General features: G+C 65.2%; 54 protein-coding genes (1 of these 54 running past the window's edge). 40 read left to right on the forward strand and 14 right to left on the reverse strand.

Annotation, left to right across the window (positions count from 1 at the left end):
• The 6 genes from J0W34_RS04535 to ribBA form a co-directional block, all read right to left on the reverse strand.
• Positions 1-562: the 5' portion of an enoyl-CoA hydratase family protein gene (locus J0W34_RS04535; protein ID WP_407941134.1), read on the reverse strand. The gene continues 284 nt to the left of window position 1, outside the view; the window shows 562 of its 846 coding nt (coding positions 1-562); its start codon is at positions 560-562; its stop codon lies off the left edge, out of view.
• 23 nt (positions 563-585) lie between these two features.
• Positions 586-1,386, reverse strand: a complete 801-nt coding sequence (locus tag J0W34_RS04540) for an SDR family NAD(P)-dependent oxidoreductase (protein ID WP_230970869.1) — start codon at positions 1,384-1,386, stop codon at positions 586-588.
• Positions 1,387-1,413: 27 nt separating this feature from the next.
• Positions 1,414-3,717, reverse strand: a complete 2,304-nt coding sequence (locus J0W34_RS04545) for a bifunctional salicylyl-CoA 5-hydroxylase/oxidoreductase (RefSeq protein ID WP_230970870.1) — start codon at positions 3,715-3,717, stop codon at positions 1,414-1,416.
• 166 nt (positions 3,718-3,883) lie between these two features.
• A complete protein-coding gene (locus tag J0W34_RS04550; RefSeq protein ID WP_227815796.1) occupies positions 3,884-4,396 on the reverse strand; it encodes a MarR family winged helix-turn-helix transcriptional regulator in 513 nt (170 codons plus the stop codon).
• 93 nt (positions 4,397-4,489) lie between these two features.
• A complete protein-coding gene (gene ribH / locus J0W34_RS04555; protein ID WP_230970871.1) occupies positions 4,490-5,029 on the reverse strand; it encodes a 6,7-dimethyl-8-ribityllumazine synthase in 540 nt (179 codons plus the stop codon).
• A complete protein-coding gene (gene ribBA / locus J0W34_RS04560) occupies positions 5,016-6,134 on the reverse strand; it encodes a bifunctional 3,4-dihydroxy-2-butanone-4-phosphate synthase/GTP cyclohydrolase II (protein ID WP_230970872.1) in 1,119 nt (372 codons plus the stop codon). Before ribBA ends, ribH begins: the two co-directional genes overlap by 14 nt.
• A 293-nt stretch (positions 6,135-6,427) precedes the next feature.
• Here ribBA and J0W34_RS04565 point away from each other — a divergent pair, with 293 nt between their 5' ends.
• From J0W34_RS04565 to J0W34_RS04660, 20 genes are all read left to right on the forward strand, one after another.
• Positions 6,428-7,471 carry an AraC family transcriptional regulator gene (locus J0W34_RS04565; RefSeq protein ID WP_230970873.1) on the forward strand — a complete coding sequence of 348 codons (1,044 nt, stop codon included), beginning with the start codon at positions 6,428-6,430 and terminating at the stop codon, positions 7,469-7,471.
• A gap of 366 nt (positions 7,472-7,837) precedes the next feature.
• Positions 7,838-8,626, forward strand: coding sequence for an SDR family oxidoreductase (locus J0W34_RS04570; protein WP_230970874.1), 789 nt, complete (start codon positions 7,838-7,840; stop codon positions 8,624-8,626).
• A gap of 76 nt (positions 8,627-8,702) precedes the next feature.
• On the forward strand, positions 8,703-9,986 hold the full coding sequence (locus J0W34_RS04575; RefSeq protein ID WP_230970875.1) for a styrene monooxygenase/indole monooxygenase family protein: 1,284 nt from the start codon (positions 8,703-8,705) through the stop codon (positions 9,984-9,986).
• Positions 9,987-10,016: 30 nt separating this feature from the next.
• Positions 10,017-11,213 (forward strand): OmpP1/FadL family transporter, encoded by a 1,197-nt coding sequence (locus J0W34_RS04580; protein WP_230970876.1) that lies wholly within the window; start codon positions 10,017-10,019, stop codon positions 11,211-11,213.
• Positions 11,214-11,242: 29 nt separating this feature from the next.
• Positions 11,243-11,770 carry a flavin reductase family protein gene (locus tag J0W34_RS04585; protein WP_227815803.1) on the forward strand — a complete coding sequence of 176 codons (528 nt, stop codon included), beginning with the start codon at positions 11,243-11,245 and terminating at the stop codon, positions 11,768-11,770.
• 11 nt (positions 11,771-11,781) lie between these two features.
• Positions 11,782-13,359 (forward strand): phytoene desaturase family protein, encoded by a 1,578-nt coding sequence (locus tag J0W34_RS04590; protein WP_230970877.1) that lies wholly within the window; start codon positions 11,782-11,784, stop codon positions 13,357-13,359.
• Between the two features lie 19 nt (positions 13,360-13,378).
• Positions 13,379-14,164, forward strand: coding sequence for a cyclase family protein (locus J0W34_RS04595; RefSeq protein ID WP_230970878.1), 786 nt, complete (start codon positions 13,379-13,381; stop codon positions 14,162-14,164).
• Positions 14,165-14,302: 138 nt separating this feature from the next.
• Entirely contained in the window at positions 14,303-16,474 is a 2,172-nt protein-coding gene (locus J0W34_RS04600; RefSeq protein ID WP_230970879.1) for an indolepyruvate ferredoxin oxidoreductase subunit alpha, read from the forward strand.
• A 13-nt stretch (positions 16,475-16,487) separates the two neighbouring features.
• Positions 16,488-18,131: an indolepyruvate oxidoreductase subunit beta family protein gene (locus tag J0W34_RS04605; RefSeq protein WP_230970880.1), complete on the forward strand. Its 1,644-nt coding sequence runs from the start codon at positions 16,488-16,490 to the stop codon at positions 18,129-18,131.
• A gap of 327 nt (positions 18,132-18,458) precedes the next feature.
• Positions 18,459-19,490 (forward strand): helix-turn-helix domain-containing protein, encoded by a 1,032-nt coding sequence (locus tag J0W34_RS04610; RefSeq protein ID WP_230970881.1) that lies wholly within the window; start codon positions 18,459-18,461, stop codon positions 19,488-19,490.
• A 268-nt stretch (positions 19,491-19,758) separates the two neighbouring features.
• A complete protein-coding gene (gene peaA, locus J0W34_RS04615; RefSeq protein WP_230970882.1) occupies positions 19,759-21,366 on the forward strand; it encodes a quinohemoprotein amine dehydrogenase subunit alpha in 1,608 nt (535 codons plus the stop codon).
• Positions 21,367-21,389: 23 nt separating this feature from the next.
• Positions 21,390-22,832 (forward strand): quinohemoprotein amine dehydrogenase maturation protein, encoded by a 1,443-nt coding sequence (peaB, locus tag J0W34_RS04620; RefSeq protein ID WP_230970883.1) that lies wholly within the window; start codon positions 21,390-21,392, stop codon positions 22,830-22,832.
• Complete coding sequence (gene qhpC / locus J0W34_RS04625; RefSeq protein WP_227815811.1) at positions 22,829-23,149, forward strand: quinohemoprotein amine dehydrogenase subunit gamma; 321 nt, start codon at positions 22,829-22,831, stop codon at positions 23,147-23,149. The genes peaB and qhpC overlap by 4 nt, the downstream gene beginning before the upstream one ends.
• 42 nt (positions 23,150-23,191) lie before the next feature.
• On the forward strand, positions 23,192-24,304 hold the full coding sequence (gene peaD, locus J0W34_RS04630; RefSeq protein WP_227815812.1) for a quinohemoprotein amine dehydrogenase subunit beta: 1,113 nt from the start codon (positions 23,192-23,194) through the stop codon (positions 24,302-24,304).
• 8 nt (positions 24,305-24,312) lie between these two features.
• Complete coding sequence (locus tag J0W34_RS04635; protein ID WP_230970884.1) at positions 24,313-26,028, forward strand: ABC transporter ATP-binding protein; 1,716 nt, start codon at positions 24,313-24,315, stop codon at positions 26,026-26,028.
• On the forward strand, positions 26,025-26,675 hold the full coding sequence (gene qhpE / locus J0W34_RS04640; protein WP_230970885.1) for a subtilisin-like serine protease QhpE: 651 nt from the start codon (positions 26,025-26,027) through the stop codon (positions 26,673-26,675). Before J0W34_RS04635 ends, qhpE begins: the two co-directional genes overlap by 4 nt.
• Complete coding sequence (gene ccsA, locus J0W34_RS04645) at positions 26,668-28,830, forward strand: cytochrome c biogenesis protein CcsA (RefSeq protein WP_230970886.1); 2,163 nt, start codon at positions 26,668-26,670, stop codon at positions 28,828-28,830. The genes qhpE and ccsA overlap by 8 nt, the downstream gene beginning before the upstream one ends.
• Entirely contained in the window at positions 28,827-30,194 is a 1,368-nt protein-coding gene (gene qhpG / locus J0W34_RS04650) for a flavin-dependent monooxygenase QhpG (RefSeq protein ID WP_230970887.1), read from the forward strand. Before ccsA ends, qhpG begins: the two co-directional genes overlap by 4 nt.
• A gap of 18 nt (positions 30,195-30,212) precedes the next feature.
• Complete coding sequence (locus J0W34_RS04655; protein WP_230970888.1) at positions 30,213-30,995, forward strand: TorF family putative porin; 783 nt, start codon at positions 30,213-30,215, stop codon at positions 30,993-30,995.
• A 304-nt stretch (positions 30,996-31,299) separates the two neighbouring features.
• Positions 31,300-31,908, forward strand: coding sequence for an IMPACT family protein (locus J0W34_RS04660; RefSeq protein ID WP_230970889.1), 609 nt, complete (start codon positions 31,300-31,302; stop codon positions 31,906-31,908).
• Positions 31,909-31,912: 4 nt separating this feature from the next.
• On the opposite strand, the gene J0W34_RS04665 is transcribed toward J0W34_RS04660, so the two are convergent.
• Both J0W34_RS04665 and J0W34_RS04670 read right to left on the reverse strand, forming a co-directional pair.
• Entirely contained in the window at positions 31,913-32,083 is a 171-nt protein-coding gene (locus J0W34_RS04665; protein ID WP_230970890.1) for a hypothetical protein, read from the reverse strand.
• A gap of 419 nt (positions 32,084-32,502) precedes the next feature.
• The gene (locus J0W34_RS04670) at positions 32,503-33,180 is read right to left on the reverse strand and encodes a Bax inhibitor-1/YccA family protein (protein WP_227815820.1); all 678 of its coding nucleotides are present in this window, start codon (positions 33,178-33,180) and stop codon (positions 32,503-32,505) included.
• Positions 33,181-33,331: 151 nt separating this feature from the next.
• Between J0W34_RS04670 and nhaR the strand changes: the two genes are divergently transcribed.
• From nhaR to J0W34_RS04710, 8 genes are read left to right on the forward strand one after another with little or no spacing between them, the layout of a single operon-like run.
• Positions 33,332-34,252 carry a transcriptional activator NhaR gene (nhaR, locus tag J0W34_RS04675; RefSeq protein WP_331001532.1) on the forward strand — a complete coding sequence of 307 codons (921 nt, stop codon included), beginning with the start codon at positions 33,332-33,334 and terminating at the stop codon, positions 34,250-34,252.
• Between the two features lie 13 nt (positions 34,253-34,265).
• Positions 34,266-35,039: a hydroxypyruvate isomerase gene (hyi, locus tag J0W34_RS04680; RefSeq protein ID WP_230970892.1), complete on the forward strand. Its 774-nt coding sequence runs from the start codon at positions 34,266-34,268 to the stop codon at positions 35,037-35,039.
• Between the two features lie 53 nt (positions 35,040-35,092).
• Positions 35,093-36,127 carry an efflux RND transporter periplasmic adaptor subunit gene (locus tag J0W34_RS04685; RefSeq protein WP_230970893.1) on the forward strand — a complete coding sequence of 345 codons (1,035 nt, stop codon included), beginning with the start codon at positions 35,093-35,095 and terminating at the stop codon, positions 36,125-36,127.
• Entirely contained in the window at positions 36,124-39,249 is a 3,126-nt protein-coding gene (locus J0W34_RS04690; protein ID WP_230970894.1) for an efflux RND transporter permease subunit, read from the forward strand. Before J0W34_RS04685 ends, J0W34_RS04690 begins: the two co-directional genes overlap by 4 nt.
• Positions 39,246-39,599: a hypothetical protein gene (locus J0W34_RS04695; protein ID WP_230970895.1), complete on the forward strand. Its 354-nt coding sequence runs from the start codon at positions 39,246-39,248 to the stop codon at positions 39,597-39,599. Before J0W34_RS04690 ends, J0W34_RS04695 begins: the two co-directional genes overlap by 4 nt.
• 55 nt (positions 39,600-39,654) lie before the next feature.
• A complete protein-coding gene (locus J0W34_RS04700) occupies positions 39,655-40,092 on the forward strand; it encodes a c-type cytochrome (RefSeq protein ID WP_230970896.1) in 438 nt (145 codons plus the stop codon).
• A 30-nt stretch (positions 40,093-40,122) separates the two neighbouring features.
• On the forward strand, positions 40,123-40,569 hold the full coding sequence (locus tag J0W34_RS04705) for a DUF411 domain-containing protein (RefSeq protein ID WP_407941135.1): 447 nt from the start codon (positions 40,123-40,125) through the stop codon (positions 40,567-40,569).
• Positions 40,570-40,612: 43 nt separating this feature from the next.
• On the forward strand, positions 40,613-40,933 hold the full coding sequence (locus J0W34_RS04710; RefSeq protein WP_227815826.1) for a hypothetical protein: 321 nt from the start codon (positions 40,613-40,615) through the stop codon (positions 40,931-40,933).
• A gap of 31 nt (positions 40,934-40,964) precedes the next feature.
• On the opposite strand, the gene J0W34_RS04715 is transcribed toward J0W34_RS04710, so the two are convergent.
• Positions 40,965-41,840, reverse strand: coding sequence for a cation transporter (locus J0W34_RS04715; RefSeq protein WP_230970897.1), 876 nt, complete (start codon positions 41,838-41,840; stop codon positions 40,965-40,967).
• A 150-nt stretch (positions 41,841-41,990) separates the two neighbouring features.
• Here J0W34_RS04715 and J0W34_RS04720 point away from each other — a divergent pair, with 150 nt between their 5' ends.
• From J0W34_RS04720 to J0W34_RS04775, 12 genes are all read left to right on the forward strand, one after another.
• Positions 41,991-42,917, forward strand: coding sequence for a hypothetical protein (locus J0W34_RS04720; protein WP_230970898.1), 927 nt, complete (start codon positions 41,991-41,993; stop codon positions 42,915-42,917).
• Positions 42,914-43,618: an AzlC family ABC transporter permease gene (locus J0W34_RS04725; RefSeq protein WP_230970899.1), complete on the forward strand. Its 705-nt coding sequence runs from the start codon at positions 42,914-42,916 to the stop codon at positions 43,616-43,618. Before J0W34_RS04720 ends, J0W34_RS04725 begins: the two co-directional genes overlap by 4 nt.
• Complete coding sequence (locus J0W34_RS04730; RefSeq protein WP_227815830.1) at positions 43,618-43,941, forward strand: AzlD domain-containing protein; 324 nt, start codon at positions 43,618-43,620, stop codon at positions 43,939-43,941. The genes J0W34_RS04725 and J0W34_RS04730 overlap by 1 nt, the downstream gene beginning before the upstream one ends.
• 206 nt (positions 43,942-44,147) lie before the next feature.
• On the forward strand, positions 44,148-46,085 hold the full coding sequence (gene nosZ, locus J0W34_RS04735) for a TAT-dependent nitrous-oxide reductase (protein WP_230970900.1): 1,938 nt from the start codon (positions 44,148-44,150) through the stop codon (positions 46,083-46,085).
• 170 nt (positions 46,086-46,255) lie between these two features.
• Positions 46,256-48,394: a NosR/NirI family protein gene (locus tag J0W34_RS04740; RefSeq protein WP_230971639.1), complete on the forward strand. Its 2,139-nt coding sequence runs from the start codon at positions 46,256-46,258 to the stop codon at positions 48,392-48,394.
• Between the two features lie 91 nt (positions 48,395-48,485).
• On the forward strand, positions 48,486-48,911 hold the full coding sequence (locus J0W34_RS04745) for a transcription regulator (protein WP_230970901.1): 426 nt from the start codon (positions 48,486-48,488) through the stop codon (positions 48,909-48,911).
• Positions 48,912-48,933: 22 nt separating this feature from the next.
• Positions 48,934-50,202, forward strand: a complete 1,269-nt coding sequence (locus tag J0W34_RS04750) for a nitrous oxide reductase family maturation protein NosD (protein WP_230970902.1) — start codon at positions 48,934-48,936, stop codon at positions 50,200-50,202.
• On the forward strand, positions 50,174-51,121 hold the full coding sequence (locus J0W34_RS04755; RefSeq protein ID WP_230970903.1) for an ABC transporter ATP-binding protein: 948 nt from the start codon (positions 50,174-50,176) through the stop codon (positions 51,119-51,121). Before J0W34_RS04750 ends, J0W34_RS04755 begins: the two co-directional genes overlap by 29 nt.
• 8 nt (positions 51,122-51,129) lie before the next feature.
• Complete coding sequence (locus J0W34_RS04760) at positions 51,130-51,951, forward strand: ABC transporter permease (protein WP_331001541.1); 822 nt, start codon at positions 51,130-51,132, stop codon at positions 51,949-51,951.
• Entirely contained in the window at positions 51,951-52,487 is a 537-nt protein-coding gene (locus J0W34_RS04765; protein ID WP_331001533.1) for a nitrous oxide reductase accessory protein NosL, read from the forward strand. Before J0W34_RS04760 ends, J0W34_RS04765 begins: the two co-directional genes overlap by 1 nt.
• A 35-nt stretch (positions 52,488-52,522) precedes the next feature.
• The gene (locus J0W34_RS04770; RefSeq protein WP_230970905.1) at positions 52,523-53,155 is read left to right on the forward strand and encodes a nitrous oxide reductase accessory protein NosL; all 633 of its coding nucleotides are present in this window, start codon (positions 52,523-52,525) and stop codon (positions 53,153-53,155) included.
• A gap of 83 nt (positions 53,156-53,238) precedes the next feature.
• Complete coding sequence (locus tag J0W34_RS04775) at positions 53,239-53,643, forward strand: c-type cytochrome (protein ID WP_230970906.1); 405 nt, start codon at positions 53,239-53,241, stop codon at positions 53,641-53,643.
• 65 nt (positions 53,644-53,708) lie between these two features.
• Here J0W34_RS04775 and J0W34_RS04780 read toward each other — a convergent pair whose 3' ends face one another.
• The 5 genes from J0W34_RS04780 to J0W34_RS04800 form a co-directional block, all read right to left on the reverse strand.
• Complete coding sequence (locus tag J0W34_RS04780) at positions 53,709-53,951, reverse strand: hypothetical protein (RefSeq protein WP_230970907.1); 243 nt, start codon at positions 53,949-53,951, stop codon at positions 53,709-53,711.
• Complete coding sequence (rpsD, locus tag J0W34_RS04785) at positions 53,948-54,559, reverse strand: 30S ribosomal protein S4 (protein ID WP_230970908.1); 612 nt, start codon at positions 54,557-54,559, stop codon at positions 53,948-53,950. The genes J0W34_RS04780 and rpsD overlap by 4 nt, the downstream gene beginning before the upstream one ends.
• A gap of 168 nt (positions 54,560-54,727) precedes the next feature.
• Positions 54,728-55,180 carry an ExbD/TolR family protein gene (locus J0W34_RS04790; RefSeq protein ID WP_230970909.1) on the reverse strand — a complete coding sequence of 151 codons (453 nt, stop codon included), beginning with the start codon at positions 55,178-55,180 and terminating at the stop codon, positions 54,728-54,730.
• On the reverse strand, positions 55,180-55,923 hold the full coding sequence (locus tag J0W34_RS04795) for a MotA/TolQ/ExbB proton channel family protein (protein ID WP_227815841.1): 744 nt from the start codon (positions 55,921-55,923) through the stop codon (positions 55,180-55,182). Before J0W34_RS04795 ends, J0W34_RS04790 begins: the two co-directional genes overlap by 1 nt.
• 2 nt (positions 55,924-55,925) lie before the next feature.
• The gene (locus J0W34_RS04800) at positions 55,926-56,702 is read right to left on the reverse strand and encodes an energy transducer TonB (protein ID WP_230970910.1); all 777 of its coding nucleotides are present in this window, start codon (positions 56,700-56,702) and stop codon (positions 55,926-55,928) included.
• Between the last annotated feature and the right edge of the window lie 307 nt (positions 56,703-57,009).

The raw sequence follows: 57,009 nt of genomic DNA on the forward strand, positions 1-57,009 counted from the left end.
AGCGCCCGGTCATGAGCAACTCGTTGGCGCGCCCCAGTCCGATCACGCGCGGCAGCAGGCCGCAGGCGCCCATGTCGGCGCCGGCCAGCCCCACCCGGGTGAACAGGAAGGCGGTCCTGGTGCCGGGGGTGCCCAGACGCATGTCCGAGGCCAGCGCGATCATCGCGCCGGCGCCGGCGCAGATGCCGTCGATGGCCGAGATGATCGGCTGTGGCGCACGGCGCATGGCCTTGACCAGATCGCCGGTCATGCGGGTGAAATCGAGCAGCTCGGGCATGGTCATATGGGTGAGCGGTTCGATGATCTCGAACACGTCGCCGCCGGAGCAGAAGTTGCCGCCTTCGCCGGTGATGACGACGCTGCGCACATCGCTGGCATGGACGAGGTCACGGAACAGGTCGCGCAGTTCGGCATAGGAGTCGAAGGTCAGCGGGTTCTTCTTGTCCGGGCGGTTGAGGGTGATGGTCGCCACCCGGCCGTCGTCGGAACACGTCCACTTGAAGTGTTTCGCCGGGTAGTCCTTGAACGCGCGCTTGTGGTCTCGCATGGAAAGTTCAGCCACGGGAGTTCTCCTGATCGTCGGGGTTACATCACTTCGCCGCCAGCGACGGCGATGGATTGGCCATGGATGGCGTCGGCACCGGGCAGGCACAGCCAGGTGACTGCGTTGGCCACTTCGGCAGGCTTGACCAGGCGCCCCTGGGGGTTGCCGGCGGCCAGCTCTGCACGCGCTTCTTCGACGCTGCGGCCGGTCTTGGCCACGATGTTGTCCACGGCGCCGGCCAGCAAGGGGGTGTCGGTGTAGCCGGGGCATACCGCATTGACGGTGATGCCGCGCTGGGCCACTTCCAGCGCCAGGGCGCGGGTGAGGCCGACAACGCCATGCTTGGCGGCGCAGTAGGGCGCCACGTATGCGTAGCCGAGCAGCCCGGCGGTGCTGGCGATGTTGATGATGCGTCCCCAGCCGGCCTCGAGCATGTCGGGCAGCGCGGCGTGGACGCAGTTGAAGGTGCCGGTCAGGTTGACGTTGATCATCATCTGCCACTGGGCCGGACTGGTCTTGGCCAGGGGGGCGCTTCTGGCGACCCCGGCGTTGTTGACCAGCAGCGCGACCGGGCCGCGTGCAGCGGCGGCTTCGCGCATGACGCCGGTCACCGTCTCGTGGTCGGTGATGTCGGCCACGGCCACGCCGTGACCTTCGCCGGGCAGGCGGGCGCAGCAGGCCTTGAGACCGGGGCCTTCGAGCCCCAGCAGGGTGATGGTGGCGCCCTGGGCGGCCAGTGCCTGGCAGATGGCCTCGCCGATGCCGCCGTTGGCGCCGGTGACCACGGCGTGGCGTCCGGCCAGGGGGCGGTCAGCGGTGTTGTGGGTGTTGGAGGTGTTCATCGAGTTCGTCCTCAAGGATGGGCCGGATCAGGCGTTCAGCGCCATCTGCCCGGCGCGTTCGATGTTGCGTTCGAGCTGGACCTTGCCGCCCACGTACTGTCGCGGCCAGCGCACGTTCTGGTAGCCCTGGTCGGCGGCGGCATGCAGCGTCCAGGCCGGGTCCGCCAGGTGGGGGCGGGCGAGGGCGCACAGATCGGCACGGCCGGCGGCGATGATGGTGTTCACATGGTCGGCCTCGAAGATGTTGCCGACCGCGATGGTGGGCACATGCACTTCGTTGCGGATCTTGTCGGAGAAGGGGGTCTGGAACATGCGGCCATAGACGGGCTTCTCTTCCTTGCTCACCTGTCCGGATGAGACATGCACGATATCGGCGCCCGCCGCCTTGAACAGGCGGGCAATCTCGACCGCGTCCTCGGGCGTGGTGCCGCCGGGCACCCAGTCGTGTGCCGAGATCCGCACCGACATCGGCTTGTCTTCCGGCCAGGCTGCGCGCATCGCCTCGAACACTTCGAGCGGATAGCGACAGCGGTTCTCGAGGCTGCCACCGTATTCATCCGAGCGCTGATTGGTCAGCGGCGAGATGAAGGACGAGATCAGGTAGCCGTGCGCGGCGTGGAATTCGATCAGATCGAAGCCGGCGGTGTGGGCGCGGCGTGCCGCGGCAACGAAGTCGTCGCGAACCTTGTCCATGTCGGCGCGGGTCATCTCGCGCGGCACCTGGGAGACGCCCGGCATCAACGGCAGGGGCGAGGCTGAAATCAGCGGCCAGTTGCCGGATTCGAGCGGCTGGTCGATGCCTTCCCAGGACAGCTTGGTCGAGCCTTTGCGACCGGCGTGACCGATCTGCAGCCCCATCTTGGCGTCGCTGTTGGCGTGCACGAAATCGACGATGTCTTTCCATGCCGCAGTCTGGGGGTCGTTCCAGATGCCGGCGCACCCCGGGGTGATGCGTGCTTCCGGGGAGATGCAGGTCATTTCGGTCATGACCAGGCCGGCGCCGCCCAGGCCACGTGCCGTGTAGTGCTGGAAGTGGAAACCACCGGGGATCCCGTCGACCGCCGAGTAGGTGCACATCGGGGAGACGACCACGCGGTTGCCGAGGGTCACGCCACGCAGCTTGAAGGGCGTGAACATCGGGGGCACCGGCGGTTGTTGCGGATCGACCGGCAGGCCGGCCTGCTGCTGGAACCAGCGGTCGTACTGCGCCATGTATTCGGCGTCGCGCATTTTCTGGTTGGCGTGGCCGACGCGCTGGCTGCCGGTGAGCAGCGAGAAGGCAAACTGCTCGGGCGCCATGTCGGTGTAGTCGGCGACGTTCTCGAACCAGGTCATGCGGTTGCGGGCAGCACTTTGCAGCTTGAGCGCTTCGATCTCGCGCTCTTCCTGGTAGCGGGCGAGGCGCTCCGGCACCGAGCCGTCGGTGCTGTTGAGCACCTTGACCAGCGAAATGGCGTCTTCCATGGCGAGCTTGGTGCCCGAGCCGATGGCGAAGTGCGCCGTGTGGGCCGCGTCGCCGAGCAGCACGATGTTGTCCTTGTACCAGCGCTCGCACAGCACCCGGTTGAACTTCAGCCACATGGCCGAGCCACGCAGGTGGCGGGCGTTGGAGACCAGCTCATGGCCGTCGAGCAGATCGGCAAACAGGTTTTCGCAGAAGGCGATGGACTCTTCCTTCTCGAACTGGTCGATGCCGGCCTTGAGCCAGGTTTCTTCCGGGGTCTCGACGATGAAGGTGGACCAGTCTTCATTGAAACGGTAGGCGTGCAGATTGAACCAGCCCCACTCGGTTTCCTTGAATGCGAAGGTGAACGCATCGAGCTTCTTCTTGGTGCCCAGCCAGATGAAGCGGCACTTGCGGGTGTCGATGCGCGGATTGAAATGCGCTTCGTACTTGCTGCGGGCGGTGGAGAACACGCCGTCGGAGGCGATGACCAGATCGTAGTCGGCGGCGTAGTCGTCCGGATCCCTGATCTCCTGCTCCCACACCATGTTGACGCCCAGTTCGGCGGCACGCGCCTGGAAGATCTGCAGCAGCTTCAGGCGGGCGATACCGCAAAAGCCATGGCCGCTCGAGGTGATCTTGCGATCCTTGAAATAGACGTCGATGTCGTCCCAGTGATGGAAGTTGGCTTCGATTTCCTCCACCACCTTCGGGTCCGCCTCGCGAAAGCCGTCCATGGTCTGGTCGGAGAAAACGATCCCCCAGCCGAAGGTGTTGTCGGCAGCGTTGCGGTCGATCACGGTGATGTCATGGTCCGGATTGGCCTGCTTCATCAGGATCGAGAAGTACAGTCCGGCGGGGCCTCCGCCCAAGCAAACGATACGCATGGTGTTCTCCTGTGGTGTGTGGCTCGTACGCTCGGTCGTTGTCGGGACTACTTTGATCGAGCGTCAATGTTTAGTTAAAAATATTTCATGTCTAAACTAACAAGTCAAGATAATTTTATAACTAAACTAATTCGGTCAAAAAAAGCAGGGCGGAAACGCCCTGCGCTCAGGAAGCCGGGTTGTGTTTGGCCAGCAGGCTCTTCATCTTGCCGAGCAGATCGTGCAGCTCATGCTGCTCGTCGTCATCGAGGGACGAGAGCAGGGAGACCACCCAGTCTTCGTGGCTGCGTGCCATCTGGGCAAACAGATCTCTGCCCTTGTCGGTCAGCAAGAGGAAGTAGGCGCGACGATCGGTCGGATCATCGCGGCGTTCGATCATGCCTTCAGCCACGAGGCGGTCGGCCAGCCCGGTGACGTTGCCACCGGTCACCATCAACAGTCGCGACACTTCGCGCATGCGAAGCCCTTCGGGGTGACGGTACAGCTGGGACATGAGGTCGAAGCGCGCCAGGGTGGTATCGAACTCGTCGCGCAGCCGGGTGCGCAGGGTGCTCTCGATCAGATTGTGGCAGGCCAGCAGCCGCAGCCACAGGCGCAGTGCGACATGATCCTGCCCGGGATGCGGCGTTTGCATCGCGGAGGCAGGTTCAGGTGTCGCGGCCTGAGCGCGTTTCGACATGAGGCTCTTCTCGGCAGGAGGAATGACGTCGGCGCCGGCCTTGGAGAGGTGCGCCCGAAGGCGGATTATAGCGGCTGACTCAATACTTGACACTTAAATTTCCTCCGCTGTGACAGCGCGTCGCGCCTGTGGGGGCGGGCCCGGGGGCGCGATGTCGTGTCGGGTGGTCCGCCCGGTCATCGCGATCAGCAGATTGGCCATTTCCACGGCGGCGCGCGCGCAATCCTCGGCCTTCTGGCGCACCCGGACGTGGGCCTGGGCGTCGGTGAAGCAGGTGAGGATGCCGTTGGCCACCGGAATGCCGGTGTCGAGCTGCACCGCCATGACGCCACGGGAGGCTTCGTTGGAGACCACCTCGAAGTGGTAGGTCTCGCCGCGGATGACGGCCCCCAGGGCGATCAGCGCATCGAAATTGCCGCTCTGGCCCATGGTTTGCGCCACCAGGGGGATCTCGAGTGCACCGGGGACCGAGACGACCGTGGCGGCGGCGCCGAGGTGTTCGAGTTCATGGACACAGGCGTCGCGCAGGGCGTCGCAGATGTCGGCGTTGAAGCGGCTCACGACCACGCCGATGTGCAGTCCGCTGCCGTCCAGCTCGGGCGCGCCGCCTGTGTTGGTGTTAACGCGAAGCATGGCAAGGCTCCTCGGGCGAGGTCACGAAACCGGTGACCTCAAGGTCGAATCCGGCCATCGAAGGCAGGTTGTGGGGGCTCGAGAGCAGACGCACGCGCCGCACACCCAGGTCGCGCAGGATCTGGGCGCCGATGCCGTAGGTCCGCGTATCCCATCTGGGCCGACCGCGTGCGCGCTGGCCGCCCAGGCGCGCCAGGAGGGTGGCCTCGTCCTCGGGGCTGCGCATGAGCAGAATCACGCCGTGACCATGATGGGCCAGGGCGGCCTGGGCCTGATCGATGGAAAACGCCTGTTCGCGGCTGGCGGGGTCGATGAAGTCGAGCACCGACAACGCATCGTGCACACGGGCCACGGTGTCTTCGCCCGCCGGGATGGTGCCCTTGACCATGGCCAGGTGGGTTGTGCCCGAGCTGCGGTCGCTGTAGGCATGGAGGGTGAACGGACCGTGCGCGGTGTCGATCGGTTTGCTGGCAACCCGCTCGACGAGCTTCTCGGAGGCGGCGCGGTAGTGGATCAGATCGGTGATGGTGCCGATCTTAAGTCCGTGATGCCGGGCGAATTCCACCAGTTGCGGCAGCCGCGCCATGGTGCCGTCGTCGTTCATGATCTCGCAGATCACCGACGCGGGCTGCAGGCCGGCCAGGGTCGCCAGGTCGCAGCCGGCTTCGGTATGGCCGGCGCGCACCAGCACACCGCCCGGTCGCGCCATGATCGGAAACACGTGTCCCGGTTGAACGATGTCGTTCTGTGTGGCGTTGGCGGCCACCGCGGTGCGGATGGTGTGCGCCCGGTCGGCCGCGGAAATGCCGGTGGTGACGCCCTTGGCCGCTTCGATCGAAACGGTGAACGCCGTGCTGTACGGCGAGCCGTTGGCCTGTGCCATCTGCGTCAGGCCAAGTTTGCGGCAGTGCGCCTCGGTGAGTGTCAGGCAGATCAGGCCGCGGGCATGGCGGGCCATGAAGTTGATGGCTTCCGGCGAGACGAAGTCAGCAGCAAGTACCAGATCGCCTTCGTTCTCGCGGTCTTCCTCGTCCACGAGCACGACCATGCGACCGGCCTTGAACTCGGCAATGATCTCTTCTGTGCTGGCAATGGGGTAGGGCATGACGGCTCCTCGACGATCGTCTTTCGGGCAAAGGTGATGATTAAAGTGAATGTTAATTAAACTATTGTGTCAAGAACTATTTAGATATAAAGTATTTTCAACGGTGACTTGAAACAGGTCCGAAAGCCGTACCGTGGCCTGATCACGGAAGCGGCGCGATGCAAAACGGTGAAGCCGGTCGCGAGGCACGAAACAAAGCACTTGCCTCTTCCGGGCTTTTAGGTCTTTAGTGATAGGAAGGTGCGAAAAATACGTGCCAGTGCATTAGTTGTATTGCCCAACGGAGTTCGATCATGTCTTCCACATCCGCGCACCTGGTGCTGCCCGATGCCCGTCCCGCTCACGCGCCGCTCAACGCGTTTCCCGTCTTTCGCTCCAACGATCTTGAAGAAGTCCGGGACGAAGTCGGCCGCGTGTTCTGCTCGCATCGTCTGGAGCAAGTGGGGGCGAGTCAGCCCCTGGCCGCGGTGCACAACCGGGTCCGCATCGGCGAAACGGCACTGAACTACCTGGCCTACGGCAGCGATGTACTCATCCACCCGGGGTGCCTGCAGAACTTCTATCTTGTTCAATTGCCGCTGCAGGGCAGCGCATTGATCGAGTCGGGTCGTGAGTCGATCGATTCCTCGCCACGATCGGGATCGATTCTCAATCCCGACGAGCACATCAGAATGCGTTGGAGCGTGGACTCCGCGCAGTTGCTGCTCTGGATTCCGCGTGAATCGGTGGAGCGGCGTGTGGCGGAAGTGCTGGGACATGAACTGAATGCTCCCATGCGCTTCGACGTGGCCTTGAGCCAGGCCGTGGGGCTCACCAGCGCCTGGTGCACCATGGTCAAGGATCTGGCGCGCAACGTGGATGCCAATGGGGTCGATTGGTTGCGCTTCCGCCCGGCGGCCGGTGCCCTGGAGGACTGCCTGATCCGGGGCCTCATCTACCAGCAGCCGCACAACTATTCCGACCTGCTGTTCAGTCCGGTCGCCCCGGGGCACTCGCGGCAACTGCAGCGGGCGGTCGAATTCATTGAAGAGACGGCGGTGGACGCCATCACCGTGGCCGACATTGCCGAGCATGCCCACCTGAGTATCCGGGCGCTTGAAGAAGGCTTCCGCAAGCACTACGACACCACGCCCATGCTCTATCTGCGCAACAAGCGGCTGGAGCAGGCGCGTGCGGCGATCATCACCAATGCGCTGGCGGGCTCGCCCCAGAAAATCACCGAAATTGCCTTCCGCTTCGGCTTCAATCACATGGGGCGCTTTTCCGCCTACTACCGCGAGCGCAACGGCGAGACCCCATCCGAAACCGCCCGCGCGGCCCTGCGCCTGCACGACTGAGGGCGCACGCCGCCCCGACCGGGCGTCTCCCCGACATCTGAACCGACACACCGGCATCGCCCGGTGATGGCGGCTGCCGCCGGCTGAGCGGCGGCTTCGCCATGTTGTCCGCCGTGTGCCAACGGTGGCGCCTTCGCGCGCCTTCCCTCCCGTTGTCTTGTCCGTCCTGGGCGCGCCATCCCGCGTCTGCCGGCGCTTGCCGGTCATTCTGTGGCCCGTCCCTCCTGAGCGCTATCCGAATGTCGCGGCGCGACGTTCATCCAAGAACGCGATTTTCGGATAGCGGTTCAGCGGTTTCTGGATAGCGGCCATGCGTGCATCTCGCGACACTGGATTCGTCCCTGCCACGAACAGACGGAGAAGCACATGAACGGCATCGAAGGAAAGACTGCCATCGTATCCGGTGGTGCAACCATGATCGGCGAGGCGGTTGCGGCTGATCTCGTCCGCCGCGGTGCACGCGTCGTGATTGCCGACATCAACGCCGAGACCGGCGACCGGGTGGCTCAACGCCTGGGCTCGGCCGGTTTGTTCCAGGCGACCGACATTACCGACGACACGCAGGTCTCGGCCTGTGTGGACGTGGCGGCAGAGCGCTTTGGCGGTGTCGACTTCCTGATCAACTGCGCCTGTAGCTACGTGGATGAGGGCGCCGAGTCCACCCGCGAGCAGTGGCTCGCCTCCCTGAACGTGAACGTCGTAGGCGCCGCACAGCTGATCAAGGCATGCCGGCCGCACATGGTCCGGCGCGGTGGCGGCTCGGTGGTGAATTTCTCGTCCATATCCTCGGGCGCGGCCCAGGCCGGGCGCTGGCTGTATCCGGTCGGCAAGGCCGCCATCATGCAGCTGACCCGCAGTGCCGCCCTGGATCTGGCTTCCGACCGGATTCGCGTCAATGCCGTGGCACCGGGCTGGACCTGGTCCTCGGTGATTGCCCAGTTGTCCGGCAACGATCGCGCCAAGGCGGATCGCGTGGCCGCTGACTACCACATCCTCGGCCGCCTCGGCCTGCCTGAAGAAGTCGCCTCGGTGGTCAGCTTCCTGCTGTCCGACGAGGCCGGTTTCGTGACCGGTGCGGAGTACGCCTGCGACGGCGGTTACTCGGCGCTCGGCCCCGAGGGCAGGGCGGCTGCCATTGCCCGCTTGATTGATTGAGGAGGGCGGAATGATCCGGATGATCCGCCGCCTTTTCGGCCACACCAAGAGCCTATTTTCCAAGGAGCGAAGAGACATGGAACAAGAACAGAAAACCGGCCGCAGCGTTGCCATCGTGGGTGCCGGCCAGGCCGGCCTGCTGCTGGGCTGTGCCCTGCTGGAGCGCGGCTACAAAGTCACCATGGTGACCAACCGGACGGCCGAAGAAGTCTGGAACGGCCGTGTGATGTCCTCCCAGTGCATGTTTGACCCGGCACTCCAGATCGAGCGCGACTGGGGCATGAACCAGTGGGAAGCGCCCTGCCCGGACATCGAGGGGCTGAGCGTCTCGATCCCGGCGCCGGACGGCAGCGGCAACAAGGCGATTCACTGGGCGTCACGACTCAATGCCGTCGCGCAGTCGGTGGATCAGCGGGTGAAGATGCCCGGCTGGATGGCTGAATTCGAACGTCGCGGTGGCGAGCTGATCATCGAGAACGTGGGCGTGCCCGAACTGGAGCGCCTGGCCGCTGCTCATGAACTGGTGTTGCTGGCCGGTGGCAAGGGCGAAATCGTGAATCTGTTCCCGCGCAACGAAGCTCGCTCGCCGATCCGCCAGCCGATGCGTCAGCTGGCGCTGAGCTATGTGACCGGGATGAAGCGCCACGACTACCACGAGTGCGTGAACTTCAACCTGATCCCGGGCGTGGGTGAGTACTTCGTGTTCCCGGCGCTGACCACCAAGGGCGAGAAAGACACGCAGGCCTGCGACATCATGGTGTTCGAGGGTGTGCCCGGCGGTCCGATGGATTGCTGGGGCGATGTCAAGACGCCGGAAGAGCATCTGGAAAAGAGTCTCGAGGTCCTCAAGACCTTTGTGCCCTGGGAATACGAGCGTTGCCGCGACGTTCAGCTCACCGACGACAACGGCCGCCTGGCCGGGCGCGTCACGCCGATGGTGCGCAACGCGGTGCTGAGCCTCCCGTCCGGCCGTCAGGTGATGGGCCTGGGCGACGCGATTCTGGTCAATGACCCGATCACCGGTCAGGGCTCCAACAACGCCACCAAGAGTGCCAAGCACTACTTCGATGCCATTGTCGCCCGCGGCAACCAGTCCTTCGACAGCGACTGGATGACCCGCACCTTTGACGATCTCTACAACGGTTACGCCGAGCCGGTGGTGCGCTGGACCAACAGCCTGCTGTTCCCGCCGCCGGAGCACATCGTCAAGCTGCTGGGTGCCGCACAGCAAGCCCCGGCGCTGGCCGCCCGCATTGCCAACGGATTCAACGATCCGCGCGACTTCAAGGACTTCTGGTTCGACGCTGCCGCGACGGACCGCCTGATTGCCCAATCGATGCAAGCCCAGGCGGTGGCCTGAGCCGCGCCAGACCCGACAGAGAGGATTTCCATGAACAGCTCAAACAGAATCAAGCAGATCGTCCGCACCCTGGGTTTCATCGGTGCGGCGGTGAGTGCCGCGCCCGCCCTGGCCACGCAGGGCACCTTTCCCCATGGCTACGGTGTCAAGTCCGAAGGCATGGGCGGTGTGGGCATCGCGCTGCCGCAGGACGCGGTGGCCGGCGCGACCAACCCGGCTGGCATGGTCGAGGTTGGCACGCGTGCCGACATCGGCATGGCGCTGCTGCAGGTGGATAACGGTGCCTACTTCGGTGGCACCAACTACGACGGCGGTAGCGAGAAGGATCTCTACCTGATCCCGCAGCTGGGCGTGAATTACATGATCGACACCGAGACCTCGATCGGTCTGAGCGTGGTGGGCAACGGGGTGGGCACCGCACACGACAAGGTCAACGTGGGCGGCATGCAGCGCCCGAAGTCGGAATACAAGCAGATGGTGAGCACCGTGTCGCTGGCTCGCCGTATCACGCCGAACCAGCGCGTCGGCGTGGGTCTGGTGCTGGCCTATCAGCGTCTGGCGCTGCACGGCCCGGGTAGCCTGGGTTTGCCGCAGGGGCACGACTCCTCCTTCGGCTACGGACTGTCGCTCGGCTGGCAGGGCAAGGTGCTGCCGAACCTGACACTCGGTGCCACCTACGCCAGCAAGATCGACATGGGCCGGATGGACAAGTTCGACAAGCTGCTGGCTGACGATGGTGACCTGGATGCACCGGAACACTACGGCATCGGCGCGGCGCTGAACCTGGGCGCCACGACGCTGGCCGCCGACGTGATGCGCATCCTGTGGTCGGACGTGAAGTCCCTCGGCAACCCGGGCGTGGCGATCGCCACGGGGGCGCCGGGCGACAAGGACGGCCCGGGCTTCGGCTGGCGCGACCAGACCGTGTGGCGCTTCGGTGTCGCTCATCAGTTCAACGAGCAACTCACCCTGCGCGCTGGCTATAACCAGGGTAATCAGATCCTTGATTCAGCCAGTACCTACCTGGGCATCGTGGCGCCGTCGGCCAACCGCAAGCACTGGACCCTGGGCGCCACCTACCAGATCGATCCGGCAATGGAATTGTCCGTGGCCTACGCGCGTTCCCCCAAGGAGCGGGTGAAGGGCGATGGCCCGGGACCGAACGGTTCGACCGATCTCTACATGGGCCAGGACTGGCTGTCCCTGAGCCTGGGCATGCGCTTCTGAGCAGCGCCCGGCAGACAAGGAGAAACACCATGTTTGATACACGCCAATTTCGCAACGCACTGGGGCATTTCGCCACGGGCGTGACCGTCGTGACCACGCTGGACGCCGAACGCCAGCCGGTGGGGGTGACGGTCAACAGCTTCAGCTCGGTTTCGCTCGAGCCGCCACTCATCCTGTGGAGTCTCGCCAAGAAGTCGTTCAGCCGCACGGCCTTCGAAACGCATCCGTCGTTTGCGGTGCATGTGCTGGCGGCCGACCAGGAGGACATCTCCAACCGTTTCGCCCGCGCCGGGGAAGACAAGTTCGCCGGCGTCCAGACCCGCGACGGCCTGGACGATGTCCCGGTGCTGCCCGGTTGCGCGGCGGTGTTCGAGTGCAATACCGAGTTCATCCACGATGGGGGCGATCACATCATCCTGGTCGGCCGGGTGCAACGCTTCGCCACCTCGGAGCGTCCGCCGCTGCTGTTCTATCGTGGGCAGTATGCGGTACCCGAGCCCGAGCACAGCAGTCCGTTTTCCGGGCTGATGCGGGTGATGGCAGCGGCCACGGCCTGAGCGATACGGCCATGAGCACCCACGACGTCATCATCATCGGTAGTGGCATCAACTCCCTGGTCTGCGCCGGGGTGTTGGCAAAGCGTGGCCGCAAGGTGCTCGTGCTCGAGCGCGAGACGGTGCTCGGTGGCTGTATCCGCACCGAACAATTGACCGCACCCGGGTTCGTGCACGACACCATGTCGACCGCACACCCGCTGTTTGTCACTTCGCCCGGCTACGCGGAGCTCAAGGACGTGTTGCACGCCAACGGGCTGGACTACGGGAACAACGCAACGCCCACCGGCGTGCTGCTGCCCGACGGGCAGTCCCTGGTCATGGCGACCTCGCGCGACGCCAACGTGCGTGCCCTGAATGCGCTGTCGGCCGGCGATGGCGATGCCTATGGCGAGGCCATGGCGCTGATCGAGCAGAACGCCGAGTTCATCTTCACGCTCCTGGGCAACGAGCTGTGGAGCGGGCGTGTCGCCAAAACGCTGGCCAGCCGGGTGTGGAAGCAGGGCATGCACGAGACGGCTTCGTTCTTCGGCCCCGCGATGCAAAGCTGCCGGGCCTGGCTGGAGACGCACTTCCGCTCGCCCCTGGCCCAGGCCCTGCTGGCGCCGTGGGTGCTGCACACCGGTCTGGGGCCGGAGAGCGCCATGTCGGCGCTGATGGCCAAGGTGGTCGCCTTCACGCTCGAAGCGGTGGGGCTGCCCATCGTGCGCGGTGGCAACGCCAGAACGGTGGATGCCTTCCGTGCGCACATCGAGGCGTGCGGCGGGCAGTTCCGCACCGGCGCGGATGTGGACCGGATTCTCGTTCATCGCGGCAAGGTGCAGGGGGTCCGGCTGGCGGACGGCTCCGTCATCGAAGCGCGCGAGGTGGTGGCCAATGTCACCCCCACGCAACTCTATGGGCGGTTGCTCAAGGGCGACGACGCGCCGCCCGCGCTGCGCAGGCAGGCCGCCGAGTACCGCTACGGCAAGGGCAACATGCAGATCCATCTGGCCCTGTCCGAGCCGCCGCGCTGGCCGGAAGCGCATCTGGGCGAGGTGATCTACCTGCACCTGACCGATGGACTCGATGGGGTGTCGCGTTCGGTGAACGAGGCCGATCGCGGACTGTTGCCCAGCGCGGGCACCATCTGCGTGGCCCAGCCCTGCGCGGTGGATCCGTCACGTGCCCCGCAGGGGCAGTCGGTGCTGTGGGTGCAGGTGCCCGAGTGCCCGCGTCACATCAAGGGCGACGCCGCCGGGCGGATCGACGTACCGGCCGACGGGCGCTGGAACGCACCGGTTGCCGAGGCCTACGCCGACCGCATCGTCGAGCGCATTGCTGCCCAGGTGCCGAATCTGGCCGGGTCCATCCTCGGCCGCAAGGTCATCTCGCCGGCCGATCTCGAGACGATGAACATCAACCTGGTCGGGGGCGACCCCTACTCGGGTGAATGCAGTGTCGATCAATACATGCTGTGGCGACCGATGCGCGGGGTGAAGAACCATGAAACCCCGGTGAAGAACCTCTACCAGATCGGTGCTTCGACGCACCCGGGCCCCGGGCTGTCGGGCGCATCGGGTTTCCACGTGGCCTGCGCGCTCACGAAATGAATCAAGGGAAGGAATCGAGATGACGACGAACAACACGCTTGTCGAATTTGCCGGCGCACTGGCCAGCGGTGCCATCCGCGTGGTCGACCTGACGCAGACCCTGAGCCCGGAGTTTCCCGGCCTGCAACTGCCGCCGGAGTTCGGCCAGCCATGGCCCTTCCGCTCCGAGGAAATCTCCCGCTACGACGAACGCGGCCCGGCCTGGTACTGGAACAACATCTCCATGTCCGAGCACACCGGGACCCATTTCGATGCGCCGGTGCACTGGGTGTCGGGCAAGGATCATCCGGACAACACGGTGGACACGATTCCGGTGACGCGTTTCATCGCACCCGCCTGCGTGATCGACTGCAGCCGCGAAGCCGCCGCCGACCCGGACTTTCTGCTCACGGTGGAGTTTCTCGAAGCCTGGGAGGCGACCCACGGGCGCATTCCGGCCGGTGCCTGGGTGCTGCTGCGGACCGACTGGTCCAAGCGGCCGATGCCCGAGGCCTATGTGAACGCCGGAGAAGACGGCCCCCACACGCCGGGACCGGCCGAAGGCACCGTCAAATGGCTGATCGACGCGCGCGACGTGGTCGGCTTCGGCGTCGAGTCCATCAATACCGATGCGGGCCAGTCCTTCGCCTGGGAGACGCCGTTTCCCTGCCACTACTTCATGCATGGCAACAACCGCTACGGACTGCAGTGCCTCACCAATCTCGACCGCCTGCCGCCCCAGGGCGCAGTGATCATCGCCGCGCCCCTGAAGCTGCGCAACGGATCGGGGAGCCCCCTGCGGGTGCTCGCCCTGGTGCAGGACTGAGTCGAATTGCCCCGAATGAACAGGCGCGAAGACGCCAACCAACGACGAGAGAACCCATGAAGTATCCCCAACACCGGCCGGCCTGTTACTGCCCGCCCCTGATGCGACCGGCCTTCCTGGCCGCCGAAGGAGCGCGCCATGGCTGAGCGTTCATTCAAGAAGGAAGTCCAGCAACTGCGAATCCCTGCCGGCACCGAGTTTCGCGGTGAAGGCATTCTGGCCATCACCAAGGCACTACTGCAGTCGGGCGTGGGCTATGTGGGCGGCTATCAGGGCTCGCCCATCTCCCACCTGATGGACGTGCTGGCGGATGCCAACGAGATCCTCGACGAGCTGGACGTGCATTTCGAAACCAGCGCCTCGGAGGCGAGCGCCGCGGCCATGCTGGCGGCCTCGGTGATGTATCCCATCCGCGGCGCAGTGACCTGGAAATCGACGGTGGGCACCAACGTGGCCTCCGACGCGCTGGCGAACCTGGCCTCGGGCGGGGTCACCGGCGGGGCGCTGATCATCGTCGGCGAAGACTACGGCGAAGGCTCCTCCATCATGCAGGAGCGCTCCCACGCCTTCGCCATGAAGTCGCAGATGTGGTTGCTCGACCCGCGGCCGAATCTGGAGTCCATCGTGCAGGCGGTGGAAGACGGCTTCGAGCTGTCCGAAGCCAGCAACACGCCGGTCATGCTCCAGGTGCGCATCCGCTCCTGCCATGTGCACGGGCGATTCATCACCAAGGAGAACAAGCGCCCGGCCTTCAGCCTCAAGCAGGCGCTCGAGCGTCCGGTGCGCGACACCGGCCGCATCGTGCTGCCGCCGGCGTCCTTCGTGCACGAGCAGGAAAAGATCCGCCAGCGCTGGCCGGCGGCGGTGAAGTTCATCCAGTCGCGTGGCCTGAACGAGTTCTTCGACGGCGACGTGGAAGACATCGGCCTGATCCTGCAGGGCGGGCTCTACAACGGCGTGATTCGTGCCCTGCAACTGCTGGGGCTGGCGGACAGCTACGGCAACAGCCGCATTCCGCTGTACGTGATGAACGTCACCTACCCGGTGATCGACGAGGAGGTGGTGCGCTTCTGTCAGGACAAGCGCGCCGTGCTCATGCTCGAAGAGGGGCAGCCCGATTACATCGAGCAGAACCTGCACGCGATCCTGCGCAAGAACAAGGTGGACACCCTGCTGTCCGGCAAGGATGTGCTGCCGGTGGCGGGCGAATACACCACCGACGTCATGAGAACGGGCATCGAGGCCTTCCTCAAGACGCATCACCTCGAGCTGCTGGCGACCCATGACGCGGTGGCCGTGGACGCGCCCAAGCCGGCGGCGGTGCCGATCACCTTCCATCCCAAGGTGCAGGCGCTGGCCGAGGTGGTGCCACCCCGGCCGGCCGGTTTCTGTACCGGCTGTCCGGAACGGCCCATTTTCGCGGCCATGAAGCTGGTGCAGCAGGATCTGGGCGAACACCACGTCAGTTGCGACATCGGCTGCCACCTGTTCTCGATCCTGCCGCCGTTCAATCTGGGCGCCACCACCATGGGCTACGGCCTGGGGGCCGCGTCGAGCTCGGCCTTCAACGTCAAGTCGGGCAAGCGCGCCATCTCGGTGATGGGCGACGGCGGCTTCTGGCACAACGGCCTGACCTCCGGTGTTGCCAACGCGGTGTTCAACAAGAACGATGGTGTCATCGTCATCGTCGACAACTACTACGCCTCGGCGACCGGTGGGCAGGACATCCCGTCTTCTCGGGCCGACAACCCCAACCGCACCACCAAGAACCCCATCGAGAACGCCATTCGCGGCGCCGGGGTGAAATGGGTGCGCACCATCGACCGCACCTACGATGTGGCGCGCATGCGAAAGACCCTCGACGAGGCGCTGACCACCACCACCGACGGTCCGAAGGTCATCATTGCCCAGTCCGAATGCATGCTCAATCGCCAGCGCCGTGAAAAGCCCCTGTTCGCCAAGGCGGTCAAGGGCGGCAAGCGTGCGGTCAAGGAGCGTTTCGGCGTCGACCCCGACGTGTGCACCGGCGATCACGCCTGCATCCGCCTGTCAGGCTGTCCGTCGCTGACGGTGAAGGACAGCGGCGATCCGCTCAAGGACACCCCGGTGGCCCACGTGGACAGCAGTTGCGTCGGCTGTGGCAACTGCGGCGAGGTCGCCGAAGCGGCGATCCTGTGTCCGTCCTTCTACCGTGCCGAGATCATTCACAATCCCACAGGGACCGACCGCGTGCTGGCCAGGTTGCGAGGCGCGGCCATTGGCTGGCTGCAGCGCCGCCGCGCTGCCCGCCTGGCGCGCCTGGCCCTGTGACGAGAGCTGCATCATGAACCGAAAAACCGAGCTTCTTCCCGGTACCCCCATCAAGATCGCCGTGCTCGCCATGGGCGGGCAGGGCGGCGGAGTGCTTGCCGACTGGATCGTCGACATGGCCGAACATGCCGGCTGGTGGGCACAGACCACGTCGGTCCCCGGCGTTGCCCAACGCACCGGCGCCACGATCTACTATCTCGAACTGCTGCCCGAAGCGGATGCCGAGGCCGCCGGCAAGCCGCCCACCCTGGCCATGATGCCCACGCCGGGCGATGTGGACCTGGTGGTGGCCGCCGAACTCATGGAGGCCGGCCGCGCCATGCAGCGCGGGCTGGTCACGCCCGATCGCAGCACCCTGATCACCTCCACCCACCGCAGCTACTCGGTGACCGAGAAGGCCGCGCTGGGTAACGGCATCGGCGATGGCAACAGCGTGCTCGATGCCGGGCGCAACGCCGCAAGGCGCCTGATCGCACTCGACCTCCAGGTCCTGGCCGAACAGGCCGGCAGCGTGATTTCGGCCAGCCTGTTCGGCGCCATTGCCGGCTCCGGCGCGCTGCCCTTCGGCCGGGAGGCCTTTGAAAACACCATTCGCAGTGCCGGCAAGGGGGTCGAGGCGAGCCTGCGTGCCTTTGCCCTGGGCTTCAATGCGGCCGCCTCGGCGCCCGCCGTGCCCGCGCCGATCGAGACCCCGCGCCCGACACTGGATGTGCCCGAACGGGCGGCGCAGCCTCAGGTGCAGGCCTTGCTGGACCGGCTCAAGGTGGAGTTTCCCGCCGCGACGCACGGCATCCTCGTGGCCGGGTTGAGACGGCTGCTCGATTATCAGGATCTGGCCTACGCCAAGGAGTATCTGGCGCGTTGCCATACCCTGTGCGCGCTGGACGAACGTTACGGTGGCGCGGCGAAGGACTGGGCCCTGGCCCAGGCAGCGGCCCATCGTCTGGCCGTGGCCATGAGCTACGACGACGTGATCCGCGTGGCCGATCTCAAGACCCGGGGCAGCCGCTTCGAGCGCGTCGCCCGGGAAGTGGGCCTCAAGGGCGGGCAAGTGCTGCAGACCACCGAATTCACCCACCCGCGCCTCGAAGAGATCTGCGGCACCCTGCCGGCCGGCATCGGGCGACGGCTGGAACGGTCGACCTGGTTCGCGGCCTGGGTCAAACGCCGTTTCGCCCATGGCAAGCGGATCTCCAGCAGTACGTTCGGCGGCTTTTTCTCCCTGTATGCCGTGGCCGGCATGCGCCGGTTCCGGCGCCGTACCCTGCGCCACCAGGTCGAGTCGGCACAGATCGCACGCTGGCTGAAGCGGGTGGAGAAGGTGATGGCGCAAGACTACGGCCTGGCCGTCGAAATCGTTCATTGCCGCCAGCTGGTCAAGGGCTACAGTGGTACCCACGAGCGCGGCGGCGAGCGCTTCGAGACCTTGATGAACGCGGCCGACACCCTGTGCGGGCGCCACGACGCGGCCCGCACGCTCGCGGACCTGCGCACCGCCGCGCTCGCCGACGAGGAGGGCAAACAGCTCGGACAGGCTCTGGCCCGTGCGCTCGGCACGGTGGCTGGCAGCGCGGCGTCGGCGACTGCCAGTGAGGCGTCGGCACCCCGTCTGGCCGGTGTGACTCGACACACGGCTGCCGTCGCGCAGGCGCGCTGAGCGTCCCGGTGGCGGGGGACATGAACAGAAAGCCCCTGCCACCGTGCCCGGCGGCGGGCACCGAGTGCCCTTGATCGCTCATCGAGAAGGCTCCGTTCGTCGTCAAGCGCAAGCCCGGATGGTCAGGATTTGCGACGATTTGACGTTCGGCACTATCAAGAATCGGCCAGACTGCGTGGCCGGGGGCAAGCATTTCTTGATGAGCGCTATCGGGAACGCTATGTTTTCACAAAGGTGTGGGAGTTTGTATATATAACTAAAGATGTATCCGGGCGGGGTGATTGAGGTTCAATGCCATTCCCTCGGATCGCGAGCGGAGGCCCACCCATGCAGAGAGATGAAGATGCAGACGCTGACAAGCGGGCTGCACACTGGAAGCACCGCCAGTCTCATATCGTCACGTCTGACCCCTGTCAGCACGCGGAGAGTCTGCCTGCCTGGTCGCAGGAGTACCTCCAGCTTGAGGCGGGGCCGTTCTTCGGGGAAATCAAGGAATCGACCTTCGGGCCGGTCCAGGTTTTTCAGGAGACCATCGATCAGGTCATCGACGAGAAGGCCAATCCCCGGCGGGACAGCTACACCGTCGGCATACCGGTCCGCGTGACCGAAAACGGTCGGTGGCAGGGCCATGAGCTCAGTGACCGCTCCGTCATGATCCTGAAGCCGAATGAAGAGCTGCATTTCAAGACGCCGAAGCACTCCAACATCCTGGTGACCGTCATCACCTGTTGTGCGCTCGATGCCATTGCAGAAGGCGATGGTTTCGGTTCGGCGGACGATCTGTTTCAGCGCCCGCATGTGGTGGAAGTCGGCGACGACATTGCGTCGAATTTCCGGGCAGCGCTGTTCAATGCACTGAGCGTCTCGCAGAACAATCCCGGCCTGCTCGAACATGAGGCGGTGCGCAACGATCTGAGCGACAGCGTGATGCATTCGGTATTCGCGACGCTGACGCAGGTGGGCGATTTCGGCAAACGCCTGTCGAATGGTCAGTCGGTCCAGCGCTCGATTGTCGAGCGCGCACGCACCTACATCCTGGCCAACCGGCAGCGGGCGCTCTCGGTCGCCGAGCTGTGCGAGCACCTGCGCATGAGCCGGCGGGGCGTGCATCATGCCTTCATGAATGTGCTGGGCGTCAATCCGGTGACCTTCCTGCGCTATGTGCGTTTGCATGAAGTCAGAAAAGCGCTGCTCGATCCGGGCTGTCGCGAGTCCATTTCCACTGTCGCGGCCAACTGGGGCTTCTGGCATATGGGCATGTTCGGGCAGTACTACAAGCAGCTCTTTCATGAAACGCCGTCGGACACCACGAAGCGAATCCGCGGGCCGCTCGATTCGATGAGTCGGTTCCGGAGTTGAACGATGGCTGCAGGCATCGCGCCTGTAGCCCCGAAGCGAGCGAGAAGCCGCGATCGATGTGATCGCGGCTTCTTTGTTTGTTCCCGTGATGTGTGCGGCCTGGCCGATATTTGATAGTTGCTGCGTTGCGGATGGCCGGAATGCGATAACGCGTCGATAACCCCCGTTTTTATAGTGAATCCCGTAGGCGATTGCTCGTCGCCTTTTACGACGTTCGGCATAGCGATGCGCGTGCCGGATGAAGCGAAACCAACGGGAGATGTCCCTCATGGGAAAAACTGTAAAAGCAAATGTGATCGCACGAAGCCTGCTGCTGGGCGCGGGGATCGCGTCATCGACGCTGTCCCTTGGCGTCATGGCCGCGCCCTCGGGGGAGGCCCTGGTCAACAGCAAATGCTCGGCATGTCATGCGCCGGATGCCAAGGGCGTGCCGGACCGGATCGATGCCGGCCGCCGGACCCCCGAAGGCTGGGACATGACGGTGGCCCGGATGAGCTACGCGCATGGCGTCAAGCTCACGGCCGAAGAACGTAGCGCCATCGTCAAATACCTGGCGGACAACTACGGCCTGGCACCGGAGGAAACCGAACACCACCGGTACATCCTCGACAAGACGCCGAGCGTGGTCGAGCACGCCGAAAACCAGCTGATCGCCGATACCTGTGCGCGTTGCCATTCCTATGCGCGCATTGCCGTGCAGCGGCGGACCGAAGACGACTGGCGAAAGCTGGTGCACTTCCACGTGGGCCAGTATCCGGCCATCGAGATCCAGGCCGGTGGGCGGGATCGCAACTGGTTCGAGATTGCCACCGGCGATGCCGCCCAGGCTTTGGGTGAAGTCTATGGCTACGAGTCCAAGGCATGGAATCAGTGGAAAGCGGCCAAGGCCATGGACCCGGCGGGCAAGTGGCGGGTGGTTGGCCATGAGCCGGGTCGCGGCGCCTACGAAGGTGAAGCGGCGGTGACGCGCTCGGGCGATGACCAGTACGAGCTGAAGATGACCCTTCGCTACCAGGATGGCACCACCGACAAGGCCTCCGGCAAAGCCATCGTCTACACCGGCTACGAATGGCGCGCGACGCTCGACCAGGGCAAGCGCAAGGTCCATCAGGTGTTCCAGCTCGCCGATGCGGGCCAGGCGCTGGAAGGGCGCTGGTACGAGGTGGATAACGACGCCATCGGCGGCACCATGCATGCGGTGAAAGCCACCGCCGGTGCGCAGGTGCTGTCGACCATGCCGCAGGCGATCAAGGCGGGCACCAAGGGTGTGCTGACGATCAACGGCGTGGGGCTAGAAGGCAAGGTCAGCCTTGGCGACCAGATCAAGGTCGGCAAGGTGGTCAAGCGCAGCGCGGACCAGGTGGTTGTCGAGTACGAAGCACCGGCGTCGCTGAACGCAGGCGCCGTGATGGTGCGCGTCGGCCAGGCCAAGGCCGGTGACACGCTGGCGGCCTATCAGCAGATCGATTCGGTGAAAGTCGTGCCCGAGCATGCCATGGCCCGTGTGGGCGGCGGAGGCGGCGCACTGCCGAAGGTGCCGGCCCAGCTCGAAGCGATTGCCTATGCCAACGGGTCGGACGGCAAGGCGGGCACCGACGACGACGTGCGTCTGGGCGCCATGCCTGCCACCTGGCGCGTGGCCAACCTCAACGAAGTGGCCGAGAAGATGCAGGACACGCGCTTTGCCGGCGAGCTGACCGACACCGGGCGTTTCATCCCGGCCGTGGCCGGCCCCAATCCGGAGCGCAAGTACGGCACCAACAACGCCGGCGAGCTGAAAGTGACCGCCACGGTCAAGGACGGTTCGCGTGAGGTCAGCGGCAGTGCGCCCCTGATTGTCACTGTTCAGCGCTTCAACGATCCGACCATTCGCTGATCCGGCCTCAAGGGAGACCCCCAATGAGCGAAACCAACACCCTGTATGTGGACCGGGATGCCTACCACGACTTCGTGGTCGGTGACCGTCACGTGATGCTGCATGTGCCCAGTACCGGCATTTTCGATCTGGACGAGATGAGCGGATCGATTGTCGATTTCGTCCGCGGCAAGCACAGCGTCACCTTCGATGAGATCCGGCAGCGCTTCGAGCAGACGCCGAATCCGTCGGCGCTGGCCGAGTCGATCGACGATCTCAAGAGCCTGGGCATTCTCAAGGACAGGACGCCGACGCCCGATGGCGGGGCCGGTGTCAGCGTGCAAGAGTTTCCACTCAGCACCATCGTCATCAACGTCAATACCGGCTGCAACCTCAGTTGCACCTATTGCTACAAGGAGGATCTGACCACCCCCGCCAAGGGGGAGAAGATGGAGCTGGAGAAGGCAAAGAAGAGCATCGATCTGCTGATCCACGAGGGCCGGAACCGCAAGCAGCTGAACGTGGTTTTCTTCGGTGGCGAGCCGCTGACCAACATGCCGCTGATCCGCGAGGTCACGGCATACGCCGAGGCGCGTTGCGCGGCCGAGGGCAAGCAGGTCGATTTCTCGCTGACCACCAACGCCACCATGCTCACCGAAGAGATCGTCGATTACTTCGACGCCCATCGCTTCGGCATCTCCATCAGCATGGACGGCCCCGAAGCGGTCCATGACGCCCGGCGCAAGACGGTCGGCGGCAAGGGGACGTATGAAGTGGTCGCGGCCAAGTCCCGCATGCTGCTGGCGCGCTACAAATCGCGCCCGGTGGGGGCCCGCGTCACCCTGACGGCCGGCTATTCGGACGTGGCCACGATTCACCGCCACCTGAAGGACGACATCGGTTTTGCGGAGGTCGGCTTTGCGCCGGTGACCGGCAATCCGATCACCACCTTCAACCTGGTCGGTGAAGAGCTCAAGGCCGTCTTCGAGTCCATGAAGTCCCTCGGGCGCGAGTATGTCGAGGCCGCCGTGGCGGACCGCAACATCGGCTTCTCCAACATGCACCAGATGCTCTCGGATCTGTACGAAGGGCGCAAGAAGGCCTTGCCGTGCGGCGCCGGTATCGGTCTGCTGGCCGTCGATCACAAGGGTGAGCTGAACCTGTGCCACCGCTTCACCGGCTCCGAACTGCCGACCTTCGGCAACGTGGAGACCGGCATCGACAAGCCCCAGCTGGGTGCTTTCCTCGACAAGGCGCTCGACCGTTCGGAGCGCGGCTGCAGCACCTGCCGGATTCGCAACCTGTGCTCCGGCGGCTGCTACCACGAGTCCTACGCCAACTTCAGTGACCCCCACTCACCCGTTTATCACTACTGCGAACTGCTCAGGGACTGGGTCGATTTCGGGATCGAGGCCTACCTCGAAATCCTTGAAAAGAACCCGGCCTTCCTTCAGCGACACGTTGCCAACAGGAGCTCAGAGCTATGAAACGAATGAAAGCCTTGAACAAGAAGGCGCACCAGATTGAATCCTCCACGGATCAGGGTGCGATCGACGAAGTGGTGGCCATGTCCGCCAACGTGGCCGGCTGCGCCACCACCTTCGACCCGGGCTGGGAGCTGGACCCCTTCCTGGGGGTGGCCGGTCTCTGTCAGCCGATGGAGGCGGATCTGTACGGGTGTTCCGACCCGTGCTGGTGGCCCGCCCAGGTGCCGGACACGCTGCACAGCTATCCGGACTGGAACGAAGGTCGCGACGACGCTGCACGCGACTGGAAGGCCCTGAAGAGCGTGTTCCCCAAGTAACGGGGCATGTCGATCGTCATCATCTGGAGGAATACACACATCATGGCTAACAAGGCATTCACAACCATCAGCCGAACGCTCATGGCGGCGGCATCGGTCCTGGCGCTGCACGCCCCTGCGGCGATGGCAGCCAAGGACTACATCGTGACGGCAGCGCGCCCGAACCTCATCTTCGTCGCCGACGCCAAGGCGCGAAAGGTCGTGCGCTCGTTCGAGATCCCCAACACTTCGCTGGGCAACAGCCCGCAGGCGTTGGTGGTGTCGAAGGACGGCAAGGTCGGGTACGTGATCCACAACCGTTGGGAAACGGTTTCCGGCATCGATCTGGACACGGGCGAAGAGGTGTTCCGTGCCGAGCTCTCTGGGGGCGACATCCGCGGCAAGGCGCCGTTCGCCATCGACCTGAGCCCGGACGGCAAGGAGCTGGCGGTGTTCGTCAACCCGACCAAGCTGTTACCGGGCGAGTACAAGGTGCTTGACCCCTACATCGCGGTCTACAACACCGATGCGGGCGTCAAGGCGCAGCCCGATCGCAAGCTCAAGACGCCGCGACGCGTCTCGTCCCTGATCTACTCGCCGAAGGGCGACACGCTGTATGTCTATAGCTGGGACATGCTCAAGGTCGACCCCAAGACCGGCGAGGTCAAGGGCAAGCACCCGTGGCGTGAGTGGAAGCGTCCGGACCGTGGCGAGCCCGACACCCTGGCGATCTGGCCGCAGTGGGAGCAGAGCAACATCTTCGCTACGCCGTTCTATGTGGCCGACACCACCCGCGACACCAGCGACTTCAAGAACTACCGCGCGGGCATCTGGTCGCTGGACCTGGAAACCGACAAGGTGAAGTTCACCGAGTTTGAAGACGCCTCGGTGGTGCTGTTCTCGACCGTCGTCAATCCGGTGCGCCGCAATGAGACCTACACGGTGTACACCCAGCTGACGAAGGTGGATCTCGATACCGGCAAGATGGAGCGCGTCGATCTGGATCACACGTATTACGACGTGAATGTCTCCAGCGACGGCAGCGAGCTCTACATCGGTGGCACCCAGGGTGACATTGCCGTCTATGACAGCAAGACCCTGGAGCGGATCGGCAACATCCGCACGCCGAGCGGTGGCGACCAGGTGCTGTCCTCACTGCGCGTGTTCACGCGCTGAGGTCGGCCATGCGCACGGATACTCTGGATTTCCCCGCAGGCGAGGCGCCGGCCGCCAGCCAGCCAACCGCACCGGCAACACCGGCGGGGCTGCGCGAATGGATCGTTGCCAGCCTGCGGCCGGAGTATCCGGCGCTGTTGCTCATCCTGTTGCTCTCGGTGGTGGCTGTGCTGGCCGGCCTGGCGCAGCCCTACCTCACGAAAGCCCTGATCGACGCCGGCATTCTGGCGCGTGATCGCGACACCATCGTGCTGGTCGGCGGCAGCATGGCGGCCCTGGCCTTTGCGTCGCTCGCCGTCGGCTTTGCCTGTCGGCGGGTGCACGTGGCCGTCTCGGCCCGGGTGCTGCACCGCATGCGCGAAGACCTGTTCGCGCACGTGCTGACCCTGCGACCGGCCTTCTTTTCCCGCATGCGCCAGGGCGATCTGCTCACCCGGCTCGAAGGCGATCTGGGTGAAGTTCAACGTTTCGCGGTCGACGCCTTGCTGTCGGCCGTCAGTTCAAGCCTGACACTGATCGGTACGGTCATCGTGCTCAGCGCAATGAACGCCAAACTGGCGCTGCTGCTGGCGGTGCTCATTGTCATCAACAGCCTGGCGCTGACCTGGATACGACCCCGGATCGAGGTGTTGTCGAAGCGCGCGCGCGAAGCGGGCGTGGACATGTCCAGCTTTCTGGTCGAGCGGGTGGGGCGGGTGCGCTGTGTGCAGACCCATCTGGCCGAAGCGCAAGAGCTCGACAGACTCAAGGGGTATCACGGCGTGCTGCGCCAGCGCCTGATCGACGCGCAGTTGTTCGGCTATTTGGGCGGCGCCATTCCCAACCTGGTGCTGTCACTGGCCGTGATCGGCATCTTCGTGTTCGGCGCGCTCGCCATGCTGGGCGGCGAGGCGCTCACTCTCGGCACACTCGTGGCCTTCGCCACCTACGTGCAGCGGGCCAGCGCACCGGTGCATAGCCTGATGGGCATCTACATGCAGTGGCAACGGGTGAAGGTCGGGCTGGAGCGGGTCGATGCCCTACGCACTATCGACGGCGCATCGCACGCGCCCGGCACCCAGACTTTCCGCAACGGCGATATCGTCATTCATGGGCTGGCGCATCGCTATGCCGACGCGCCCCAGGGGCTTTTCGAAGGCTTCGATTGCCACATCGGGCAAGGCAACAAGGTGTGGTTGCGCGGTCCCTCCGGCGTGGGCAAGTCGAGTCTGATCGACATGCTGCATCGCCAGCTCGAGCCGCAGGCCGGTACCATCAGCATTGCCGGTCGGGACATCCGCAGTGTTGCCCTCAAGTCGTATCGCGAGCATGTGGTGCTCGTCGCCCAGACGCCGGAACTGTTCTCCTGTTCGCTGATCGACAACATCCGCTACGGGCGGCCGTCGGCCACTGACGCCGAGCTGCAGGCCGTCATCGACGCCTCGGGTGTTGCGCGATTCGCATCGCGCCTCTCTGACGGGCTCGATACCCTGATCGGCACCGGGGGTTCCTTGCTCTCCGGGGGCGAGCGCCAGCGCGTTGCCCTGGCACGCGCGCTGCTCATGGCGCCCGACGTACTGATCCTGGACGAGGGCACATCGTCCTTCGACGAGGCGCTGGAGGCTGAAACGCTCGCAGCGGTCGACCGGCTGCTGCCCCGTGCAACACGCATCGTCGTCAGTCATCGTGCGCTCGACGAGCGCGACTTCGATCAGATCATCGACATCCGCAGGAGCGGGGCATGAATGCGCCCGTGCGCGTCGGACTGATCGACGGCACCGTCGCCGTGCCCCAGGCCACCTCGGTGGTGGCAGCCCGACGGTTCCATGGGGACGCCGCCAGTGTGGATGCGCATGCAGGCATGGTGGCGCAGAGCGTGCTCGCCCATTGCCCGGAGGCTGCGCTGGTGTCGGCAGAGGTCTTCGATGTGCGGCGCACCGCGCCGGTCGAGGCGATCATCGACGCGATCGACTGGCTGATTGCCCAGCAGGTCAGCCTGATCAACATGAGTTTCGGCATCGCCCGTGATGTGTCCGCCCTGAGGGCCGCATGCGAGCGCGCCACGGCACACGATTGCCTGCTGGTGGCGGCTGCACCGTCGCATGGTCCGACGACCTACCCGGCCGGGTTCGGGGCCTGCATCGCCGTGACCGGGGACGCGCGCTGCCAGCCCGGTGAAATCGCCTTGCTCGGGACGGCCAAGGCTGACTTCGGCACCCATCCGTTTGTGCACGCCGGCCAGCCGCAGCATGGGGGCGGTGCCAGCATTGCAACGGCCCGCATGACCGGCCTGATCGGGGACATGGTCCGGCGCGGTGTCTCCATCGCCCATGTCGAGGCGGCACTGGTCGCACGAGCAGCGTACGTGGGCCCGGAGGTGATCGGTGCCTGATCGGCGTTTCACTCTGTGGGCGCTTGCCGCGGCGCTCCTGTTCGTGCTGTGGCCGGTGACCGGTCAGGCGGGACTCGGGCTGGCCGCCGTTCTTGTGCTTGTCTCGATCCGCCATGAGCGCCATCGTGCGGCGCTGCTGTGCGCGGCCAATGGGCTGGCCTGGGGGAGCATCCTGGCCCTCGCATACCACCTGCTGGCTGATCATTTCCAGTTGCGCTACGTGTGGATCTACAGCGGCGCGGCGCTGCCGACCCACCTCAAGCTGGCCAACATCTGGGGCGGGGACGAAGGCACGACCTTGCTTTTGGCGGCACTGCTGGTGGCGCTGGCTGCCCGGCGTTCGACGCGCACGGCACCGAATCAGGCCACCGCCTGGCTGGCGGCCTGGTATCTCGCGGTGGCGGCATGGCTGTCCCCGTTCGCGGCAACGCCGGCCGAGTGGCTCGCGGAAAAGAGCGCTCAGGGCATGAACGCCCACCTGATGAATATCTGGATGCTGCTGCACGCCCCCATGGTGTTGCTGGCCTATGCCTGGGTGCTGGCACTGGTCGCGCCGTCGTTGGCGGCGCTGTCCCGCTCGGTCACGCGCTGGCCGTCGAGCGCGCTGATCGATGCCCGGCGTGCGTGGGTGTGGCTCACCGCCGGGATCGGCTTCGGCATGGTGTGGGCGTTTGAAGATGCCATGTACGGTCAGTTCTGGCACTGGGACCCGGTGCAGACCGCAATCTTCGCCGCCTGGTGCGCACTGGGCGCCCATCTGCACGGCGCGCGCGGCTGGACGACACGGCCGGGGACCTGGCGCTGGGTGCCGGTGTGGTCGTTGCTGGCGGCGCTGATGGTGGCCGCGACCATGGCGGTGACCCGCAATGAAGTGCTGGCCAGTTCCCATCGCTACGTGGGCAGCAGCACCTGGATGGCGCATCTGCTGGCGGCCGGGGGCATCCTGATCGGTGCCCTGGTGGCCGGGTGGCAGGGCCGAGGCCGGGGCGGGGCGCAGAACCAGCCGGCCACCGGGCGCGGCCTCTCGCTGCAGGTGCTCGCCCTGCGGCTGACCCAGTTGTGTTTCGTGGTGCTGGCCGTGTGCGCCGCCGCCTATCTGGCCTGGGCGTTCACTGCCGCGGCGCTCGACCTGCCGCGGCCCGGCCATTTGCGCCCCTTCTTCGAGACCCTGACCAACTGGGCCAACGGCAGCGAACTTCCGCTGCTGCGGGCGGCCTTCGCGCAGTGGGACATGGACGGATACAGCGCGGCCCGGTGGATGGTGCTCCCGCTCGCTGCGCTGGGATTTGTCGGCGGCTGGTTCTTCACGCGACGCGTGTCGCGCGCGGCGGCGTGGGTGTCCCTGGGGGTGGTCGGCGCCGCAGCGGCGTGGGTGAGCCTGGTCGAAGGCCCGCTCACCCGCAGCTACAAAGGCACCGGGGTGCTCTCCCAGTCGGTCGTCCACATGCTGCCGCAACTGGATGTCTGCCTGGTGGCCGGCAGCTATCTCGCGCTCGCCTGTCTGCTGTGGACCGGGATGCGTGCCTGGCGTACGCCGAAATCGGCGTCCTACCTCATTCCCCTCGGCGTGTTGCACGCCGGCGCGGTCATCGCCCTGTGGGGCGGGCTGCTGGCCACGGCGATGAATGCTTACGGGCAGCAGCGGATCGAGGTGGGCTCCGATTGGGCCCATGTGGTTCGGGGCTATCAGCTGCGCATCGCGGATGTCGAGGTCAGTCGCGGTGACGACGGCGGGGCCTGGTCCGACCAGGGGCCGTATTTCGCGATGGCGAGTATCGAGCTGATGACGCCGGATGCCCGCCAGGTGCAGGGGCATGCCCTGTACCGGGACAGCCGCTCGGCGATGGCCAACGATAGCGGCCCGGTGCGGCAGATCTGCGAAATCCTCGACTACCGCTTTGCGCGCTACGCCAACGTGTCCGGTTATGTGCTGCATCCCTTCATCTCCCGAAGCTGGATGTCGGATACGCAGCTGTGGGTGAATCCGGCTGCCCTGATCAACGTGGCCGACGGCGGTGACGCCCCGCCGGTGGTGGCGGTGCTGCGCGTCTTTCCCTTTGCCTCCCTGCTGTGGCTCGGTCTGGTGCTGACCGTGGCGGCGGGGGCCTGGCTGGCATTTGTTCCCATGGGACATTCAAAGGAGCATGACCGATGAGTTCGATTCCCGTGCTGATTCTCGGTGCCGGTCCGGCGGCAAGTCTGCTGTCGATGGCACTCCAACCCCTGGGGATTTCCCCCGTCGTCATCGGGCGCCATCGTCGTCGGCCCGCGGTTGAAGGGCTGTCGCAGCGGGTGGTGGATGCGCTGGTCGGGTTCGAATGCCGGCACGCACTCGAGATGCTCGGCCCCCGCTGGCACCGGGTGTCGCGTTGGGCCGGCAGCGAATCTGCGATGAATGGCGAGTTCGTGGTCGAGCGCAGCCAGTTCGATCGCAGTCTGATGCAGGACGCGATTGCGCACGGCGTGTCGTTTCACGAAGGCACGGTGAGTCGTGTCAAGCGGGTGAGCGACGGCGGCTTCGAAGTCATCTGGCAGGACGCCTTCGGCAACCATCATCTGACCCAGGCGGCGATGGTCGTGGAGTGTCGCGGTCAAGCGGCCCCCAAGGAGGCGCCCGACATTCACGCGCCCTACGCGCTGGTGGCCATCACCCGCACGTTTTCGAATGTCCCGGTGCACGACCGGGTGACGCTGACGGAGTCGTTCGAGCACGGCTGGGCGTGGGGGGGCGTCGACCCCACCGGGATGGCCAGCCTTCAGGTCGTCGTCACCCAGGAGATGCTGGCCGAACACGACAACGACCTGAGCGCCGTGCACTCGCGCTGTGTGGGTGCGCTGACGCTGATTCCGGATTATCTCGGCACCGCGTGCGAGCCCACGGGGCATCTGAGCGCGCGTGCCATCCGGCCGGTGCTACGCGCCGCCCGTTTCAGCCGTGACCAGCTGCATGTGGGGGACGCCTGCTACACCAATGACCCGCTCTCGGGGCATGGCGTGTTCGAAGCGGCCTCCGGCGCACTGGCGGCCGCACCGGCCATCAACACCCTGATCCACCACCCTCGGGATGCCGACACGGCGGTGGCCTATCTCGAGGACAGATCCCGCGCCATCTTCGCGTCGCGCATGCAGGCCGCCCGCGATCTCTATCGCCTGGAGACCACGTGGCGCGACGCGCCCTTCTGGCGCCAGATGCAGGCCTTCGAACTGTCGGCACCGGCCGCGGCCGGCCGAAGCGCGCCGGCGGTGACCCTGGAAGAGCGGGGCGTCGTCGAAAGCGGCCGCATCGTCAAGCGGCCGGTGCTGGTGAGCCCCGAGTATCCGCGCGGCGTGCGCTTCTCCGGTCAGGTGGATCTGGGCCAACTCGTCAGCCTCAAGCAGCGCCACCCGGACATCAGTCGCGAGGCCCTCAGCCGTGCCCTGTCGGTCTCGCCCGACGACGTGGCCATGGCGTGTGCCTTTGTCAGAACCATGCAGCAGCCCGCAGCCGCGGGGGCCGAATCACCGCGTGCACATCACTAGAAAATCAGGAGGCAATTCATGAATCAAGCACTTCGAATCATCGCGCTCGGCGCCGTCTTTTCCGGCAGCGCGTTCACCCCGCTGGCCCATGCCGAAGGCGACAGCTCGTCGTTTTCGACCAGCGCCAATGTGGGGCTCTACTCCCAGTATGTGTTCCGCGGCATCGGCTACACCCAGGAAAACCCGGCCGTGCAGGGCGGCTTCGACGTGTCGCATGAAAGCGGCCTCTACCTGGGGATCTGGGGTACCAACGTCAGTGACGCAGCACTGAACAACGCCGCGGGCGAGATCGACATCTACGGCGGCTACGCGGGCCAGGTCGGTGACTTCGGCTACGACGTCGGTTTCCTGCAGTTCCTCTTTCCGGGTGGCGAGATCAACGGCACGAACGAGAGCTACAACACGCTCGAACTGTACGCGGGTGTCAGCTGGGGCCCGGTGGGGATCAAGTACTCGCACACCGTCACCGACTACTTCGGCTTCAACAACAAGACCTTCGGTCAGGGGCGGGGTGGTTCGAGCGGATCGAACTACATCGAAGCCAACGTCGGCTATGAATTCGCCCCCGGCTGGACCGCCATTGCGCATGCCGGTCGGCAGCACGTGGAGAACTACAACGAGTACAGCTTCAACGACTGGAAGCTCGGCGTGGCCTACGCCTTCGGCTCGGGCTGGGAGGCGGGTCTCGCGTGGGTCGATACCACCGCGGACTCGGACCTCTACACCGTCTGTGACGACAACAGTCACTGCAAGGACACGGGCAAGGGCAAGGTCCTGGCCCACATCAAGCGCACGTTCTGACAGAACACTGACTCCTCGTTCGTCGCACGATGCGGCGACTCCTAGCGCCGGAATTGCGCGCAGCGCTCAGTCTCCATTCTTCCGGTGTTTTCCCCACTGAATCGGCTCCGTTCGTTCAGTGGGGATTCTTTTTTTGGGCGGCCTTGCCTCATGAAAGGGTTTCTTGTCTGAAAGGAGATATGGCGCGATTGATCAGGCGCTTCCTTGGTGAGCGGCTGTCGTTATGGATGTCCGTTGCGCGTGGCAGAATGAAAAGACCCGGTGAGCGCCGGGTCTTTCTTTTGCCTGCCGTCAGGAGGACGCATTGCCGCAGACGCTATCCGAACCGTGCCATAGCGAGTTGATCATCAAGAAAAGCCGTTTCATTGGCTGTGTGCAGCCCGTGTCCGACCGGGCGGCGGCGGTGGCGGTGGTCAATGAACTGCGCGGGGCACATCCGGGGGCGGCTCATGTGTGCTGGGCCTTGATGGCCGGTGGGCAGTCGGCGGCCGTAGACGACGGCGAACCCGGTGGCACTGCCGGCCGGCCGATGCTGGATGTGCTCAGGCATCAGGATCTGGAGGGTGTGCTGGCGACCGTGGTGCGTTACTACGGTGGCGTGAAACTGGGGGCCGGCGGTCTGGTACGCGCCTACACGGATGCGGTGGCTCAGGCCCTGCTGGGTGCGACGCGTCAGCCGCTGGTGCGCATGGCAGCGTTTGCTTGCGAAGTGCCGTACGCCTTCGAGGGGGTGGTTCGGCGCTTGCTTGACGATGCGGGCGCAACGCTTGACGGGGTGGCTCATGGCGAGTCGGTTCGCATGAGCATATCGCTCGGCGCTGAGGCGCTGGTGCAGCTGAAGGCCGCCGTCACGGAATCGACGCAGGGACGTGTGCTCTGGTTGCCTGATGACGATGGGGCGAGCACGGACTAGATCGTCAGACGATCAGGGTGCCCTCAAAGGGCAAGTAGGTCGGTTGATGATGTTCCACCGGCGCCGGATGGTTCGATTTGACGGCGTGCGGTGACTTGAACATGGTATGGCCGACGATGGCCAGCAGCATCATGGTGGCAGCAAAGGCGTAGAGGGCGCGGTCGATAGTGGGCATGTTGAGGGCTCCCGAGCAACTGTTCGTTCCGGCGTCCGGGCGCGTCTTATGGGGCGCTTCCGCCGGATTATCTGTCTGGGACAGTGTTTATCCCTGAAGACATGCCAACGATAAGTTGCGCCGTTTCTTGCGGCAACTATCGGGTCGATTGGCTATTGCTATTGCGCTGCAAAAACAGTTCTCGTGGATGTCGCCAGCGGAGGCGTTCCGTCAATTCGTTGGAGTGTGGGGCCCTGGTTCAAAGGCGCAGGCCCCGACGGATTCCGGTCGTCGCGCCGATGACAAGCGGCCTGACGTTTGCCGTGGCCAACACAGTATTGAAACCGGGGACGAGGACGTGGCCCGGATCGAGCTCTGGTGAGCTGACGTCCGATAAAAAAGGCTCCCCGAAGGGAGCCTTTTTCGTGGTGCCGGACGGGTCAGTCGTTGTTCATGAAACCCAGCAGATGCAGCAGGCTGGTGAAAAGGTTGAACAGCGACACGAACAGCGTGACCGTGGCCATGATGTAGTTGGTTTCGCCGCCGTGGATGATATTGGAGGTCTCATACAGGATGAGGCCGGACATCAGCAGCACGAATGCGGCAGAGACGGTCAGCGACAGGGCCGGGATGCTGAAGAAGATGGCGCCCAGGCCGGCCAGGAAGGCCACCAGGATGCCGACGGCCAGGAAACCGCCCATGAAGGAAAAGTCCTTGCGGGTGGTCAGCGCATAGCCTGACAGGCCCAGGAAGATGGCGCCAGTCAGCACGAAGGCGGTCATCACCGTCTGGCCGCCGTTGGGCAGTGCCAGATAGGCGTTGAGGATCGGGCCGAGGGTGTAACCCATGAAACCGGTCAGGCCGAATACCGCGAGAATGCCCCAGCTGCTGTTGCGCAGTTTGGTGGTGGCGAACAGCAGGCCGAAGTAGCCGACCAGTGTGATGATGATGCCCGGATGCGGCAGGTTCAGTGCCATGGCCGCACCAGCCGTGACGGCGGCGAACAGCAGCGTCATGGACAGCAGGGTGTAGGTATTGCGGATGACCTTGTTGGTCGCCAGGACGGAACGCTCACGCGCCTGGCCCACCTGTTGCGGGAACGGCGAAGTTCGATTCATGTGTCGATCTCCTAAAAAGCTTTCCATGTGTGAGTCGGGACAGCGGCGCCCATGGTTCACGCACGCTAACGCCTTGCAGTGTAGGCTCTGGTTTTGATAGAACCAAATCGAATTAAGTTCATAAAAACATCGATTTTTTCGAGGTATGGGGATGCCCGCGCTCAACTTCAAGCATCTGCGCTATTTCTGGATGGTCGCCAAGGCGGGCAGTATCGCCAAGGCCAGCGAGCAATTGCATCTGACGCCCCAGTCGGTGAGCGGGCAGATCACCGCCTTCGAAGCACGCATCGGCGTGGATCTGTTCAAGCGGGTCGGGCGGCGCCTGGAGCTGACCGAAGCAGGTCGGCGCGTGCTGCACTACGCGGAGGAAATCTTTGCGCTGGGCGACGAATTGGTCGAGGCACTCAACGACCCGTCGTCGCCTCAGGTGGAGCCCTTGCGCGTCGGGATCGCCGATTCGGTCCCCAAGCAGGTGGCGTATCGGTTGGTGGCGCCGGCCTTGCAACTCGACACACCCACCCGGCTCGTGTGCCGTGAGGGACGGCTGGCGGCATTGCTGGCCGAATTGTCCATTCACCGGCTCGACATGGTCATCGCCGACCGGCCCCTGCCTGGCAATCTCAATGTGCGCGCGTATACCCACTCGTTGGGCGAAAGCGCGTTGGTCGTGCTGGGCCATCCGTCGCTGCACCAGGGCGAAGACGGCTTCCCCCAACTGCTCGATGAAGCCCCATTCCTGCTGCCGGGTGAAGACGTGAACGTGCGTGCGAGCCTGCTGCGCTGGTTCGAATCGAAGCGCGTGCGTCCGCGCATCGTGGGAGAATTCGACGACAGTGCGCTGATGACCGCTTTTGGCCGGGCCGGCGCCGGTTACTTTGCCGTGCCGGAGGCCGTGGCCCAGGATGTCACCGAGCAGACCGGGGCGCAGATCGTCGGGCGGGTGCCCGAAATTGCCGAGCAGTTGTACGCCATCACCGCCGAGCGGCGCTCGACGCACCCGGCCATCGTGGCGATCAGTGCGGCGGCGGCGGCCTCGGGGTTTACCCTGGCCGGGCAGGACGGTCAGGATTGAACGGGAGAAGCCGATGCCACGCTTCAGCGCCAATGTCAGCATGTTGTTTACCGAGCACGCGTTTCTCGACCGATTCGAGGCGGCGCGGGCGGCGGGTTTCAAGGCAGTCGAGTGCCAGTTTCCGTATGACTGGCCCATCGGGGTCGTGGCCGAGGCGAAGGCGGCCAGCGGGCTGCCGCTGGTACTCCACAATCTGCCTGCGGGAGACTGGTCGGCCGGTGAGCGTGGCATTGCCTGCCACCCTGACCGGATCGGGGAATTCCGCGCGGGGGTCGAACGTGCCGTCGACTACGCCCGCGCGCTGGACTGCCCGCAGCTCAACTGTCTGGCCGGTATCGTGCCGCCCCATGTCACCGAGCGCGAAGCGCATGCCACGTTCGTCGCCAATCTTGCCTTTGCCGCACAGGTGCTCGGGTCGGCCGGTTTGCGTTTGCTCATCGAGCCGATCAATACCTTCGACATCCCGGGATTTTTTCTCAACCGCAGTGCCCAGGCCCTGGCGGTGATTGACGAGGTGGGCGCGGACAACCTGTTCGTGCAGTTCGATCTTTACCATGCGCAGCGTATGGAAGGCGAGTTGGCCGGCACGCTTGAACGCCATCTGTCCCGGATCGGCCACATTCAGTTGGCGGACAACCCGGGGCGGCACGAGCCCGGTACCGGAGAGATCAACTTTCCCTTCCTGTTCGCGCGTCTGGATGCCCTGGGCTACCGCGGCTGGGTCGGTGCCGAATATTTGCCCGAATCGGGTACGGTCGAGGGGCTGGGCTGGATGGATGAAACATGATGTGGGCCGCGTGGCGAACGGTCATGCGATTAACGTAGAATCCTGAGTTTCGAATGACTATTGCCGGGCGCGACTTCGCCGTGAGAACCCTGTTATTGCTGCTGTTGCTGACGCCACTGTGGGCGCAGGCCGCCGAATTGAGCGTCAAGCCCTTGCGAGCGCTGGTGTCCTTTCCGGCCTTTCGTGCGAGTGCGACGGCCAATCCGTTGTACGAGACCCAGCTGGCGTTTGCCGTGGATGGTCACATTGCACGCATGCAGGCGCGCGTGGGAGAGACGGTCGAGCAGGGGCAGACACTCGCTCAACTCGATGATCGCGAGTACCGCATCGGGCTCGATCAGGCCAAGGCACAGCTGGCACTGGTGCGCAGCCAGATCACCCTGGCCGAATCCCAGCTTGCGCAGAGTGAGTCGCTGGCGAAGCAGAAATTCGTCAGCCCCGATGCGCTCAAAATCAAGCGGACCGAACTGGCCGTGCGACGAGCTGAGCGCGATGCCGCGCGTCAGGCGGTGGCGGCGGCTGAACTCGATCTCGAGCGTGCCTTGCTGAGGGCGCCCTTCCGCGCCGTGGTGCAGGCGCGGCAGGCCAGCGTGGGTGATTACGTTTCGGCGGGCGAGGTGGTGTTCGCGCTTGCTGCAGTGGCCGAGCCGGAGATCCGCGCGGGCATTCCGGTTCAACAGGTGCCCGGTCTCAAGGCGGCGGAACAATGGACGCTGGCGGCCGCCGGCATGGAAATCCCCCTCAAGTTGCTCAGAGTGTCCGAGGTGGTCGACACGACCGGACAGACGCAGGAGGCGGTGTTCGCGCCGCTTCAGCAGATGCCGATCGGTCTGGCGGGCGAGGTGCGCTGGCAGGGCAATCGCGCCTTGCTGCCGCCGGGCTATGTGCAACGCCGCGAGGGGCGCTACGGGGTGTTCGTGATGGACGGCAAGGTGCCGGTGTTCCGCGAACTGCCGGACGCGCAGGCCGGGCGGCCGGCGATGGTGCCCGCATCGTGGCCGCTGGATCTGCCCGTGGTGGATGAGGGGCGCTATCAGATCGGTCTCGAAAAGGCCGGGGACGCGGTCGACGCAGGGTCGTCGCAATGAGCTGGTATCGCCGGCTGATCGAAAATCATCCGCTGGCCAATATCGCCTTTGCGCTGGTGCTCATTGGCGGCATCGTTACCTACCTGGTGCTGCCCCGGGCGCAAGACCCCGAGATCAATTTCAACTGGGTGCAGATTTCCACCGTGCTACCGGGCGCGTCGGCCGAGGACGTGGAGCAGGAGGTCACCTCGCCGCTCGAGGATGCGATCGCCCAGGTCAAGGACATCAAGTTCGTGTCGTCGTCGAGCCGCGAGAACCTGTCGTCCATTCTCGTGCGCTTCGAAGAGATTTCCACCCGCGAGTTCGACAAGCGCATCAACGATCTGCGCCGGGAGATCCAGAACAAGGCGTCCGATGAGCTGCCCGATGAAGCCGACGACCCGCACGTACTGGAGCTCACGTCGTCCAACGGTTTTCCGACGGCCATGCTGGCGGTCTATGCGCCTGCCCGAGACGAGCGCCTGCGCCGGGCGGCGTTCAACCTGAAGAAAGACCTGGAGCGCCTGCCCGGGGTGGATACCGTGATTGCGGCGGGGCTGGACGAGCCGGAACTGCATGTGGATTTCGATCCATCGGCCCTGTCCGCACGCAACATCTCGCCCCTGACGCTCTCCGATACCGTCAGTGCCTGGTTCCGCAATACCCTGGGTGGCCGTGTGCGGGTGGAAGACCGGGAGTGGCTGGTGCGGCTGCAGGGCAAGACCCCCGATCCCGACACGCTGGCCGAAATGGCCGTGGTCACTCCGGAAGGGCGGGTGGCGCTCGATCAGGTGGCCACCGTCGAGCGCGCCCATGAGCGCACCACCCAGCTGGTGAGCATTCGCGGTCAGCCGGCGATCATGTTGTCGGTCAATAAAGAGAGCGGTACCAACACCATCGAGCTGGTCGAGCAGCTCAGCGCCATGGTGGCCGAGCGCAACCCCCTGCTGCTCAGCGAAGGCGTCCAGCTGGTGATGCTCGACGACCAGACCGGCATGACCCGCAGCGCCATCGGCGTGATGGAGTCGAACGCCCTGATCGGTCTGCTCGCCGTGCTGCTGATGTGCTGGCTGTTTCTGGGCTCGCGCATGGCGATTCTGGTGGGGCTGGGCGTGCCGTTTTCGCTGGCCGGCACCTTCCTGATGGTCGAAATCATCGGCTCGACCCTCAACCTGACCGTGCTGCTTGGTGTGGTGATCGCCCTGGGCATGCTGGTGGACGATGCCGTGGTGGTCATCGAGGCCATCTATTACCGCCTGCAGCGCGGCGAGGCGCCGATCGACGCGGTCATGAACGGGGTGGCCGAGGTGGCGGCCCCGGTGACCAGCGCAGTGCTCACCACCATGGCGGCCTTCTTGCCGCTCATGCTGCTGCCGGGCATCCTCGGCAAGTTCATGTTCGTGGTGCCGTTCGTGGTCACGACGGCGCTGGCGGTCAGCCTCTTCGAAGCGTTCTGGATTCTGCCCACCCATGTGATGTCGATCCGGCCGGAGGCCAGCCGGGGTGGGCGCACCCAGGCCTGGCGCGTGCGCTTCACACACTGGGTGCGGGTCAAGTATTCGCGTCTGCTGATCCGCGTGATGCGATGGCCCAAGGTGGCGGTGCTGGTGGGCGTACTGCTCATGGCCGCGGCGGGCGGCATGATCGCCAGTGGCGTGGTGAAGACCCAGTTCTTCGCCTTCGATTCGCTGCGCCTGTTTTACGTGAATGTGGACATGCCCTCGGGCATTGCGCTGACCGACTCCCAGGCCGAAGCCGAGCGTATTGCCCGCATCGTCGATGACGAGTTGCCCGATGACATCGTGCGATCGGTCACCGCCTATGCCGGGCTCAAGTTCACCGAAACCGAACCGCTCTACGGCGACCATTACGCGCAGGTGCTGGTGTCCCTCAACCCGCGCACGAGCGACGGTGCCTTCACCGACGAAGTCATCGAATCGCTGCGGGGGCCGGTGATGTCCGCGGGAGGCGTATCCACCCGCTCGTTCCTGGAGATGAAAGGCGGTCCGCCAGCTGGCAAGGCCATCAGCGTGAAGGTGAAAGCGGACGACTACGAGGTGCTGCGCGCGGCCACCGACGCGCTCAAGGCCGAGGCGGCGAAGATTCCGGGCATCAAGGACCTGAGCGACGACGACGTGGCGGGCCGGGCCGAACTGCGCCTGAGCCTCAACCGCGAGAAGCTCGCGCGTGCAGGCGTCCAGCCGGCGGTCGTGGCCCGGCTGGTGCGGCTCTATGGCGAGGGCGAGACCATTGCGAGCATTCGCGACGCGGGCGAAAAGGTGGAGGTGGTGGTGCGGGCGCGCCCGCAAACCCTCGGCCAGATCGAAGAGCTGCTCCAGCATGATGTCCTGCTCGATGACGGTCGCACCGTCTCGCTTGGCTCGCTCGTCGACGCCACCGAGAGGGTCGCCAAGGGCTACATCCGCCATTACCAGTTGCGCCGGGCCATCACCCTGGAAGCCGATCTGTTGCCCGAGACCACCGATACGGTGACGGCCAACGACATGCTCAAGGCCGCCTGGGCCACGCTGCAGCCGAGCTACCCGCAGGTGGCGCTCGATTTTTCCGGTGAGCTTGACGAAATCCAGGAGAGCATCGATGCCATGATCCGCCTGTTCTCCCTGGGCATCGGGCTCATCTACCTCATTCTCGCGACCCAGTTCCGCAGCTACTTCCAGCCGCTCATGATCATGGTGACCGTGCCGCTGGCCTTCACCGGGGTGGTGCTGGGCCTGTTCGTTTCGGGCAATCCGCTATCGCTCTATACCCTCTATGGCGTCATTGCGTTGACCGGTATCGCGGTCAACAGCGCGATCGTGCTCATCGCGGCAGCCAATGAACGGCTTGAGGCCGGCATGAGCGTGCTGCACGCAGCCGTCTATGCCGCGCGCCGGCGGGTGGTGCCGATCCTGATCACGACGCTGACCACCATCGGTGGCCTCTTCTCGCTCGCCGTCGGGCTGGGCGGCAAATCGCTCATGTGGGGACCGGTGGCCGCAAGCATTGTGTGGGGGCTGGGTTTCTCGACCGTGCTCACCCTGTTCGCGATTCCGCTCATCTACCGCATGTTCATGCGCGCGCATCATCGCTTCGATCCAGATCAAGGTGTTGATGCGGCACCTGTGCCATCCTTGGCCTCATGAGTCGCCTCTTTCGTCTCTTCCTCGTGCTGTGTCTGCTCCTGGCGCAAGGGCTGCCAACGACCTGGGCCCGGCCCTCCGTCGGGCACGCGCCGCTGACGACTCAGGGCGAGGCCATGGGGAGCACCATGGGAGACGCCGAGATGGCATGCTGCGCTCACGAGGCGCCGATGCCGTGTGATCTCTGTGCCATTGACGCCTGCAGCGCGCATTGCGCGGGCCTCGGTCTGCCCGGGGTGAGCGTGGCCATGCGTCTGAGTCATGGCGACGCCGTGCTCGTTTCCGGTCGTGAGCCGGCGCCCAAGCCTGCGCCGGTTTTCCGCGAGGAACGCCCCCCAAGACGCCCGGTCTGATCCTGACGAGCCAGGCGCCGGTGGGCGCCTGATTGAGATCCGAACGGAGCCTTTCATGTTCTCTTCGATTCGCCGATACGGGGCTGTCGTCATGCTGGTCGTCCTGGCCGGCTGTGGCGATTCACCCGACGATGCTGCGCGCGATCTGACGCGCGGCGAAGCGCTGTATGCACAGCACTGCGCCAGCTGCCACGGAGCCGACCTCGCGGGTCAGCCCAACTGGCGAGAGCGCAAACCCGACGGGCGCCTGCCGGCGCCGCCCCACGATGCCAGCGGTCACACCTGGCATCATCCGATGGAACTGCTCTTCGAGATGACCAAGCACGGTCTGGTGCCGCCCGTGGCGCCGGAGGGCTACAAGAGCGACATGCCCGGATTCGGGCAGGTACTCTCGGATGATGAAATCCGTGACGTGCTGGCGTACATTGAAAGCACTTGGCCCGAGCAGGTTCGGGCCGCGCGCGAGCAGCGCTTTGGTGCCTCCGGGCGCTGAAGCGCGCCCGCGACACAAGGAATCAACACCATGAAAAACCTCAAGACACTCGCGGTCGCCCTGATCGCGCCCTGGATGATCAATGCCGCCATGGCCGAGACAGCCCTGCCGGAGGTCACCATGTACAAGTCACCCTCCTGCGGCTGCTGCGGCAAGTGGGCAGAGCACATGCGCGAGGCCGGTTTCGCGGTCAAGGAGTTGCATAGTGACCGGATGGACCGGGTGAAGGCGCAGCTCGGTATCCCCGAGGCGATGGGTTCCTGCCACACCGCACGCGTGGGCAATTACCTGGTCGAGGGCCATGTGCCGGCGGCGGACGTCAAGCGCATGCTGGAGGAGAAGCCTGAGGTTGCCGGCCTGTCTGCGCCCGGCATGCCGCAGGGCTCACCGGGTATGGAAGGGCCTTACCCGCCCGACCGATATGACGTGATGGCCTTCGAGCGCGACGGCACGGCGAGCGTTTTCGCCAGCCACTGAGCGCACCGGCGGGGGCTGCGACGCAGCCCCCGGGGAGAACGAGATGAAACGCACGATGATTTTTGCCGCAGCCGTCACCCTGCTGCTCGCCACGTCTGTCCAGGCGCAGGAGCATCGGCGCTCCGTGACGGGCGACAAGGCCACCGACATGGCGGTGGATCTGGTGGTGGTGCGCCCGCTCGGGCTGGTCGGGGCGGCGGTGGGTACGGTGGGCTGGGTGCTGGCGTTACCGTTCACGCTACCCAGCGGGTCGAGCAAGGAGACCGCCAAGGAATGGATCGGCGATCCGCTCGAATACACCTTTGACCGCCCTCTGGGAAATTTCGAGCAGTGTGGAGACGATCGTCACCCCTGCGGGAACTGAAGCCGGCGGCGGAAACCGGTAGCGCGGTCGTTCAATCGGCCTTGAGCCGCAGGATGCGCCAGGCTCCGTGCAGGATCAGGCCGCCGATGGCGGTGCCGATGATCCAGTCCGGCCAGGCGCTGCCCAGCCAGCCGACCAGCACCCCGGCGATGATCACGCCGACGTTGGCGATGGCGTCATTGGCGGTGAAGATCCAGCTGGCTTTCATGTGGGCTTCGCCGTCCCGGTGCTTGGCCAGCAGCAGCACACACATCAGATTGGCCGCCAGCGCCAGAAACGCAATGCCGAGCATCACCGGTGGCTGGGGTTCGGCGCCGACCCAGACGCGACGGGCGACTTCGAGCAAAATGCCGACCCCCAGAATCAGCTGAAGCCAGCCCGACAGGTGCGCCGTCTTCAGCTTCTTGTGGGCGGCGCCGCCCACGGCCGCCAGGGCGAGACCATAGACGGCGGCGTCGGCGAACATGTCCAGGCCATCGGCCAGCAGACCGGTGGACTCGGCGATCCAGCCGGCAATCATTTCGATCACGAACATCAGGCCGTTGATGGCCATGAGCTGCCACAGCACCGTGCGCTCATCCTGCTCCGGGGGCGGTGCGTCATGGCAGGCTTCGCTGTCGAGCAAGGTGTGTCCGAAACCCAGCGGCGCCAGGTCGCTGGCGATCCGGTGGGGGTCGGTGTTGTGCCAGACCGTGAGGATGCGTTCCGGCAAGTCGAATCCCAGCTGGACAATGCCGGGCCGCTCGGCCAGGCGCATGCGCACCAGTTGCTCTTCACTGGGGCAATCCATGCCCGGGAGCAGGTAACGGCTGCGGGTGCTGGCGTCCCCCGGCACGGGCGACGCTGCGTCGGGGGTGGTCGAGCAGGTGCTCGATGAGCAGTGACAATCGGACACGGTGGACGTCATGGCGAAGGAAAACCTCAGTCTAACCCTGCTTCTGCTGCCATGCACCATGGCCGGACGCATCTGTTCAAATCGGCTCACAGTTGACCGGCAGGCCCTTGGGCGGGCCGGGTAGAATGGGGCGCTTGATTCGAACGAATGCAGGAGTGTGTCGTGGTCACACAAGTGGAGTGCCGGGGCGAAAAGATCAGTGAAGTGGCACCAACCGTCGAGATCGTGCTCAGGGAACTGGTGCGTCGCATCTGCGCGCGCGACCAGACACTTGAGGGCGTGCCCGGCCACGTGGTGATTGCCGATGACTTTGCCGCAGCGCTGGTGTCCCTGGGGGAGCAACCCCCACCGGCCGGTGCGATCCTGCCGACCGTGGCACGTACCCTGTACCGCGAAGCCGGGGCCGTGCTGGTGCTCGAAAGCGAACAGGTGGCCAAGGCGCTGGGCGGTGAAGCCGAAGACATGGCCCGCTTCGTTCACCTGTTGCATGCCGAGATGTGGCGCATGCGCCTGCATCTGGACGCGCTGTCCGCCGGCGAAGATGCCCTGGGCGCCTGGCAGGATTCCGTGTTCGACAGCCAGATGCGTCCCGTGGTCGAGGCCATGCGCAGCGAGTACGCGGTGACCCGGCGCTCGGTGTGGTCACTGCCGGCCGATGCGGATCTCATGCTCAAGCATTTCATGGATGTGGTCGATGCCTTGCCACCCGCCACGCAGGAAGACGTTACGCTGGCCATGGCAAGCAATGACCTCGACGGCCTGTTCGTGCGCAGTCTGGGTCGTATCGCCCATCTGGTGCAGACCGCGGCGCATGCACAGGGCTATCTGGCCGGTCTGGGCAAACCGCTGGGGGCCATCAGCCCCGAGCTGGAAGCCGCCCTGTCACAGAGCTTTTTCGGCCCGCACTGGGGGCCGCTGACCGAACAGCTCGATGCGCTTTACTGCGCTCCGGGTGCCGAAGCTGTCGAAGCCCAGCGCCATGTTGTCCAGGAAACGCTGGTGGCCGTGTTCGCCAGCCTCGGGCTGCAGGTTCGCCGTGCCGAGGATGGCGGCGTCTGGATCGAGCCGGGCGTGACCAAGGGCGCATGAAACCGGCTTTTCGCGCGGGTGCGGGCGAGGGCTTTCGGGCCTTCCTGCCGCTGTCGATCGGCCTGATTCCATGGGCGATCGTCACCGGTGTGGCCATGCAGTCGGCAGGTTTGTCCATGGCCCAGGCCATGGGCATGAACGTGATCGTCTTTGCTGCGGTTGCGCAGATCGGCACCTTGCCCTTGATTGTCGCGGATGCGCCCCTTTGGCTGGTCGGTCTGACGGCGCTGGCGCTCAACCTCAGGTTCATGATCTTCAGTGCCGCCATTGCCCGGGGCTTCGAGGGGATTGGTGTGTTTCGCCGCCTCATCTGCGGATACCTGCTGATTGACGGGATCTTTGCGGTCTGTACGGATCGCATGTTGCGCGAACCCGATCGGGACTTTCGGCTGGGGTATTACCTGGCGCCAGCGGCCTGGGGATGGTGCCTGTGGCAGGTGTCCACGTTCGTCGGTGTGTTGGGGGCGGACGTCCTGCCGCGCGACTGGTCACTGGATTTCATGGCGCCCATCGCATTGTTGGTGATTCTGGTCTCCCTGACACGGCAGCGCCCGATGCTGGTGGCTGCCGCGACTGGCGGAACGGCTTCGGTCCTGCTGCAGGACATGCCGCTCAAGCTCGGTGTGATCGTTGCGATTCTGATTGGCATGATTGCCGGTTTTCTGGCGCAGCGCGCGCTGCGCCGCGCGGAGGCGGGGTGATGGACGGGCTCTGGTTCTGGCTGGCCCTGGTGGTCGCCGCACTGGCGACTCATGGCCCACGCGGCAGCTTCATCGTGCTGGGGCGGCGCGCCAGGATGCCGGCCGGCGTTCAGGACGCCTTGAGGTTCGCCCCCGCTGCGGCCCTGGCCGCCGTCATTGCGCCAAGTGTTTTTGTTGCCGGTCATGAAGTGGTCATCGTCAGCCCGAAACTGCTGGCAGCCATTGCCGTCATCGGGGTCACTCTGCGCTGGCGAAATCCCTGGCTCCCCTTTGCCGTCGGCATGGCGGTTCTGCTCACCCTGACCAAGGGATTCGGCCTCTAAACGGCACGCCCCGGCGCGGTCCGGCGGCTCATCGGCGGCGCTTGTTTCAGATCAAGGAGCCGCCTGACCCCCCTTCCTAGAATGCCCCTGCGACAAATTGCCGCATGCCGCAGCGATATTCACATCAACTGCGGTCCTGGGGACGCGGGCTGACCTGCGTGTCCATCCTCGACACGGAACACCGCTTGAAAGGGGAGCGACCCGAGATGAAAGACATCGACAAGACACCAGACACGCTGCCGGACGAAGGCCGCCGGAAGTTCCTCAATACCGCCGCTTTTGCGGGCCTTGCCGGCGCCGGTGCGTCCATTGGCCTGTCGGCCTGCAACAGTGACAAGGCGGCGCCGGCCGCCACCGCAACGGTCGCCGCACCGGCCGAGGCATCCGAATTCGGTAAATATGAAGTGCCGCCGGGCGAGCTCGACGAGTACTACGTCTTCTCCAGTGGCGGTCACTCGGGCGAAGTGCGTATCTATGGCCTGCCCTCGGGGCGCGAGCTCAAGCGCATTCCGGTGTTCAACATGGATTGCATGGTGGGCTGGGGGATCACCAACGAGTCGAAGGCGGTGATCGGTACCCGCCCTGACGGTCAGCCCAAATACCACACCGGTGACACCCACCATGTGCATCTGTCCTACACCGATGGCACCTATGACGGCCGCTACCTGTTCGTGAACGACAAGATCCACGGCCGTCTCGGGCGCATCCGCATGGACACCATGGAATGCGACAAGATCACCGAAATCCCGAACATTCAGGGTTTTCACGGTACCTTCCCGGACAAGCGTGATCCGGTCGATGCTGCCATCAACCACACCACCCGGGTGTTCTGCGGCGCCGAGTTCTCCATCCCGCTGCCCAACGATGGTTCGGTGCTCGAGGACGCCAGCCAGTACAAGTCGCTGTTCACCTGCATCAACGCGGACACCATGGAAGTGGCCTGGCAGGCCCTGATCGATGGCAACTGCGATCTGGTGGCCACCTCGTATGACGGCAAGCTCGCCGCCACCAACCAGTACAACACCGAGATGGGCGCACTGTATGAAGAGATGATGGCCTCCGAAATGGATGCCTGCCTGTTCTTCAACGTGGCGCGTATCGAAGCGGCGGTCAAGGCCGGCAAGTTCACCACCGTGGGCAACTCGTCGGTGCCGGTGGTCGATGCCACCAAGGCCGCCAACCAGGACCCGAAGAGTGCGCTGGTCTGCTACGTGCCGATCCCGAAGAACCCGCACGGGGTGAACATCAGCCCGGACGGCAAGTACTACGCCTGCTCCGGCAAGTTGTCGCCGACGGCCTCGGTCATCGAGCACGAGAAGGTGCTGGCCTGGTTCGATGGCGCGCTCGACGACGCCCGCAAGGCCGTGGTTGCCGAGCCGGAAATCGGCCTCGGCCCGCTGCACACCGGCTTCGACAACAAGGGGAACGCCTACACCACGCTGTTCCTGGACAGCCAGATCGTGAAGTGGAACGTGGAGGCCGCCATCAAGTCCTTCAACGGTGACCAGAACGCCCAGGTGGTGCTCGACCGCATCGATGTGCACTACCAGCCGGGTCACGGTTTCACCTCCATGGGCGAGACCAGGGAGTCCGACGGCCGTTACTTCATCTCGGACAACAAGTTCTCCAAGGACCGTTTCCTGCCGGTCGGGCCGCTGCACGCGGAGACCGCCCAGCTGATCGACATCAGTGGCGACAAGATGAAGCTGGTGGCCGATCACTCGGTCTATTCCGAGCCGCATGATTCGATCATCGTGCGCCGCGACATCGTCAAGACGCGCCAGATCTACAGCATCGATGACTTCCCGCTGGCCATCAAGGATCCGAAGGAATCCGGCGTGTTCCGTGATGGCAACAAGGTGACGGTGAAAATCACCAGCCAGGCACCGGCCTTCAGCCTGCGCGACTTCAAGGTGAAGGTCGGGGACGAGGTGACGATCATCCTCACCAACCTGGACAAGGTGGAAGATCTGACCCACGCCATGGCGATCCCGAAGTACGACATCAACTTCGTGGTCAATCCGCAGCAGACCCAGTCGGTCACCTTCAAGGCCGACAAGCCCGGGGTGTTCTGGTGCTACTGCACCAACTTCTGCCACGCGCTTCACCTGGAGATGCGCTCGCGCATGTACGTCGAAGCCTGATCGGCATCCGCGCCATGACAACGGGGGCCTGTGCAAGGCCCCCGTTGTCTTTCCGGGCCGGCGACGGCCCGCAGAATTGAGATGAAACAAGGCCGCTAGCCGTCTTGAATATTAGCCTTTCATCATTCAGTTGCCTGTCACCGGAATTCCAGATGTTGCTCCAGAAATTGATGCGTTTTGCCGTGCTGTTCGCCGCCTGTCTGGGGGCGAACACGGCAGCCCTGGCCGATGCCTACGAGGCCAAACTGCCCCCGGAACTGACCCAGTCGCCGAGGCTGTGCGACTACGCACCCTGCGAACAGGTCTTGCCCGGCGCCGACAGCTTCTCCGAGCGCAAGGGACAGCCGCCCTACGTGGAGGGCTATCGCGGGCAAGGCAGCGAAAAGACCCTGGTCGGCTACGTGATGCTGTCGACCGACATCACGGACATTCCCGCCTACTCGGGCAAGCCGGTGGTGACCCTGATCGGCATGGATGCCACCGGGCACTTCACCGGCGTGAAGGTGCTCAAGCACTCCGAGCCGATCCTGCTGCTCGGCATTCCCGAGTCGGCGCTCATCGAATTCAACAACCAGTATCTGGGCAAGTTCGTGGGCGACAACATCGAGGTGGGGCGCTCTCGACCGGAGGAGGGCGTGATCGGGCTCGATGCCATCACCGGCGCCACGGTCACCGTGATCGCCCAGAACCAGGTGATGATGCTCTCCGGCGGCGAGGTGGCCAAACAGGTCGGCATCCTCGAGCCCACCGTGCGTCCGCAGGCGCAGTTTGTGGATGTGGGCCAGACACCGGACTGGGCCACGCTGGTCGAAGAAGGCAGCGTCCAGCGCCTGAGTGTCGATCCTGCCGAAGTGGGCGCCGCGTCGCGGGGCGAGCCCTACATCGATCTGTGGTTCGGCTATCTGAACCAGCCGACCGTGGGCCGGGCCATTCTCGGTGACGGGGGCTACAACGGGCTGATGTCGCGTCTGGGCCCGGACGATCACGCCCTGTTCATCATCCGCACCGGCGGGCAGGAGTCCTTCAAGGGCTCGGGCTTCGTGCGTGGCGGCATCTACGACCGGGTGCAGGTGCGCCAGGGGCGCGACGCGTTCACCTTCCGTGACACCGACTATCTCAACCTGTACGGCATCAACGCGGCGGGGGCACCGCGCTTCAGCGAATCGGCGATTTTCATCGTCCGCTCCAAGGCTTTTTCGGCGGCCTATCCATGGAAGCTGGTGTTCCTGGCCAACAAGATGGACAAGGCCACAGGCGCGCGTACGTTCGCCAACTTCGATACGGCTTACTGGCTGCCCGAGCGCTATCTGGAGGGCGGGCGCCCCGAGGTGATCGAGCCGGATGCCGTCTGGGTGCGCATCTGGAAAGACCGGGCGCCGCAGATCGCCCTGTTTCTGGCATTCCTGGTGGGCATCGGTGTGGTCTACGGGCGTCGCGACGCGCTGGTGCGTCGCGCCACTCACAAGAACAAATGGGCGGTCAATGGCTTCAAGTACGTCGGCTGGCTGGTGAGCATCGGGTTTGTCGGCTTCGGCCTGCTGGCGCAGCCGTCGATCACCCAGGTGCTGACCTGGTTCCATTCCCTGCTGTTCCAGTGGCAGTGGGAGCTGTTCCTGTCCGATCCGTTCATCTTCCTGTTCTGGATCTTCATCATCATCACCGTCTTCCTGTGGGGGCGCGGGCTGTTCTGCGGTTGGGCGTGCCCGTTCGGCTCATTGTCGGAGCTGCTCTACAAGGTGGGTGGCGCAATCGGTCTCAAGCGCTATCAGTTCAAGCTGCCGCGGCGCTGGCACGACCGCCTCAAGTGGGTGAAGTACGCCGTGTTCTTCGGTCTGCTCGGGGTGAGCCTGTTCTCCATGGGGCTGGCCGAAAAGCTGGCCGAGGTGGAGCCATTCAAGACCACCTTCCTGGTCGGCCTCTTCAATCGCAGCTGGCCCTACACCCTGTTTGCCGCCGGCCTGCTCGGGTTGTCGATCTTCATCGAGCGGCCGTTCTGCAAGTACCTGTGTCCGCTGGGGGCGGCGCTGGCCATGCCCACGACCTTCCGCTGGTTCGGCCTGAAGCGCAAACAGGAGTGCGATTCGTGCAAGGCCTGCGCGGTCGGATGCGGCTCTCAGGCCATCGACGCGGACGGGCGGATCGATCAGCGCGAATGCCTGTTGTGCCTCGATTGCATGGTCTATTACTACGAACCTCACGCCTGCCCGCCGCTGGCACAGGAGCGCAAGCGACGCACCCGCGCCGGGGTGACGCTCACGCCCATCGGCGCCGATGGCTACTACATCCCCATCAAGCCGGTCACGGAATGACGCGCGCTTGATCACGATCATGGGCGCGGCGACGCCCAGCCGATAGATTGGTCCCGACCCGAATCGAGAACCCACAGGAGCGATGGTCCGAATGGTTGATCCGAGAATGCCGAGCGAGCCCGTGACCCCGGCCTTTGCCGGCCGTGCGCCGATGTCGCGCTGGGTGGCCGAGGCGGGCGAGCACCTCTGGCCCTGGCACCGTGGCGCGTTTGCCGAACACCGGCTGATGCACACATTGGCCTTGGTGGCGGCGCTCGCCGTCAGTGTTGTCTGGACTCTGGCGGCCGCCGGCGAGCTGGCCAGCGGCATGGTGATTGGCTGGTGGTTCGGCTGGAGCCTGCTCGAAATTCCGGTGCGCCTCAAGACCAAGCCGTATGTGAAGGAGGGGCCCTGGTGGGGCGCCCGTTTCCGCCGTGCCTCGGTGATGGACATGGTCTGCTACGTCCTGTTCAAGAACCTGCTCATCGGTGCGGTGCTGTTTCTGACCCTCAAGGCTCTGGGGCGGCTGGTTGCCTGAGCGGGCGACGGCACGATGGATCATGCGTTACCGCGCCCTTCTTTCCCTCTGTCTTGGTCTGACGATACTGCCGGTGGCTGCGGCCACGCTGGTCGTGGCCGAGGGCGAGTCGATCCAGAACGCCATTGACCGGGCCGCCGTCGGCGATACGGTGAGCGTCGAGCCCGGCCACTACACGGAAAATCTGCACATCGACAAGCCGCTGACCCTGAGCGGTCGGCAGCGCCCGACGCTCAGTGGTGGGCTCGAGGGCGATGTGATCCGGGTGCGTTCGCCCCGGGTGGTGATCGACGGCCTGATCATCCGCGACTCGGGTGGCGACCAGAAGGCACAGAACGCGGGGATCTACCTGGAGCCGAAATCCGACGGCGTGATCGTGCGCAATTGCGACCTGACCTACAACCTGTTCGGCCTGTGGATCGAAACCTCGCGCGGGGTGCAGGTGCTGAACAATCTCATCACCGGCAAGCGCGACTTCATCTCCCCGCGCCGGGGGAACGGCATCCAGCTGTACAACGCCAGCGAGGCCCTGATCGTGGGCAACCGGATCAGTTTCGTGCGCGACGGCATCTACGTGGACGTCTCCCACCACGCGGTCTTTCGCAACAACCGCATCCACAACGTGCGCTACGGCACCCATTACATGAACTCGCACAACAATGTGTGGGAGGGCAACGAGTCGTACCACAACCGGGGCGGGCTGGCGCTGATGATGACCCGCAACCAGGTGGTGCGGAACAACCGGGCCTGGGGCAATTCCGACCACGGCATCATGTTGCGCACCATTCAGGATTCGGTGATCGAGAACAACGTGGTGGCGGGCAACGCCCGGGGCTTTTTCATCTACGACGCCGAGTACAACACCCTGCGCGACAACCTGGTGGTGGACAACACCGTGGGGGTGCACCTGTGGGCGGGCTCGTACCGCAACGTGGCTGAAGGCAACGACTTCGTCGAGAACCGCACCCAGATCAAGTACGTGGCCAGCCGTGACGAGGAGTGGGGCGGCGGCACGGGCAACTTCTGGAGCAATTACAGCGGATGGGATCGCGACGGCGATGGCCGGGGCGATGTGCGCTACGCCGCCAACGACATGGTCGACCGGCTGGGCTGGAAGTTTCCGACCCTGCGGCTGTTGCTGGCCAGCCCGGCCGTGCAGACCCTCAAGCTCGTGGCACAGCAGTTTCCGCTGCTGCGTGCCCCCAGCATTGTCGATCCCCATCCGAGAATGAAACCCAAGCACAGCGATTGGAGCCAATGGCGTGGCCGATACTTTCCAACAACGCGATGACGGGGCGGTCGCGCCGGGCGTGATTGCCGTGCGCGGTGTGCACAAGCATTTCGGTCGCACCCGTGCGGTGGACGGCGTCGATCTGGAGATCCGCGCCGGTGAGCTGTTCGGGCTGATCGGCCACAACGGCGCGGGCAAGAGCACCCTGTTCAAGATGATGCTCGGCCTGATCGAACCCAGCGCCGGCGAGATCCGCATCAACGGGGTGCCGGTGTCGGGCGGTGACTTTCGCCAGGTGCGCCGGCAGGTGGGTTACCTGCCCGAGTCCGTGGTGCTCTACGACAACCTCACGGCGGTTGAAACCCTCCAGTTCTTTGCGCGCCTCAAGGGCGTGGCGCGGCCCGACATCGGGGGCGTGCTCGAGCGCGTGGGCTTGGCCCACGCCGCCCGCCGGCGGGTTCGCGAGTACTCCAAGGGGATGCGACAGCGCCTCGGGTTTGCGCAGGCACTGCTCGGCTCGCCGCGCCTGCTGTTTCTGGACGAGCCCACCTCGGGGCTGGACCCGGAGGCCATCCGTGGTTTCTACGCCACCTTGCGTCAATTGCGCGACGAGGGCGTCACCGTGGTGACCACCTCGCACATCCTGGCCGAGATCCAGGAGCGGGTGGATCGGCTTGCCATCATGGCCGCCGGTCAGGTGCAGGCCTGCGGCACCGTCCAGGCCTTGCGCGAACGCATGGACCTGCCGCTGCGCCTGCGGGTGCATGGCGCGCCCGAGGCCATGCTGGCGATCCGGGGGGCGCTCGACGCGCTGGCACTGGGGCGGGTCGACGCGCACGACGATCATGTGTCGGTCGAATGCCGACGCGATCTCAAGATGCCGGTCATCGCAGCGCTCTCGGCGCTGGGCGCCCAGGTGCGCGACCTGACCGTGATCGAACCGTCGCTCGAAGACGTGTTCTTCGGCTTTGCCGACTAGGGGGCATGATGGAACTGACTCAGATCACCACCGTGGCCGGCAAGGAATTCTGGGACCGGGTGCGCAATCGCTGGGTGCTGGCGGTGGCGCTCGTCTTTGCCGTGTTTGCCCTGGCCATTGCCTATTTCGGTTCAGCGCAGCAAGGCAGCGTCGGTTTCAGCTCGATCGAGGTGACCATCGCCAGCCTGGTGAGTCTGGTGATCTATCTCATCCCGCTCATCGCCCTGCTGCTCGGCTTCGATGCGATTGTCGGCGAACGCGAGCGTGGTTCGCTCGATCTGCTGCTGTCCTTGCCCATCACGCGCACCGAATTGCTGCTGGGCAAGTATCTCGGCCTGGCGGGCGCACTGACGTTTTCGACGCTCGCCGGTTTCGGGCTCGTGGCCATCGTGCTGGCCAGCCGGCTGGACCTCACGTCGCTGTTCCATTTCTTCGGCTTCATGTTCAGTTCGGTGCTGCTCGGCTGCGCCTTCCTCAGCCTGGCCGTGATGCTGTCGGTGTTCGCCGCCGACCGCACACGGGCCTCGGGGCTTGCCATTGCCACCTGGTTCTTCTTCGTGCTGGTGTTCGACCTGGCCCTGCTCGGCATCCTGGTCGGCACGGGCGGGCAGTGGGGGGGCGAGGCCTTGCCCTATGCCCTGATGTTCAACCCGGCCGACGTGTTCCGCATTCTCAATATTTTCTCGCTCGACGACGTGCGCAACCTGTACGGGCTCGCCACCGTGTTCCCGGCGCAGCTGGCGAGTCCCTGGCTGCTCGGACTCATCATGGCGGCGTGGGTTGTGTTGCCGCTGAGTGTGGCGGCCTGGCGCTTTCGGAGGACCTGCTGATGACCCAAGCGTTTTCATTCCGCTGCGCGGCCCTGGGGCTGCTCATGTTCAGTACCGCCGCGCTGGTGGGGTGTGAGGCCGGTGGCGGGCGCGACAAGGCGCTGGTTCCGGTGGAGATCTCGGCGGGAACCACGTGCTCGCTCGATGGCATGTTGCTGGCCGACTACCCGGGCCCGAAGGCTCAGATGCATTACGCCGGCGGCACCGAGGCGGAATGGTTCTGCGACACCATCGAGATGTTCAACGTGATCATGCACCCGGAGCAGGCGCGTCGCGTCGAGGCCCTATATGTGCAGGACATGGGCCAGGCTGACTGGGCGAGCCCAAAAGGCCACTGGATCGACGCGCGCAGTGCCCTCTATGTGTTCGGCTCCCGTCTGCATGGCTCCATGGGGCCGACGGCGGCAGCCTTCGCCAACGAGGCCGATGCCAGACGTTTCATCGACGCGAATGGCGGGCGATTGCTGCGCTTCGATGAAGTCACGCCCGAGATGGTCGTGCTTGATGGTGGTGCGCAGCACGATCATACGATGTAGGCCATGACGTGATCGACCGCAGGGGAGCAGGCGCATTGGTTCGAAGAGGCGGGTTCGTCGCACGTATCGGCCTCTTTGCGCTCGTGATCCTGACCCTGTTTGCCGCCGGTCGCCTGGTGCCCTCGGCCACGCCTGCCGTTCCGGCGGCGGACGATCTGTGCGTGGTCGCGCCGACCCGGATCGAGGCGCTGCCCGCCGAGGCCTTCCCCGGTCTGCGGCCGGATCAGGCGCGGGCGATTCCCGCCGATGCCCGCTGCAGTGTCTGCGGCATGTATCCGGCGCGTTCGGCCCGCTTCGCGGCGCAACTGATCTACGACGACGGGGCCACGCGGTTTTTCGATTCGCCGGTCGATCTGGTGCACTTCATGCGCGAGCGTGGCCAGCTGGACACAGCGCGTCAGACTCAGGCGCTGGCGGCCCGCTTCGTCACGGCCTTCGGTCAGGGCCGGTGGCTGGCGTTCGAAGACGCCGTCTTCGTGCACGGGAGCGATGTCGCCGGGCCCATGCGGGTTGATGGCGCGCCCGCATTTGCCGACCTGCCATCTGCCCGGCGTTTCATCGCGGCCCATGGCGGCACCCTGGTGCGCGGCGGGGCCGAGTTGACCCGGCGTCTGTCCGCTGCACCGACGAACGCCGGATCGCCGTCCGGACACGGGCACATGCACTGAGGCCGTCCGGCTTGATGCGCGTCAATGGCAGCGTCATCCGGGCCCATTAGGATCCGTCACAGACCTGAACACGGAGAGATCACATGAAGAACGCAAAACTCATCCTCGCAGCCACCCTGGCCCTGACCTTGGGCGCATGCGGGGGAAACGACGCACCGGCGCCCGAAGCCGCCAAGCCGGCACCCGCGCCTCAGGCGAGCGCGCCTGCGCCCGCCCCGGCACCAGCGGCCGGCGGCGGCGAGGGCGAGAAGGTGTACAAGAAGGTGTGCGCCCTGTGTCACTCGTCCGGCGTGGCCGGCGCGCCGATCCCCGGGAACAAGGCCGACTGGGACGCGCGTATCGCCCAGGGCGAGGACGTGCTCTACAAGCACGCCATCGAAGGCTTCACGGGTGAAAAAGGCATGATGCCGCCGCGCGGTGGTGGCAGCAACCTGACCGACGACGAAGTGAAAGCCGGCGTCGACTACATGGTGGGCAAGCTCAAGTAAGCCCCCATCGAGGCGGAGGGAGACACAAAGGAGGCCCTGGCGGCCTCCTTTGTGTTTCTCGGGCGTCAGCAGCTGGGCGCGCGATCCGCACTGGTGATGGCCAGCGTCTGCCAGTCGCCGAGCAACTGCCGCGCACACTCGCGCACGGCCGCTGGCTGGCGCGCGTCGGCAGACAGGGATCGTAACTGCTGCCCGGCCGCGGCCGCCAGCGAGGGGTTGCGGGTGCTGGCAAAGCGGGTCACCAGTTGCAGGGTCGCCACGAGACCGAGTTCGGGATGCTCCGGGTACTCCGGCAGGGTGTCTATCACATGCTCACCGCGTAGTATTCGACCACGTCCTGCACGCTCACCGGGAAGGGCACTTCGTCCGCCTCCGGGGTGCGTGCGACCACGGCGCTGCCGTCGCTCGCATTGACGGACAGCCACTCGGGGCAGGTCAGCGCGGGCTCGTTGAGCGTCTCGATCACCATCGGGATCTTGCGTGCCTTGTCGGTCAGCGTGAGGGTGTCGCCCGGCTTGATGCGAATGGATGGAATATTGACCGCCTTGCCGTTGAGCAGCACATGGCGATGGCGCACCAGCTGCCGGGCAGCGACGCCGGTGGGGGCGAAGCCGGCACGAAACACGGCATTGTCGAGCCGGCTCTCGAGCAGTTGCAGCAGGCGCTCGCCAGTGGCGATGCGGCTGCGTTTCGCTTCCTTGAACAGCCGGCGCAACTGGCCCTCGGTGAGGCCGTAGTTGAAGCGCAGCTTCTGTTTTTCGATGAGCTTGAGGCCGTAGTCCGATTTGCGACGCTGGCGCAGACCATGCTGGCCCGGGGGGTGGCTGCGCTCTCCGAGTGATTTGCGTGACAGGCCGGGCAGCTCGGTGCCCAGGGCGCGCATGACGCGCATGCGCGGGCCGGTATAACGGGACATGGTGTCCTCCTTCCTGTTCGGGTCGGGATGGGCGCGCCCGGCGAGCGGGGCGCGGTTCAACAGGAAGGGGCGAAGGGCGTGCAGCCTGACATGGCGAGTCCTGGGGTGAGACGGACGGGCTGGCTGCCGATCGGGTGGCGGGCTGGTCCTTGATGGGGGGCTGAATCTTCAGGGATTCGGGGGGGACGTACCTGCCTCGGCCTGTCCGGTTTCGGGGAGCGTCACGAAACCCAGCTTCTCGATGCCGGCCTGTCGGGCCGCCGCCATGAGGCGCGCAATGGCTTCATAGCGCGTGGCCTTGTCGGCGCGCAGGTGCAATTCGGGCTGAGGTGTCTTGTCGGCTTCGACGGCCAGGCGTTGCTCCAGCACGGTCTCTTCGATCGGGTCGTCGTTCCAGAACAGTTGGCCGGATTCGTTGAGCGACACCGTGATGGTCTCCGGATCGACCTGGGTCGGTTCGTTGGTGGCCGTGGGCAGATCGATCTTCACCGAGTGGGTCAGCAGCGGGGCCGTGATCATGAAAATGATCAGCAGCACCAGCATCACATCCACCAACGGGGTGGTGTTGATCTCGCTCATGGGGGCGTTGTTGCCGCCCTCGCCGAAGCCGCCGAAAGCCATTACGCCACCTCGCTCGTGACCGCGCGCTTGGCGACCGGTTTGACGCCCGTGGGCGTACCGACCCGGGCGCCCGTCGTGAAGAACGCGTGCAGATCGTGGGCAAAGCCGTCGAGTTCGGACAGCTCGACCCGGTTGGCCCGGTTGAAGCCGTTGTAGGCCAGCACGGCCGGAATGGCAACGAACAGACCGAAGGCCGTCATGATCAGGGCTTCGCCCACCGGGCCGGCCACCTTGTCGATGGTGGCTGCGCCGGAGACGCTGATGGTCGTGAGCGCATGGTAGATACCCCACACCGTGCCGAACAGCCCCACGAACGGCGCGGTGGCGCCGATGGAGGCGAGTATCGTGAGGCCGCGTTCGAGCACGCCCGTGCATTCGGCAATGGCCCGGCGCAGCGCACGGGTGACGAATTCACCGGCGTCGAGCTTGCTGCCCAGGGTCGCTTCGGCCGCGTGGCGGGTGCAGTGTTCATGTGCCGCGGCGGCCTGGCGCGCCAGATGGGTGCACGGCGCGTTGCTTGCCTTGGCGCTCATGCGTTCGAGCCCTTCGCTGATCGAGGCGGCCTGCCAGAACGCTTCGATGGCGCCGGCCTGCCGCTTGGCACTCAGGAAGCGGATTCCCTTGGTCAGGATGAGGTACCAGCTCACCAGTGACATGGTGACGAGCAGCACGGCGGTGCTTCGGGTGATGAAGTCGGATTGTGCCCACAGCTGGGCGACTCCGAAGGCGTTTTGAGCCTCCATGATCAGCGATCCTCCAGTTTGAATTCGATGGGCACGATCACCCAGGACGCAATGGGCGTACCGCCCTGTTTGGCAGGGACGAAGCGCCATTGCGCCACAGCGCGGCGTGCCGCGTCATCCAGGCGGTTGTGGCCGGACGACTGGTGCAGGTTAACTTGTTCGGGCGCACCTTCGGGGCTCACACGCACCCGTAGCAATACCTTGCCGGTTTCATTGAGTCGGCGGGACAGGCGCGGATAGGCCGGGCGCGGGTTGTTCAGGTAGGCGGCGTCGAAGCTGGCCTGGGTCACCGGGGCGGCGGCCTGTGAGGCGACCGGCGCCTGCACCGGGGCCGATGGCGCAGGCGGGGCCGGTGGCGCGGGCGTGGGCTCGGCCGGCACTTCAGCGACCGGAGGCGGCGTGGGCTCGGGGGCAGGCTCGGGCTTGGGCTCGGAAATCGCCTTCTTCGGTGTCGGGCGCGGCCGGGGCTTGGGCTTGACCACCGGTTTGGGCGGTTCCGGTTTTTTCACCTCGGGCACAGGGGGCGGCGGCACCGGCTTGGGGGGCGCCGGGGGGGTGACCACCGGCGGTGGCGCGACCGGCTTCGGCGCGGGCGGTGCGATCAGGGCGACTTCAATGGTCTTGGGGGGCTCCGGCAGTGTCGTGTCCGACATGCGGTGCGCGATGTACCCGAGCAGCAGCGCGTGGGCGAGCACGATGATGCCGAATCGGAGCACGGCGCTGAGCCATGCCATCGGGCCGTGATCGACCAGGTTGAGAGCGGGGGCGGTGGAGACCATGACCGGCGATTCTAACGCGACAGCGTCTGTGCTGCCGCCCGATTCGGAGTGTGCGACGTTCTGGCGCATGTGCGGTCAGGGTTGGTGGGGCAGAGCGCTGCTGATCAGCAGATCGAGCAGCACGGCGAGGCCCACCAGTGTCAATGCGGTTTGCAGGATGATGGCGCGACGGCGATGGGCGTTGTGCTGGGGCATGGTGCTTCGGGTACGTCGCGTGGGCTGTGGCTGGCAATGAGTGGCGGCCACTCGGTCGGACTGTGATGCAAGGCTCCATCATCGGAGCGGGATCTTCTGAGAGCCCATCTGC

Source organism: Nitrogeniibacter aestuarii, assembly GCF_017309585.1.
Taxonomy (GTDB): domain Bacteria; phylum Pseudomonadota; class Gammaproteobacteria; order Burkholderiales; family Rhodocyclaceae; genus Nitrogeniibacter; species Nitrogeniibacter aestuarii.

Excerpts from the sequence above, each read along its gene's own strand:
- J0W34_RS04750 (WP_230970902.1), top strand. The coding sequence starts at position 48,934 with ATGCGTTACCGCGCCCTTCTTTCCCTCTGTCTTGGTCTGACGATACTG.
- J0W34_RS04540 (WP_230970869.1), bottom strand. The coding sequence starts at position 1,386 with ATGAACACCTCCAACACCCACAACACCGCTGACCGCCCCCTGGCCGGA.
- J0W34_RS04745 (WP_230970901.1), top strand. The coding sequence starts at position 48,486 with ATGGTTGATCCGAGAATGCCGAGCGAGCCCGTGACCCCGGCCTTTGCC.
- J0W34_RS04775 (WP_230970906.1), top strand. The coding sequence starts at position 53,239 with ATGAAGAACGCAAAACTCATCCTCGCAGCCACCCTGGCCCTGACCTTG.
- nhaR (WP_331001532.1), top strand. The coding sequence starts at position 33,332 with ATGCCCGCGCTCAACTTCAAGCATCTGCGCTATTTCTGGATGGTCGCC.
- J0W34_RS04590 (WP_230970877.1), top strand. The coding sequence starts at position 11,782 with ATGAGCACCCACGACGTCATCATCATCGGTAGTGGCATCAACTCCCTG.
- J0W34_RS04700 (WP_230970896.1), top strand. The coding sequence starts at position 39,655 with ATGTTCTCTTCGATTCGCCGATACGGGGCTGTCGTCATGCTGGTCGTC.
- J0W34_RS04585 (WP_227815803.1), top strand. The coding sequence starts at position 11,243 with ATGTTTGATACACGCCAATTTCGCAACGCACTGGGGCATTTCGCCACG.
- qhpC (WP_227815811.1), top strand. The coding sequence starts at position 22,829 with ATGAAACGAATGAAAGCCTTGAACAAGAAGGCGCACCAGATTGAATCC.
- qhpE (WP_230970885.1), top strand. The coding sequence starts at position 26,025 with ATGAATGCGCCCGTGCGCGTCGGACTGATCGACGGCACCGTCGCCGTG.
- J0W34_RS04760 (WP_331001541.1), top strand. The coding sequence starts at position 51,130 with ATGGAACTGACTCAGATCACCACCGTGGCCGGCAAGGAATTCTGGGAC.
- J0W34_RS04695 (WP_230970895.1), top strand. The coding sequence starts at position 39,246 with ATGAGTCGCCTCTTTCGTCTCTTCCTCGTGCTGTGTCTGCTCCTGGCG.
- J0W34_RS04685 (WP_230970893.1), top strand. The coding sequence starts at position 35,093 with ATGACTATTGCCGGGCGCGACTTCGCCGTGAGAACCCTGTTATTGCTG.
- J0W34_RS04800 (WP_230970910.1), bottom strand. The coding sequence starts at position 56,702 with ATGGTCTCCACCGCCCCCGCTCTCAACCTGGTCGATCACGGCCCGATG.
- J0W34_RS04545 (WP_230970870.1), bottom strand. The coding sequence starts at position 3,717 with ATGCGTATCGTTTGCTTGGGCGGAGGCCCCGCCGGACTGTACTTCTCG.
- peaA (WP_230970882.1), top strand. The coding sequence starts at position 19,759 with ATGGGAAAAACTGTAAAAGCAAATGTGATCGCACGAAGCCTGCTGCTG.
- J0W34_RS04595 (WP_230970878.1), top strand. The coding sequence starts at position 13,379 with ATGACGACGAACAACACGCTTGTCGAATTTGCCGGCGCACTGGCCAGC.
- J0W34_RS04575 (WP_230970875.1), top strand. The coding sequence starts at position 8,703 with ATGGAACAAGAACAGAAAACCGGCCGCAGCGTTGCCATCGTGGGTGCC.
- J0W34_RS04600 (WP_230970879.1), top strand. The coding sequence starts at position 14,303 with ATGGCTGAGCGTTCATTCAAGAAGGAAGTCCAGCAACTGCGAATCCCT.
- J0W34_RS04765 (WP_331001533.1), top strand. The coding sequence starts at position 51,951 with ATGACCCAAGCGTTTTCATTCCGCTGCGCGGCCCTGGGGCTGCTCATG.
- J0W34_RS04550 (WP_227815796.1), bottom strand. The coding sequence starts at position 4,396 with ATGTCGAAACGCGCTCAGGCCGCGACACCTGAACCTGCCTCCGCGATG.
- qhpG (WP_230970887.1), top strand. The coding sequence starts at position 28,827 with ATGAGTTCGATTCCCGTGCTGATTCTCGGTGCCGGTCCGGCGGCAAGT.
- J0W34_RS04610 (WP_230970881.1), top strand. The coding sequence starts at position 18,459 with ATGCAGAGAGATGAAGATGCAGACGCTGACAAGCGGGCTGCACACTGG.
- J0W34_RS04715 (WP_230970897.1), bottom strand. The coding sequence starts at position 41,840 with ATGACGTCCACCGTGTCCGATTGTCACTGCTCATCGAGCACCTGCTCG.
- J0W34_RS04690 (WP_230970894.1), top strand. The coding sequence starts at position 36,124 with ATGAGCTGGTATCGCCGGCTGATCGAAAATCATCCGCTGGCCAATATC.
- rpsD (WP_230970908.1), bottom strand. The coding sequence starts at position 54,559 with ATGTCCCGTTATACCGGCCCGCGCATGCGCGTCATGCGCGCCCTGGGC.
- J0W34_RS04665 (WP_230970890.1), bottom strand. The coding sequence starts at position 32,083 with ATGCCCACTATCGACCGCGCCCTCTACGCCTTTGCTGCCACCATGATG.
- J0W34_RS04740 (WP_230971639.1), top strand. The coding sequence starts at position 46,256 with ATGCGTTTTGCCGTGCTGTTCGCCGCCTGTCTGGGGGCGAACACGGCA.
- hyi (WP_230970892.1), top strand. The coding sequence starts at position 34,266 with ATGCCACGCTTCAGCGCCAATGTCAGCATGTTGTTTACCGAGCACGCG.
- J0W34_RS04710 (WP_227815826.1), top strand. The coding sequence starts at position 40,613 with ATGAAACGCACGATGATTTTTGCCGCAGCCGTCACCCTGCTGCTCGCC.
- J0W34_RS04565 (WP_230970873.1), top strand. The coding sequence starts at position 6,428 with ATGTCTTCCACATCCGCGCACCTGGTGCTGCCCGATGCCCGTCCCGCT.
- J0W34_RS04705 (WP_407941135.1), top strand. The coding sequence starts at position 40,123 with ATGAAAAACCTCAAGACACTCGCGGTCGCCCTGATCGCGCCCTGGATG.
- J0W34_RS04730 (WP_227815830.1), top strand. The coding sequence starts at position 43,618 with ATGGACGGGCTCTGGTTCTGGCTGGCCCTGGTGGTCGCCGCACTGGCG.
- J0W34_RS04670 (WP_227815820.1), bottom strand. The coding sequence starts at position 33,180 with ATGAATCGAACTTCGCCGTTCCCGCAACAGGTGGGCCAGGCGCGTGAG.
- J0W34_RS04725 (WP_230970899.1), top strand. The coding sequence starts at position 42,914 with ATGAAACCGGCTTTTCGCGCGGGTGCGGGCGAGGGCTTTCGGGCCTTC.
- J0W34_RS04580 (WP_230970876.1), top strand. The coding sequence starts at position 10,017 with ATGAACAGCTCAAACAGAATCAAGCAGATCGTCCGCACCCTGGGTTTC.
- nosZ (WP_230970900.1), top strand. The coding sequence starts at position 44,148 with ATGAAAGACATCGACAAGACACCAGACACGCTGCCGGACGAAGGCCGC.
- J0W34_RS04790 (WP_230970909.1), bottom strand. The coding sequence starts at position 55,180 with ATGGCTTTCGGCGGCTTCGGCGAGGGCGGCAACAACGCCCCCATGAGC.
- J0W34_RS04635 (WP_230970884.1), top strand. The coding sequence starts at position 24,313 with ATGCGCACGGATACTCTGGATTTCCCCGCAGGCGAGGCGCCGGCCGCC.
- J0W34_RS04605 (WP_230970880.1), top strand. The coding sequence starts at position 16,488 with ATGAACCGAAAAACCGAGCTTCTTCCCGGTACCCCCATCAAGATCGCC.
- J0W34_RS04795 (WP_227815841.1), bottom strand. The coding sequence starts at position 55,923 with ATGGAGGCTCAAAACGCCTTCGGAGTCGCCCAGCTGTGGGCACAATCC.
- J0W34_RS04655 (WP_230970888.1), top strand. The coding sequence starts at position 30,213 with ATGAATCAAGCACTTCGAATCATCGCGCTCGGCGCCGTCTTTTCCGGC.
- peaB (WP_230970883.1), top strand. The coding sequence starts at position 21,390 with ATGAGCGAAACCAACACCCTGTATGTGGACCGGGATGCCTACCACGAC.
- J0W34_RS04570 (WP_230970874.1), top strand. The coding sequence starts at position 7,838 with ATGAACGGCATCGAAGGAAAGACTGCCATCGTATCCGGTGGTGCAACC.
- ribBA (WP_230970872.1), bottom strand. The coding sequence starts at position 6,134 with ATGCCCTACCCCATTGCCAGCACAGAAGAGATCATTGCCGAGTTCAAG.
- peaD (WP_227815812.1), top strand. The coding sequence starts at position 23,192 with ATGGCTAACAAGGCATTCACAACCATCAGCCGAACGCTCATGGCGGCG.
- ribH (WP_230970871.1), bottom strand. The coding sequence starts at position 5,029 with ATGCTTCGCGTTAACACCAACACAGGCGGCGCGCCCGAGCTGGACGGC.